48 protein-coding genes, 4 pseudogenes and 1 riboswitch (1 of these 53 running past the window's edge) are annotated in these 57671 nt (G+C 34.7%); of the genes and pseudogenes, 16 read left to right on the plus strand and 36 right to left on the minus strand.

The window, feature by feature from the left end:
- A pseudogene (locus AZF08_RS31725) lies at positions 1-387 on the minus strand (NTTRR-F1 domain); the annotation flags it as partial.
- Positions 388-897: 510 nt separating this feature from the next.
- Between AZF08_RS31725 and AZF08_RS06555 the strand changes: the two are divergent.
- Entirely contained in the window at positions 898-2376 is a 1479-nt protein-coding gene (locus AZF08_RS06555) for an Lsa family ABC-F type ribosomal protection protein (protein WP_033674693.1), read from the plus strand.
- 780 nt (positions 2377-3156) lie between these two features.
- Here the strand turns inward: AZF08_RS06555 and budA are convergent.
- From budA to AZF08_RS06575, 4 genes are all read right to left on the minus strand, one after another.
- The gene (budA, locus tag AZF08_RS06560; RefSeq protein ID WP_033674692.1) at positions 3157-3915 is read right to left on the minus strand and encodes an acetolactate decarboxylase; all 759 of its coding nucleotides are present in this window, start codon (positions 3913-3915) and stop codon (positions 3157-3159) included.
- Between the two features lie 21 nt (positions 3916-3936).
- Positions 3937-5625: an acetolactate synthase AlsS gene (gene alsS, locus AZF08_RS06565; RefSeq protein ID WP_033674691.1), complete on the minus strand. Its 1689-nt coding sequence runs from the start codon at positions 5623-5625 to the stop codon at positions 3937-3939.
- A 964-nt stretch (positions 5626-6589) separates the two neighbouring features.
- Positions 6590-6946 (minus strand): YlbF/YmcA family competence regulator, encoded by a 357-nt coding sequence (locus AZF08_RS06570; RefSeq protein WP_033674690.1) that lies wholly within the window; start codon positions 6944-6946, stop codon positions 6590-6592.
- A gap of 198 nt (positions 6947-7144) precedes the next feature.
- Positions 7145-8290 carry a DUF445 domain-containing protein gene (locus AZF08_RS06575; protein WP_033674688.1) on the minus strand — a complete coding sequence of 382 codons (1146 nt, stop codon included), beginning with the start codon at positions 8288-8290 and terminating at the stop codon, positions 7145-7147.
- 275 nt (positions 8291-8565) lie between these two features.
- Here AZF08_RS06575 and AZF08_RS06580 point away from each other — a divergent pair, with 275 nt between their 5' ends.
- Both AZF08_RS06580 and AZF08_RS06585 read left to right on the plus strand, forming a co-directional pair.
- Positions 8566-9618, plus strand: coding sequence for a YheC/YheD family protein (locus tag AZF08_RS06580; protein WP_033674687.1), 1053 nt, complete (start codon positions 8566-8568; stop codon positions 9616-9618).
- Positions 9619-9638: 20 nt separating this feature from the next.
- On the plus strand, positions 9639-11030 hold the full coding sequence (locus AZF08_RS06585) for a YheC/YheD family endospore coat-associated protein (protein WP_033674686.1): 1392 nt from the start codon (positions 9639-9641) through the stop codon (positions 11028-11030).
- A 16-nt stretch (positions 11031-11046) separates the two neighbouring features.
- Here AZF08_RS06585 and AZF08_RS06590 read toward each other — a convergent pair whose 3' ends face one another.
- Complete coding sequence (locus AZF08_RS06590; protein ID WP_033674685.1) at positions 11047-11292, minus strand: hypothetical protein; 246 nt, start codon at positions 11290-11292, stop codon at positions 11047-11049.
- Between the two features lie 385 nt (positions 11293-11677).
- On the opposite strand from AZF08_RS06590, the gene sasP reads away from it, so the two are divergent.
- Entirely contained in the window at positions 11678-11881 is a 204-nt protein-coding gene (sasP, locus tag AZF08_RS06600) for a small acid-soluble spore protein, SasP family (protein ID WP_033674683.1), read from the plus strand.
- A 48-nt stretch (positions 11882-11929) separates the two neighbouring features.
- On the opposite strand, the gene AZF08_RS06605 is transcribed toward sasP, so the two are convergent.
- The 5 genes from AZF08_RS06605 to AZF08_RS06625 all read right to left on the minus strand — a co-directional run bounded on the left by AZF08_RS06605 (position 11930) and on the right by AZF08_RS06625 (position 18447).
- The gene (locus tag AZF08_RS06605; protein ID WP_033674682.1) at positions 11930-12664 is read right to left on the minus strand and encodes an amino acid ABC transporter ATP-binding protein; all 735 of its coding nucleotides are present in this window, start codon (positions 12662-12664) and stop codon (positions 11930-11932) included.
- Between the two features lie 31 nt (positions 12665-12695).
- Complete coding sequence (locus tag AZF08_RS06610) at positions 12696-13394, minus strand: amino acid ABC transporter permease (protein WP_033674681.1); 699 nt, start codon at positions 13392-13394, stop codon at positions 12696-12698.
- Entirely contained in the window at positions 13381-14178 is a 798-nt protein-coding gene (locus AZF08_RS06615; protein ID WP_033674680.1) for an amino acid ABC transporter substrate-binding protein, read from the minus strand. Before AZF08_RS06615 ends, AZF08_RS06610 begins: the two co-directional genes overlap by 14 nt.
- A 517-nt stretch (positions 14179-14695) precedes the next feature.
- The gene (locus tag AZF08_RS06620; RefSeq protein ID WP_033674679.1) at positions 14696-16696 is read right to left on the minus strand and encodes an ABC transporter ATP-binding protein; all 2001 of its coding nucleotides are present in this window, start codon (positions 16694-16696) and stop codon (positions 14696-14698) included.
- Positions 16693-18447: an ABC transporter ATP-binding protein gene (locus AZF08_RS06625; protein WP_033674677.1), complete on the minus strand. Its 1755-nt coding sequence runs from the start codon at positions 18445-18447 to the stop codon at positions 16693-16695. Before AZF08_RS06625 ends, AZF08_RS06620 begins: the two co-directional genes overlap by 4 nt.
- Before the next feature lie 692 nt (positions 18448-19139).
- Between AZF08_RS06625 and AZF08_RS06630 the strand changes: the two genes are divergently transcribed.
- Positions 19140-20579 (plus strand): NADP-dependent glyceraldehyde-3-phosphate dehydrogenase, encoded by a 1440-nt coding sequence (locus AZF08_RS06630; RefSeq protein WP_033674675.1) that lies wholly within the window; start codon positions 19140-19142, stop codon positions 20577-20579.
- Between the two features lie 111 nt (positions 20580-20690).
- On the opposite strand, the gene AZF08_RS06635 is transcribed toward AZF08_RS06630, so the two are convergent.
- On the minus strand, positions 20691-20906 hold the full coding sequence (locus AZF08_RS06635) for a hypothetical protein (RefSeq protein WP_033674674.1): 216 nt from the start codon (positions 20904-20906) through the stop codon (positions 20691-20693).
- Between the two features lie 103 nt (positions 20907-21009).
- Positions 21010-21192, plus strand: a riboswitch (Lysine riboswitch).
- Positions 21193-21343: 151 nt separating this feature from the next.
- On the opposite strand from AZF08_RS06635, the gene AZF08_RS06640 reads away from it, so the two are divergent.
- The 3 genes from AZF08_RS06640 to AZF08_RS06650 all read left to right on the plus strand — a co-directional run bounded on the left by AZF08_RS06640 (position 21344) and on the right by AZF08_RS06650 (position 24423).
- On the plus strand, positions 21344-22768 hold the full coding sequence (locus AZF08_RS06640) for an amino acid permease (RefSeq protein ID WP_033674673.1): 1425 nt from the start codon (positions 21344-21346) through the stop codon (positions 22766-22768).
- 68 nt (positions 22769-22836) lie between these two features.
- The gene (locus tag AZF08_RS06645; protein ID WP_033674671.1) at positions 22837-24036 is read left to right on the plus strand and encodes an ABC transporter permease; all 1200 of its coding nucleotides are present in this window, start codon (positions 22837-22839) and stop codon (positions 24034-24036) included.
- A 183-nt stretch (positions 24037-24219) separates the two neighbouring features.
- Complete coding sequence (locus AZF08_RS06650; RefSeq protein WP_033674669.1) at positions 24220-24423, plus strand: hypothetical protein; 204 nt, start codon at positions 24220-24222, stop codon at positions 24421-24423.
- Positions 24424-24483: 60 nt separating this feature from the next.
- Here AZF08_RS06650 and AZF08_RS06655 read toward each other — a convergent pair whose 3' ends face one another.
- On the minus strand, positions 24484-25743 hold the full coding sequence (locus AZF08_RS06655; RefSeq protein WP_033674668.1) for an MDR family MFS transporter: 1260 nt from the start codon (positions 25741-25743) through the stop codon (positions 24484-24486).
- Between the two features lie 107 nt (positions 25744-25850).
- Between AZF08_RS06655 and AZF08_RS06660 the strand changes: the two are divergent.
- Positions 25851-27024: pseudogene (locus tag AZF08_RS06660) on the plus strand (SgrR family transcriptional regulator).
- Positions 27025-27486: 462 nt separating this feature from the next.
- On the opposite strand, the gene AZF08_RS06665 reads toward AZF08_RS06660, so the two are convergent.
- The 3 genes from AZF08_RS06665 to AZF08_RS06675 form a co-directional block, all read right to left on the minus strand.
- Entirely contained in the window at positions 27487-27942 is a 456-nt protein-coding gene (locus AZF08_RS06665) for an N-acetyltransferase (protein ID WP_033674667.1), read from the minus strand.
- Positions 27943-28252: 310 nt separating this feature from the next.
- Positions 28253-28588 (minus strand): hypothetical protein, encoded by a 336-nt coding sequence (locus AZF08_RS06670; RefSeq protein WP_033674666.1) that lies wholly within the window; start codon positions 28586-28588, stop codon positions 28253-28255.
- A gap of 257 nt (positions 28589-28845) precedes the next feature.
- Positions 28846-29340: an Lrp/AsnC family transcriptional regulator gene (locus tag AZF08_RS06675; RefSeq protein WP_033674664.1), complete on the minus strand. Its 495-nt coding sequence runs from the start codon at positions 29338-29340 to the stop codon at positions 28846-28848.
- Between the two features lie 289 nt (positions 29341-29629).
- On the opposite strand from AZF08_RS06675, the gene AZF08_RS06680 reads away from it, so the two are divergent.
- Complete coding sequence (locus tag AZF08_RS06680) at positions 29630-30562, plus strand: DMT family transporter (RefSeq protein WP_033674663.1); 933 nt, start codon at positions 29630-29632, stop codon at positions 30560-30562.
- 38 nt (positions 30563-30600) lie between these two features.
- On the opposite strand, the gene AZF08_RS06685 is transcribed toward AZF08_RS06680, so the two are convergent.
- The 10 genes and pseudogenes from AZF08_RS06685 to AZF08_RS06725 all read right to left on the minus strand — a co-directional run bounded on the left by AZF08_RS06685 (position 30601) and on the right by AZF08_RS06725 (position 40169).
- Complete coding sequence (locus AZF08_RS06685; RefSeq protein ID WP_033674662.1) at positions 30601-31092, minus strand: DUF6241 domain-containing protein; 492 nt, start codon at positions 31090-31092, stop codon at positions 30601-30603.
- Between the two features lie 14 nt (positions 31093-31106).
- Positions 31107-32000, minus strand: a complete 894-nt coding sequence (locus AZF08_RS06690; RefSeq protein ID WP_033674661.1) for an alpha/beta fold hydrolase — start codon at positions 31998-32000, stop codon at positions 31107-31109.
- A gap of 10 nt (positions 32001-32010) precedes the next feature.
- A pseudogene (locus AZF08_RS32330) lies at positions 32011-32097 on the minus strand (DsbA family oxidoreductase); the annotation flags it as partial.
- 270 nt (positions 32098-32367) lie between these two features.
- On the minus strand, positions 32368-32772 hold the full coding sequence (locus AZF08_RS06695; RefSeq protein WP_033674660.1) for a DoxX family protein: 405 nt from the start codon (positions 32770-32772) through the stop codon (positions 32368-32370).
- A gap of 246 nt (positions 32773-33018) precedes the next feature.
- Positions 33019-34080, minus strand: coding sequence for a DUF871 domain-containing protein (locus tag AZF08_RS06700; RefSeq protein ID WP_033674659.1), 1062 nt, complete (start codon positions 34078-34080; stop codon positions 33019-33021).
- Positions 34081-34134: 54 nt separating this feature from the next.
- Positions 34135-35499, minus strand: coding sequence for a PTS transporter subunit EIIC (locus tag AZF08_RS06705; RefSeq protein WP_033674658.1), 1365 nt, complete (start codon positions 35497-35499; stop codon positions 34135-34137).
- Positions 35500-35522: 23 nt separating this feature from the next.
- A complete protein-coding gene (gene murQ, locus AZF08_RS06710) occupies positions 35523-36407 on the minus strand; it encodes an N-acetylmuramic acid 6-phosphate etherase (RefSeq protein WP_033674657.1) in 885 nt (294 codons plus the stop codon).
- 1282 nt (positions 36408-37689) lie between these two features.
- Positions 37690-38553, minus strand: a complete 864-nt coding sequence (locus AZF08_RS06715) for a MurR/RpiR family transcriptional regulator (RefSeq protein ID WP_033674710.1) — start codon at positions 38551-38553, stop codon at positions 37690-37692.
- A 29-nt stretch (positions 38554-38582) separates the two neighbouring features.
- Positions 38583-38912 carry a hypothetical protein gene (locus AZF08_RS06720; RefSeq protein WP_033674655.1) on the minus strand — a complete coding sequence of 110 codons (330 nt, stop codon included), beginning with the start codon at positions 38910-38912 and terminating at the stop codon, positions 38583-38585.
- Positions 38913-39041: 129 nt separating this feature from the next.
- Positions 39042-40169, minus strand: coding sequence for a cation:proton antiporter (locus AZF08_RS06725; RefSeq protein WP_033674653.1), 1128 nt, complete (start codon positions 40167-40169; stop codon positions 39042-39044).
- Positions 40170-40410: 241 nt separating this feature from the next.
- On the opposite strand from AZF08_RS06725, the gene AZF08_RS06730 reads away from it, so the two are divergent.
- Positions 40411-41814 carry an amino acid permease gene (locus AZF08_RS06730; protein WP_033674651.1) on the plus strand — a complete coding sequence of 468 codons (1404 nt, stop codon included), beginning with the start codon at positions 40411-40413 and terminating at the stop codon, positions 41812-41814.
- Positions 41815-41831: 17 nt separating this feature from the next.
- Here the strand turns inward: AZF08_RS06730 and AZF08_RS30700 are convergent, their stop codons facing one another.
- The 8 genes from AZF08_RS30700 to AZF08_RS06765 all read right to left on the minus strand — a co-directional run bounded on the left by AZF08_RS30700 (position 41832) and on the right by AZF08_RS06765 (position 50095).
- On the minus strand, positions 41832-42002 hold the full coding sequence (locus AZF08_RS30700; RefSeq protein WP_033674650.1) for a hypothetical protein: 171 nt from the start codon (positions 42000-42002) through the stop codon (positions 41832-41834).
- 15 nt (positions 42003-42017) lie between these two features.
- The gene (locus AZF08_RS06735) at positions 42018-42221 is read right to left on the minus strand and encodes a hypothetical protein (RefSeq protein ID WP_033674648.1); all 204 of its coding nucleotides are present in this window, start codon (positions 42219-42221) and stop codon (positions 42018-42020) included.
- A gap of 258 nt (positions 42222-42479) precedes the next feature.
- Positions 42480-43553 carry a non-hemolytic enterotoxin subunit C gene (nheC, locus tag AZF08_RS06740; protein WP_033674647.1) on the minus strand — a complete coding sequence of 358 codons (1074 nt, stop codon included), beginning with the start codon at positions 43551-43553 and terminating at the stop codon, positions 42480-42482.
- Between the two features lie 256 nt (positions 43554-43809).
- The gene (gene nheB / locus AZF08_RS06745; RefSeq protein WP_033674646.1) at positions 43810-45018 is read right to left on the minus strand and encodes a non-hemolytic enterotoxin subunit B; all 1209 of its coding nucleotides are present in this window, start codon (positions 45016-45018) and stop codon (positions 43810-43812) included.
- 55 nt (positions 45019-45073) lie between these two features.
- Entirely contained in the window at positions 45074-46234 is a 1161-nt protein-coding gene (nheA, locus tag AZF08_RS06750; protein ID WP_033674645.1) for a non-hemolytic enterotoxin subunit A, read from the minus strand.
- 490 nt (positions 46235-46724) lie between these two features.
- Complete coding sequence (locus AZF08_RS06755) at positions 46725-47780, minus strand: sensor histidine kinase (protein ID WP_033674644.1); 1056 nt, start codon at positions 47778-47780, stop codon at positions 46725-46727.
- Positions 47777-48490: a response regulator transcription factor gene (locus AZF08_RS06760; protein ID WP_033674643.1), complete on the minus strand. Its 714-nt coding sequence runs from the start codon at positions 48488-48490 to the stop codon at positions 47777-47779. The genes AZF08_RS06755 and AZF08_RS06760 overlap by 4 nt, the downstream gene beginning before the upstream one ends.
- 249 nt (positions 48491-48739) lie before the next feature.
- Positions 48740-50095, minus strand: coding sequence for a D-serine ammonia-lyase (locus AZF08_RS06765; RefSeq protein ID WP_033674642.1), 1356 nt, complete (start codon positions 50093-50095; stop codon positions 48740-48742).
- 160 nt (positions 50096-50255) lie between these two features.
- On the opposite strand from AZF08_RS06765, the gene AZF08_RS06770 reads away from it, so the two are divergent.
- The 5 genes from AZF08_RS06770 to AZF08_RS06785 all read left to right on the plus strand — a co-directional run bounded on the left by AZF08_RS06770 (position 50256) and on the right by AZF08_RS06785 (position 54090).
- Positions 50256-50801: a cupin domain-containing protein gene (locus tag AZF08_RS06770; protein ID WP_033674641.1), complete on the plus strand. Its 546-nt coding sequence runs from the start codon at positions 50256-50258 to the stop codon at positions 50799-50801.
- A 132-nt stretch (positions 50802-50933) separates the two neighbouring features.
- A complete protein-coding gene (locus tag AZF08_RS32120; protein ID WP_156029075.1) occupies positions 50934-51092 on the plus strand; it encodes a hypothetical protein in 159 nt (52 codons plus the stop codon).
- A 993-nt stretch (positions 51093-52085) separates the two neighbouring features.
- Positions 52086-52568, plus strand: a complete 483-nt coding sequence (locus tag AZF08_RS06775) for a DUF2975 domain-containing protein (RefSeq protein WP_018392447.1) — start codon at positions 52086-52088, stop codon at positions 52566-52568.
- Positions 52569-52579: 11 nt separating this feature from the next.
- On the plus strand, positions 52580-52795 hold the full coding sequence (locus AZF08_RS06780) for a helix-turn-helix domain-containing protein (protein ID WP_033674639.1): 216 nt from the start codon (positions 52580-52582) through the stop codon (positions 52793-52795).
- A gap of 47 nt (positions 52796-52842) precedes the next feature.
- Positions 52843-54090: a DUF4153 domain-containing protein gene (locus AZF08_RS06785; RefSeq protein ID WP_033674638.1), complete on the plus strand. Its 1248-nt coding sequence runs from the start codon at positions 52843-52845 to the stop codon at positions 54088-54090.
- Positions 54091-54618: 528 nt separating this feature from the next.
- Here AZF08_RS06785 and AZF08_RS06790 read toward each other — a convergent pair.
- Positions 54619-57015, minus strand: a pseudogene (locus tag AZF08_RS06790) (LamG-like jellyroll fold domain-containing protein); the annotation flags it as partial.
- Positions 57016-57401: 386 nt separating this feature from the next.
- Positions 57402-57671: the end of a DedA family protein gene (locus AZF08_RS06795; protein ID WP_033674637.1), read on the minus strand. Its footprint extends 336 nt past the window's final position; the window shows 270 of its 606 coding nt (coding positions 337-606); its start codon lies off the right edge, out of view; the stop codon is at positions 57402-57404.

Here is a 57671-nt window from a genome sequence, read left to right on the forward strand (position 1 = left end):
TCCCGTTGGTCCCGTAACTCCGCTAGATCCCGGTTCTCCCGTTGGTCCCGTAACTCCGCTAGATCCCGGTTCTCCCGTTGGTCCCGTAACTCCGGTAGGACCAGATTGCCCCGACACTAACAATGCTATATCATCCACAATCACATTCGGACTTCCGATCTGACCTAACTTAAAAATAGACACAAGGGCTTGGGTGGCCGTAGGCGGTGCTAAAGAAGTAGTTAGGTACACTTCCACCCAATTATCTTCACTGTTATTCGGAAGATGATCTGATGGAATTATAATAGCCAAGCCATATCCTAAAAAATTTGCTGGAATAACTGCTCCTGCATAATAAGCGATTGTAATCGAAATAGGAGGGCTGGCCGCTTCTCCAACTTTCGCAATTGAAGAATTTTAAATGAGTTTGGATAGGATTAGGTAAAGATGATTCAGATATTGCATTCCGTAAAAAAGAATGTTATTTTAAAAATAGAATTATGAGAGGACTGATGGGTGAATAATGATTAACTAATCTATATTTTAATTTGAAATTAATAAATTCAAACTACAAAATATAGGGTTGGTCTATCCATTTTTATAAATCAGTTCATACTTTATTTATCATGATTCCAATGATTAATAAGGACTTATTCAGTATAAGTGAAAGACTAATCCTTCCAATTTATAAATTGGAAGGATTTTTTTATTCTCTTATAGAAGTCGATATTTATTAATCCGTAACTTTAACCTAACAAATAAAGGAGAGAGAAAAATGAGTAATTCAGACACTATTGTTACACATGTAATGCTCTATATAAGTCGTTAGTATCCATCAAACTTATATGGAGGAATTAAAAAACTGATGGATATTCCGACTTTATATGAAAAGTGTCGATATATAAAGGAGGAATTATTATGTCAATGATAAAAGTTCAAGACTTAACTTTTTCATATCCAGGTAGCTTTGATAATATTTTTGAAGGTGTAAACTTTCAAATAGATACGGATTGGAAACTAGGATTTATCGGTAGAAACGGACGAGGTAAAACGACATTCTTTAATTTATTATTAGGGAATTATGAGTATAGTGGGAAAATCACTTCTTCGGTAGAATTTAATTATTTCCCTTACCCAGTTTCAAATAAGAACAAGTTTACTCATGAAATCCTTGAAGAAATTTGTCCCCAAGCAGAAGATTGGGAATTTCTTCGTGAAATATCCTATTTAAATGTTGATGCCGAGGTCATGTACCGACCATTTAAAACATTATCAAATGGAGAACAAACAAAGGTGTTGCTTGCTGCACTGTTTTTGAATGAGGGTCAATTTCTATTAATTGATGAGCCAACAAATCATCTAGATACTGATGCACGAAAGATGGTCTCTGATTATCTAAGGAAGAAAAAAGGATTTATTTTAATTTCACATGACAGAATCTTTTTAGACGGATGCGTTGACCATATCTTATCTATAAATAGAGCAAACATTGAAGTTCAAAGTGGTAACTATTCTTCTTGGAAGTTAAATTTTGATAGACAGCAGGAACACGAAGAAGCTACAAATGAGCGTCTACAAAAAGACATAGGGAGATTAAAACAGTCTTCAAAGCGTTCAGCAGGTTGGTCTCATCAAGTGGAAGCCACTAAAAACGGGACAAGGAATTCTGGTTCTAAGTTGGACAAAGGTTTTGTAGGGCATAAAGCGGCCAAGATGATGAAGAGATCGAAGAATCTTGAATCAAGGAAACAAAAAGCTATTGAAGAAAAGTCAAAATTACTAAAAAATGTAGAGAAAACTGATTCGTTAAAATTAGAATCATTGAAATTCCAGTCAAATGAATTGGTTGTTTTGGCTGATGTGTCTGTTAAGTATGATGACCAAATAGTGAATGAGCCAATTAGCTTTATAGTTGAACAAGGTAACCGAATTGTACTTGATGGAAAGAATGGAAGTGGGAAAAGTAGTATCCTAAAACTAATTCTAGGACATCCGATACAGCATACAGGCTCAGTTAATTTAGGTTCAGGACTCATCATTTCCTATGTCCAACAAGATACTTCTCATTTGAAAGGGTCGTTATCAGACTTTATTGAAGAGCATGAGATTGATGAGACGTTATTTAAATCTATCCTACGTAAGATGGATTTTGACCGAATTCAATTTGAGAAAGATATATCTCATTATTCTGGTGGACAAAAGAAAAAGCTGCTTATCGCTAAAAGTTTATGTGAAAAAGCTCATTTATATATATGGGATGAACCATTAAATTTTATTGATATTTATTCGCGTATGCAGATTGAAGAGCTTATTCAACAATTTAATCCCACAATGGTTATTGTTGAGCATGATCAGGCATTTCAACAAACAGTTGCAACAAAAACTATATCTATGTAGTTCAAAGTGAATGATTGAAAAGATAATCAGTAAATCAAGTCATTAAACTATAAGGTGCTTTAATGGAGTAGTGAAAAAAAGCCTAATTCCTCTACAATAAATTGAGAAATTAGGCTTTTTAATGGGAAAATAGGAAATACGTTAACGGAATGCACTCATAAATGGGAATATGATATAAGACCATTAGGTTTTCCTACTAATAAAGAAGATGTTTAAGTTTGAATAACACAGGGTTAGTTGTGTAATATTACCAATTTTGAATATAAAATAAAGTTACTACTTGATTTATCTAGAGTTTGTTAGAATATTTTAAGAGCATGTTTTGATCAATCTTTTTCAAAACACGCTCTTTCTTTTTATTCTTTTATCAAGGTCATTTGCATTAATTTGAACAAACTTTATTCTAAAACAACATTAAACTTTTTTATAAAAAATTATTCACTAGCAACAAACAACCCAAGCATTTTGACCAAACTTTTTTCAAAATGTTTGGGTTTCTTCTGTTGAAAAATCAATTTTTGTAGCATGCTTTTGATCAAACTTTATTACAAACCAACATTCACCCTTACCTAGAAAGAATTGAAGCTTTTTGACAATCCCACTCTAAGCTCCTTCACCCTATAACAAACGTATATTCTTTGTTCGTTTTATACATAATAGATTATATTTTCAATATCTGATTATACATTCCATAATGTATAAAAGAAGAGGATACTATGTTTCATAATGAACATAGTATCCTCTTCTAATTATAGTCTATTAAACAATTTGGCTTCTTTTTTACTCTGCACCTTCTGCAGTTGCGATATCATTTTCAAGATTTTCTCTTGATAAATCAGCTGCCATGAAATCAGCCGTTTCTGGAAGTGCTAAATGTAGATGGGCTTTTTGACAAAGTTGAATGGTGCAGTTTTCAATGATGAAGTCAAAAACATGTCCGCCTCCGCTTCGCTCATCATCAATATAATGCAAATGGAAACCCGCTACTCCAATACCTTGTGCATAATCTGGTGTCCAAAATCCTGCCATCGTACCTTTTGTATCAGCGAAAGAGAAAATCGGTTGAGATTTCGTCACTTCTACAAGTGGTGTATACGGTTTTTCTTGCTGCGGAACAGTTCTTGTTCTGACTTCACGAAATGTTCCATCCATTCGGATACCATAAAATAGATTTTTACTTGGCATTAATTCATGTAATAATGCTTCCACTTCTTCTCGATTCATTGGATGATCAATTGTATAACTCATTTCTTTTTCAAAAAATGTTACGGTTGAAAATGGTGTCGTTTCTTCTGGCTCTACCATTTCTGCTGAACCATCGGAACGTAAGTGATAGAACTCTCCGTCAAAAGCAATCATTTCACCATCTAATTGATCAAACGTGCCAATGCCGAAATCACCATGTTTTTTCAATTGCTCAAAATTGATAATCCCATCATATATACCATCTAGTAAAGCTAGCATCGTCGATGTTTGATAGACTTCATTATTCATCTTCGTTTGTTTCATATTTCTTTCTAATAACTGTATGGTGCTCATATCTATTCCCCTCCTTTACTGTTAATTTAATTGATTTGGTAGTAATTTTTCACTTAGCTTAATATTGTCACGGTAATCAATGGGAACATCCACAATTACAGGACCTTCTGCTTTCAATGCTTCTTGTAATACACGTTCTAACTCTTCAGGCGCATTCACACGAAGACCCGTAGCTCCGAAACTTTCAGCAAATTTCACAATATCAACATCACCAAATTCGGTAGCTGATGTTCTACCATATTTCATCATTTGTTGGAAGGCAACCATATCATATGTACCATCTCTCCAAACAAGATGAACAATTGGTGAATTCAGGCGTACCGCTGTTTCTAATTCCATTGCTGAGAATAAGAAGCCACCGTCTCCAGAAACAGACACGACCTTTTTCCCGGGTTCAACTAATGTCGCTGCAATCGCCCATGGAAGTGCAACACCTAACGTTTGCATACCGTTACTAAATAATAAGCGACGTGGTTCATAAGAACGGAAACATCTTGCCATCCAAATATAATGTGAACCAATGTCACATGTAACAGTTGTTTCATCATCAATTAATGAACGAAGGGTACGAATAACTTGCAGTGGATGTGTAAGCCCTTGTGAATCACGAGCTGGTACCTCTGCTTGTTCTGATAATTTCGCACGTAATTGATCTAAGATAGCTTCTGATTTCGTTGACAAGGTAAGTCTTGGTAATTGCTCTGCAATGCTGTCTACAGTTAATGCAATATCACCAATTAATTCAGAGCTTGGTTGATAGTCATGATCGATATCTGCTTGATGATCGTCAAGATGAATAATCTCTCTGTCGCCTACTTTATTCCAAAACTTCGGATCGTACTCAATTGGATCATAACCAATAGATACAACAAGATCAGCTTCTTCTAATAAAATATCACCTGGTTGATTTCGGAATAATCCAACGCGTCCAAAGAAATGATCTTCTAATTCACGTGAGATTGCTCCAGCAGCTTGATATGTTTCTACAACTGGCAACTGTGTATCAGCAATAAGTTCGCGAACAGCTCTTGTCACTTCATTTGTGCTCGCTCTCATACCAAGTAAGATAACTGGTAATTTTGCCGATTTTATCTTTTCTACAACAGCCTCAATTTGATATATGGGAGCGATTCCAAGCTGTGGCTTAGATAACGCACCGATAGATGAAACTGCTGTTTCAGCCGTCATAACGTCTTGCGGAAGACTAACGAGTGTTGCTCCTGGATGTGTAGAAGTTGCACTGCGAAATGCATTTGTAAGTGCTTCTGGCACATTATCAGGATGTTCTACTTCTACGCTATACTTTGTGATTGGTTCGAATAGTGCAGCATTATCCATAGATTGATGTGTACGTTTCAATCGATCTGTACGTGGTACTGCACCCGCTAAAGCAACAACGGGATCACTCTCTGCATTAGCAGTAACAAGACCTGTCGCCAAATTTGATGTTCCTGGTCCTGAAGTCACAAGACATACACCTGGTTTTCCTGTCAATCTTCCGACAGCCGCTGCCATAAATGCTGCGTTTTGTTCGTGACGACAAACAATTAACTCCGGTCCTCTTTCTTGTAATACATCAAAGACAGAGTCGATCTTTGCACCTGGAATCCCGAAAACATGTGTAACTCCTTGCTGAATTAAACAATCAACAACAAGATCGGCTCCTTTTGTTTTTGTTTTCACGTTGTTTGCTTTTACTTCTGTACTCAAACTAATCATCCCTTTATGTCAAAATTGTGTACAATAAAGCTGGTTATTATGTAAATCACCTATATATTACACTTAGTTAATTAACGTGGTGTAATATATCTTGTTGATTATTATAGTATAAATGTATTACTTTTCCAACAATATGAATTTGACATTATTTCGACAATACTCATTGAAAACCTTTACATTTTTACTATTTCGAAATACCATTTAAATGTATACCCTTACATATTGCAATAACTATCGTAATAATCATAAAGATTGTCATAATAATCGAAACAATTATAAAAAGGAACCTTCCATAAGAAAGGTTCCCTTCTAAATTAACAACAGATGAAAAAGGTAAATGGAAATTTCTATAATTCCGACGTATAGAAATTTTATAGATTAGAGTAACTCAACTAGAGAAAACATTACTCTCTATCTTTTTTGGTTTATACTTATCAGTAGTAACAACAGATGTTGCTACTAAACTTATGAAAAAATTGTTTCCTTAAGTCAAACTAATTATTTCATACATAAAAATAGAAAAAGTTAAGATATCTAGTTTTTCATTATTTATAAATTGTTTAAGGGGAAAATTAAAAATAGTAAAAAACCTAGATATCTTACAAAAAACCGTACCAATTCTATCAGTATTCGTCACTAATAAAAAATAAAGATGTATCGAAACATTAACTAAATAACTTAATTTAAGGCGGTAAATTAACTATTCAGTTCTCGCGAGTTGTTGATATGTCTTTAATTCCATTATACTCCTAAGCTACACCTACTTCACCGAACACTCTTTTCGTTTAAGCGCAATATTTTTTCGTCAGCATGAATAATGGGTATTCAATTCTCAAAATTCCCCTATTACACACGATTTACAAATTCTGCAACAAAAACCAGAAGAGATTACTAGCTCGTTCCATTCATAATAAAAAAAAGACGTTTCCCTCATATTCGGGAAACGTCTTTCTCATTAAGCTTGTGCGTATGCACTATATAATTCTTCAAGTGGCTTCATAATAATTTTGTTAATATCGCCGATTACAACATTTAAGCGTTGCTCCGCTTCCATTAACTTTGTGATTTTTGAGTCTTGCTGAATAAGTGCTACAACTTCTTGTGCTTTTTGATTATCTTCTTCTGTAATTTCTTGGCCTTGCATCATTTTTTGTTGTAAGCCTAATTGCATCGTACGGAACTGATCAAATAATTGTTTTGAAGCTGCATCCCCTTGTACTTCTGCATAGCTTGCTTTTAACGCTTGAAAATCTGCATTTTCTGCGATTGTTTTTTGTAATTCATATGCAACATCATGAATGTTTTTTGTCATTTTATTTTTCCTCCTTTAACAGGCTAGCATGATAATCCATGCCGAACCTTGTAAGTACCTTTTTCATACGTACCTTCTTACCATATCAAACTATGCGAGAGATGTGAAGATATTTCACTTTATTTATAAAATGAATCGTTAGTCCGTACAAAATCCCCTGTCGGTGCAACTATTATAAAGCGTAACAAGACATACAATTCACATTAAAAAAAGTAATAATATCCCTTGAATAAGCCCGATAGTCCCACCTAATAACGCACCTAAATATGTAATCATCTTCAGTTCACTCTTTGTAATAGACAACACAAGATCTTCTAATCTCTCTGTCGAGAACGTCGATACTTCTTGCTCAACAATTTCTGCTAACCGAAGACGTTTCAGCATATTTTCTACGTTCCCTGCGCACCAATTTAAACTCTTTTGTACTAAATTTGGAATTACGTTTCGAACAACTTCTTCTCTTAGTGGCTCACATACCGTTTGAACAGATTGATCTAGAAATTTACCGACAGTTTCTTTCATATTCATTGTTGTTAACATCGATGTTACAATCGTTTCTTTGGATATAAACGACTCCAGTTCTTTTACGCCTCGTTCTTTTAATTTCTTCCACTCTTTTTGGAGAACATCCTCTAACAGTTGCTTCGTTCCATCTTGATGTAAAAACTTAATAACTTCCGGCTGCAAGCGATCCACCAGACTTACATTTCCTAAAAACATACCAACTAAATTTAACAAGGTACCACGAGAAGCAAAGAAATCATCAATCATTTTCGAAAGACGCTCTTTCCCTTCTTCACTTTCGAAAAAAGCGATTCCTTTTCTTATAATAAATAAAGCGATGTTCGGAATCATCTGCTCCACTTTTTCATGAACCGAATGAGGTAGAGCTTGTTCCCATGTATATGCATAATACTGCTTTAAAAATACATGAATCTTTTCTGCAATGATGCTTTCAATTTTCTGGACAGCCTGTTCTTCTACATTCTCCAGGTTCCATTTCTCTAAAACTTCCCGCAATGATTGTTCATTCATAAGAAGTTGCTCTACTTCCGCTTGTACCCAATTCATCAATTCTTCCTGAAACTCTTTGTTTGTTAGTTTCTTTCCTAATCCTTCTGGTGTTAATAAATGTTCAACAACCATTTTTCCTAATTGAACCGCAAGTTCATCTCGGCGCTTCGGAATCAAACCTGGTGTAAACGGTAATTGAAACTTTCCAATATAAACAGGACGATGAGGACGAAACAACATTTTTATTGCTAAATGGTTCGTATATCCACCAATTAGTGCCCCCAGCCCCGTTGTAGTTAACATATTCAGCCATACATTCATAACAATCAACCTTCCGTTTCTCCAAGTATACACACATCTTACCACCATCTATTACAAGTACACTACGCCACCCTGCTCTTCATTATTTTCCTTCTCATTTCTGCTATCCCTCACACACCTAGTAAAAAATAGCATATCACCATACGGACAACAGTATAATGATGTAGGAACATATTTGCAATATATATAACGAGGATACTCTGTCCACTTATCTTTTACTTTTCATATTCACGGATACAAAAACCTCATCACCTGTACGCATATTCTTAAAAGGAGTGATTTCGTTGGTTCTCGGACTCTTAACATCTCAGTTTCATCATGAACGAACTTATTACACCGAAATCGCCAAGCGAGCTCGTTTGTATTACAACGTTGTTGCCCAATTTACTCCATTTTGTATCGATGCGAAAACAGATCTCGTTACAGGACTTCTTTATGACACAGATACAGGAAGCTGGGTTGAACAAAAATTCCCTATTCCTTCATATATATACGAACGTTGTCACTTCAAACAGGATACGGCGTTTCAAGAAGCTAATTTCATTATTCATTCACTACGCAAACGCTCTTCATCCGTGTTTTTAAATAGCGAAATGATCAATTACGACGAACTGCTTACAATTCTACTCCCTAATAAAAAATTATCTCCTTACATACCTATAATAGAAAAAGGAACTATACAAATGATTCTAAAACTACTGCAAAAGGAAAAAGATATTATTCTAAAACCTGTCGATATGTATGCTGACAACAAAACATATCGAGTTATGTACAAAGATAAATCCTTTCACATAGAAACCATTTATACACAAAACCGCTCATCGCTCATATATAAGGACAAAAAAGAATTTTTATCCTGGTATAAAACATTCATTCACTTATCTCGCTATATCATTCATCCCATGCCATATCCTCCAGAGCAGTTAACATACCCGATTCATATACGCTGTCTCATGCAAAAAAACAAAGAAAAAAATTGGCGCGTAATCGGAAAATTTATTCAAACAAGCACATTCCCTTTTGAATTTTTACTTCCAGTTATAAAACACTCTACACTTCACCCATTCTCAAAAATAAACCATTTCCTATCACCTATTGGCGTTCTCTTATTACGAGATGCATTACATGATATCACAACAGAGGTGCCCAAAACGATTGAACAAATGCATCCTGCTCTTTTTGAATTAGAACTGTCTATCATAATGGACAAAAAAGGAGCAATTTGGCTTATGCACGCTGATACGAGACCATCTTATATGCCTTTTATTCAGTATGACCAAACGCTAGCCGAAGAGATTTTCCACGGGCCGTTACGTTTTAGCAGATTTATACCCTAATTAAGGGAGGAGGAATGAAATTGAAAGATCATATGTACACATTACAAATTTCAATTGATTATCCAAAATCATTAACACTACCCTATATATTTTCTAGCAATCCTCCTCTAGAATTCGTATCTTTTGGCACAAGGTCTATTACATGTAAAGATATTCAAATACATTATACGTATAATCATGAAATTATTATCGGTGAGCACATCGCAAAAAAACTTTTACTTCTTCCTTCAACTAACATACACGCGTTCATTCAAAATCGAACTCTTATATTCGGGCCATTGATTGGCATTTTCACAACCGGATTCATTAAATCTGCATCTGCACCAATTGGGAATCGATCAATTAGTTTCAGCGATTTACTCACCCCTCCATACGATTTACGTCCATTTATATTTTTATTTGGTGCACAACATATAAATTGGGATAAAGAAATAATTGAGGGTTATTTTTTTAAAGAAGGTAACTGGATACAATATAACGTTCCTTTTCCAAATGTTATTTATGACCGATTACCAAGTCGAAAATCCGAACTGCACAAACCTATTGCTAGAGTAAAAAAAAGGTTACAAACAAAGTATGCGATTCCATGGTTTAATCCAGGATTTTTTAACAAATGGGAAATACATCAGCACCTTATTAATGAAGAAACCGTATCTTCCCTACTACCTAAAACAGAAGCATTCCAGCACTTTGAACAAGTTGAGAGGTTCTTATCATCATACAAACACGTATACATAAAACCTATACACGGTAGTTTCGGACGAAACATTTGTCAAATTTTTTATTCTACAACAGAAAACCGTTATTATTGTCGTTATCGTGAAAAAGAAAAAAACAAATTACGAAAGTATCATTCTTTAGAAACGCTACTCAACCATGTTCTACAAGGGCATGATTTAAAACAATTTATTGTCCAGCAAGGCATCTCCTCATTCCGGTTAGATGGGCAACCAGTAGATTTCCGAGTTCATACCAATAAAGATCGCTTTGGAGCTTGGAAAGTGAGTGCTATTGTTGCAAAAATTGCTGGAACGGGCAGTATGACCACTCACATGAATAGCGGTGGGGACGTAAAGCTCCTTCAAGAAATTTTCTCTGACGCAACTGAACGGATTCGAATTACAAATAAATTAAAAAATGCTGCCTTACAACTAAGCCCTATTCTAGATCAACGTATAAACGGAAACATTGGAGAAATTGGCTTTGATATCGGTTTAGATAAAACAGAAAACATATGGTTATTTGAAGCGAATTCTAAACCAGGAAGAAGTGTATTTCAATATAAAAAATTAAAAGAACATAGCGAATTAACAAGACAGTTATTTTATGAATATGCCATTTATTTAACTGAACACTCTTTCCATCATCCAAAAAAAGAATTGTCCAATGAAAAAACTTCCACCACGTCATAAGGTGGAAGTTTTTTCGTTATACAAGTTTCACAATCATTTCAGTTTGTGTATCGCATCTACCACAATAGAAAAAGTGAGCACAATACTGCCGAGAATTATCAAATGTCAAACCATCTACCTGTATTAATAAGTCTTGATCCATGTACGCACTATAATCATCTATGTAATCCACAACTTTTCCATAATCTTGGAGTACACTCATACAAGTTTGACAAGAATATGTTTGAGCTTCCAATCCATTACAAAGTGGACATATCTCCATCTACATTCCTCCAAACATCATTCACTTCTTTTTCGACTGATAAAAGTTTCACTTTCCTCCGTATTAACAGGCTGTAAGACTCCCAGCTCAAAACGAAAAAGGTAAGGTGGATATAAACTCCCAATGATGGAAGCATCACTTTATATTTACCATTAGTGTGACCTTCTTTTTCAAAAATACAACGCTTGCTCATTTTCACTTCTCATACCTTTAATTTTTTACAAATTTTACAAATCATTAACCTGCATATCTTTCTAGGTAACATCCATACTATGAATACACTCACCACAAACGATGGATTAGCGCCAAACGGGGCGATAATCTGGTTCAAATCCAGCTAGTCCAACCAAAAAAATTTTCTATACTCTAAGGAGGATATATTCCTATGGCAAACCAAAATTCTTCAAATCAATTAGTAGTACCTGGTGCAACAGCTGCACTTGATCAAATGAAATTCGAAATCGCACAAGAATTTGGTGTACAATTAGGAGCAGATTCTACAGCTCGTGCAAACGGTTCTGTTGGTGGAGAAATTACAAAACGTTTAGTAGCAATGGCTGAACAAAGCCTTGGCGGATTCCAAAAATAAATATATATGGCAAAAAAGGTCTCAAGCATTCGCTTGAGACCTTTCTTTCTACCTTAGCATTTGCAGAAATCGCTTCGTTCGTTCTTCTTGCGGATTTGTAAATACATCTTCCGGTGTTCCTTGTTCCACAACGACACCGCCATCCATAAAGATAACACGGTTCGCAATTTGATGAGCAAAACGCATTTCATGCGTTACAATTACCATCGTCATTCCCTCTTTTGCAAGTTCCTTCATTACTTTTAGGACCTCTTGCACAAGTTCTGGATCTAACGCTGATGTTGGTTCATCAAATAATAGAACTTGTGGTTCCATCGCAAGCGCACGAGCAATCCCTACGCGTTGCTGTTGACCACCCGACAGCTGAAATGGATATAAATTCATCTTGTCACCAAGTCCAACTTTTTCAAGGAAATACGTTGCTTTTTTCTTCGCATCTTCTTTCCCCATCTTTTTCACTGTAACAAGCCCTTCCATTACATTTTGAATGGCTGTTAAATGCGGGAATAAATTATGATGTTGGAACACCATACCTGTTTGTGTACGAAGCTTTACAATATCACTCTTCGTTATTTTTTTAGAGAAATCCAGCTCTTTATCCCCAATGCGGACAATACCTGCATTCGGCATTTCTAATACATTTAGGCAACGTAACAATGTCGTTTTACCAGATCCAGATGGTCCGATAATTACAACGACCTCACCTTTTTCGACTGATGCATCTATATGTTTTAGTACGGCATTATCTCCGAAACTTTTTTGTAAATGTTGAATTGAAATCATAAAAACAAAAACTCCTTTTATGAAAGGATTATTATTTTAGAGTATAACGTTCTGAACGTTTTTCTAATATTTGTTGCACGATAGATAGTAAGAAACAAATCACCCAATAAATAAGACCTGCTTCAAAATAAACAATTAAAAACTCATAGTTCATTGCTGCAATTTCCTGTGCTTTTCGGAACATCTCTGTTACTAAAATTAACGATGCTAATGAAGTATCCTTCACTAAACTAATAAATGTATTCGAAAGCGGTGGAATTGATACACGTGTTGCTTGCGGTAAAATAATACGTTTTAGTGCTTGTGGATATGTCATTCCAATTGTATACGCTGCTTCCCATTGTCCTTTCGGAATCGATAAAATGGATGCGCGAATAATTTCAGATGCATATGCCCCAACATTTAATGAAAACCCAATAATAGCTGCTGTATATGGGTCAATCTCAATTTTAAGAGTTGGAAGCCCGTAGAAAATAATAAACAATTGTACAAGAAGTGGTGTTCCGCGAATAATAGATACATAGATACGAGCGATCCATTGCAGAAGGCGACTATTTGAAATACGAGCAAGCGCTGTAAGTGTCGCTAATATAAGACCAATTACAAATGTGATAAGCGTTAATGGAATCGTTGTGAACAGAGCACCCTCCAGCATAGGCATGAAAGATGCTTGCATAATATCTATCCATGTAGACAATCGGTCTGCAACGAGTGCACTACTTAGATACATTTTCACCGAACCATTTTTTCGTTATTTTGTCATACGTACCATCTTTTTTCATATCTTCTAACGCTTTATCTACTTCTTGTACAAGCTTATCGCTACCTTTACGGAATAAGAACCCACTTTGTGATGCTTCTTTTTCTGTTGCTGCAATTTTAATGTTTGCATCTTTTTTCGTTTCTAAATAGTTTAACACTGATAATTTGTCATTGATTGTAAAATCAACACGTCCTGTATTCAGTAGCTCTACTGCTTGGCTAAATCCTTCTACACCGATAATTTCTGCTCCGTTTTTCTTCGCAAGATCAGCATAGTTACTTGTTAAAGATTGCGCCGCTTTTAATCCTTTTACATCCGTAAATGAAGCTGGCTTATCTTTATCCTTTGCAACGACAAGTGCTGCTGAAGAAGAAATATATGGTTTAGAGAAATCATATTTCTTTTGACGATCTTCACGAATTCCGACTTCATTTGCAACCATATCAAATCGTTTTGCGTCAAGCCCTGCAAGCAAGCTGTCCCATTGTGTTTCTTTAAATACTGGTTTTACACCTAATCGTTTTGCAACTTCTTCTGTTAACTCAACATCAAATCCAGTTAATTTTCCACTTCCATCATGGAATGTAAACGGTGGGTATGTACCTTCTGTACCAACAACGATTTCACCGCTTTGCTTTATTTTTTGCAATGCGTCTTGACTAGCTGTATCTTTTTTCTCTCCGTTGCCACAGCCCGCTACAATACCAACTGCTAGTGTAGTTACTGCAAGCACTGAAAATAATTTTTTCATGATGTTAATCCTCCAAGTATTCTGATAGGAATTTAAGAACTATATTGATTGTATGCAATCTTGAACAATTTTTCAATGAAAATGTTCGCCATTAGTGTATCCTTTTTTTTCATAATCAAACAAAGTGGCAACATACAAAAAATAAGTAACATTTTTAAATATAGCATTTATAGAAGAAAAGGTAAAACAATACTTCTTTTATCTATATAAATGCAAATTGATAAAACCTTTCTTTTTTAGGTGGAAGAGAACTTCCGATCATGCGTAGATGCAGTCAGACACTTTTTAGCCCCATGCCGAGTGAAAACAAAAAAGAGCTTGCTACTTACGCAAGCTCTTTCACGAATCTAATACACAATACCCGACCATCGTACACAATAATAAAAAGAACGCAATGTTAAATGTCACCGATAATTCTTCCATCACTATTCCCCCTTTCCTCCAACATATCATATAGATAAAGAAAGGGGGCTATTTGTAAACATTACTTTAAATTTTTCTGAACATTTAATGAAATTTAAGCACTTTGACTTCCTTCTATTTGTGTTTTATACATTTCATAATAACGACCTTTTTTCTGCATCAATTCATCATGAGATCCCTTTTCAAGAATCGTGCCCCGGTCGAGTACAATAATTTGATCTGCGCTCTTAATTGTTGAAAGGCGATGCGCAATGATAAATGTTGTTCTTCCTTTTTTAACAACTTCTAATGCCCCTTGAATCATCGCTTCAGTCTCCGTATCAATACTTGAAGTTGCTTCATCTAAAATTAAAATTGCCGGATCAAATGCTAATGCGCGCGCAAATGAGATAAGTTGGCGCTCCCCTGTCGAGAGCGTACCCCCTTTTTCCGTAATTTCTTCTTCTATATTATTAGCAAATCGGTCAGCTCCTACATCATGTAACGCTTTTACAATCCGATCTTTTGAAATCTCAGGTTTTTCTAAACTTACATTCGATGCAACTGTCCCACTAAATAAAAATGGATCCTGAAGCACAATTCCCATATGTTCACGAAGCGCTTGTTTTGGTATCTGTTTTACATCATGCCCATCAATAGTGATCTTTCCTTTTTGAAACTCATAGAACTGGAAAAGCACATTCATAATTGAACTTTTCCCAGATCCAGTATGACCAACAAGGGCAATCGTCTCTCCTTTTTTCGCTTCAAAAGAAATATTTTTTAACACTTCATCTTTCCCGTTATAAGACAAGGAAACATTATCAAATCGAACATTCCCACTAAGACGTGGTATACGTTCTTCCTGTAATACTTCTCCCTTTTCATCTAACAGTTCAAATACACGCTCTGCTGCAACTCGCGCTTGTTCGAGATTCGCAAGTTGATTGACCATATTTGTAATCGGTGAAAAGAGTCTTGTTAAATAATCGACAAATGCATACAGTACCCCTAAAGAAAGGAGTCCTGCCGCACTTAATGAGGCGCCGCCAAAATACCAAATTACTCCTGTAAAAGCAATATTCCGCAAAACTCCTACTAAATTATGCGATGTTGCAGCATTTAAATGTAAAATCTTATTTTGATATTTAAAGTAGTCTCCATTTAACTCTTCAAATTCTTGCTTTGTTTCCCGCTCTTGACGGAACGCCTGAATAATTGGCATCCCCTGAATCGATTCATTTACGGTACCATTAATATCCGATAATCTAGAACGCATTTTATGATTGTATACAGAAGCATATTTTCTATATAAAATAGCCCAAACAATCAAAATCGGTACAATAAGTAAGCATAATAATGCTAGCTTTACATCAAGTAAAAATAGGGCAATAAATATTCCGATAATATAAATAATACTAGAAACAAATGTCGCTAAAACTGTTACATATAACTCCCGGATCGCCTCCGTATCATTCGTAACTCTTGACACAATTTTCCCTGCCGGCAAATGATCGAAATATCGAATGGGTAATGTTTGAATATGAGAAAAGACATCTTCACGCATAATTTGAATAATTTTATTAGACGCTTTCTGTAAGAAAAACTGCTTCCCATACGCAAACAAAGACACAACTACTAATAAAGCAAAATATCCTCCGCCAAGTAAAAGTAATCGTTTTATCTCTGGTTCATAAAACGCATATATTTCTTGCGTCGTTAACAGCTTCGCTTTATACACTTGCGTAGCTTTCCCACTTTGAATGGTAACCATATCCCCTTTTACAGAACGTATTCCCTCAAATGATAATTTATTTGGCACAAAATAATACTTGAAACCAACTTGAATAATTCGAACTTCTTTTCCTTTCTTCTCTCCCTTTTCAAAACGATCGCTTCGCTTATACCATAAGTCGTTATACAATACAGCATCGTCACCTTGCACCGTTTCATACCAAGGTTTCTCTATCCCAACTATATGATCATCAATCATTATTTTTGCCACGAATGGCCCTGCAAGCTCTGCAATCACGAAAATAAATAACATAGCAAGTGCCGCAAGGATAGTTCCCTTAACTTTCATCGCATATTGAAATAATCTTTTTGGGGTGCTCATATTTTCACCTCCCCTTCCACATTTTCTCCTTGTTGCCTTTCGAACTGCTCTCTATACCATCCTTCATTTTGAACAAGCCTTTCGTGTGTCCCTTCTTCAACAACTTCACCGTTATCCATAACAAGAATCCAATCTGCATGCTGCACTGCTGATAAGCGATGCGTTGTTATAATTGTTGTTTTCCCGCTTCTTTCCGTCCGTATATTCTCAATAATTGCCGCTTCTGTTCGAGCATCAACAGCCGATAAAGAATCATCTAAAATTAAAATTTCTGGATTTTGAATGACAGCTCGCGCAATTGAAATCCGTTGTTTTTGTCCACCGGATAGGGAAACACCCTTTTCACCAACAAGCGTTTCTAAGCCTTCCGGAAGAAATTCTAAATCCTTTTTGAACGCAGCAATTTCAATTGCTTTTTGAAGTTCTTCTTCACTTGCTTCTCTGTTTCCAAATAAAATATTTTCTCTTGCCGTTTTTGAAAATAGAATATGCTCTTGCGGTACATATCCAATCCAGCTTAGTACGTTTTCAGTTGGAATCTTATCAAGCGTAACATCAGAAACTGTAATATTCCCTTCTCCAAGTGGATATTGACGAAGAAGTTGGCGAACCAGTGTTGTTTTACCACTTCCTGTTTTCCCAACAATGCCAAGTGTTTCTCCTTGCTTTAATGAAAAAGAAACATCTTTTAAATTCAGCTCTGCTGATGCTGGATACGAAAAAGAAACGTTGTCAAAATCAATATATTCTGGCGCCTGCACAAACTTTGGTTTTTTCACATCTTTCACATCAGGCTCATAGGCTAAAGTTTCATTTACACGATCGAGTGAGGCATTCCCGCGCTGCATTACATTTATGAGTTCACCTATAGCAAACATCGGCCAAATCATCATCCCCAGATACACGTTAAAGGAAACGAGCTCTCCAAGTGTAACTTTTGATTGGAATACTAAAAAAGCCCCATACACTAGCCCAATTAAATAACTCAAACCAACAAGCATTTTAACTGTCGGTTGAAAAAGTGCATCGATTCTTGCTACTTTCATATTTTTCTCATATACATCTGTTCCCAGATGATGAAATCTTTGTTCATCCGCCTTCTCCTGCACATATGCACGGATAACACGAACACCCGCAATCGACTCAAGTACTTTATCATTCATATCTCCAAAAGCATCTTGGGCGATTGTAAACCTTTCATGTAGTTTCTTCCCATACCTATTCATGGCATATGCCATAACCGGCAAAGGTAGAAGTGCAGCAAATGTAAGTTGCCAACTAATTGAAAACCCCATCATGCAAACAATTGTTAGCATATATAAACTCGAATCAACCAATGTTAATATACCAAACCCAGCGGTCATAGAAATCGCTTTTAAATCATTTGTCGCCCTTGCCATTAAATCACCCGTGCGGTTTTTGTGATAAAAGGTCGGTGTCATCTTAAGTAAGTGGTCCATAAACTTCGAACGCATCTTTTTTTCAAGTACAAATGATCCGCCAAACAATTGATGCTGCCATACATAGGTAAGCACATAACCACCTATTGTTACTCCAACTAAAATCCAAATATATTGTATAATTACTTCTCCTGTTAAAGATCCTATTTTAATATGATCAATTGTTAACCCCAATATTTTAGGAGGAACTATTTCAATTACATTTACAATTAAGAGCACACCAATCGCTATACTATACCTCTTCCATTGTTCTTTAAAAAACCATGTTAACTTTTGTAATACTGAAAACAATATAACCGCTCCCTTCTCGTTCTTGTTTCATCCCAGGTTCCGTTACCCACTATCAAAATCCCCCTCTTTTTCATTTTGAAAATTGTACAAATTCACCATTTCTTCTCACCTTTCATATTTTTCTTTATCGAAACCATACAGAGCATGGAAACAATCAAAATAAAGACAAAAAAACGCATACCGCCGCTCGACGATATGCGAAAAACGCATAAAAAGCGTACGTTACGATATACGCAACGTACGCTTTTGATAAGACAGAAAAAATCCTATCTTTCCGTACGGGTTGCGTAATGATATGAATGTTTTCCGCCGTATACTACAGCTAAACCAATCACATTTACGATTCTAATCATTACGCACACCCCCTTCATTTATTTTCCATTTTTAATTTTACAACTTTATCAACTTTTCTGTCAATTGTTTTTTTCATTATTGCATAAAACACACTTTTATCACAAAAAATGAAAGAGATTCAATACAGTTTTAAAAACGCACAAATTTATTTCTTAATATAATATGGATTACCCTATATTTCACTTGTAATTAGGAAAAAACACTGTAAGAAAGGGCATACAAAATAAAATTTACAGGAGAAATCGTTTTCATAAACATTTTATTTGAAAAATATTCTCAAACCCCCTACAATCACCATATACTCACTCTTACAAGTTGCTATTTTAGGAGGACTAATCATGACAACTAGCAATACGTACAAATTTTATTTAAACGGTGAATGGAGAGAAAGCTCTTCTGGGCAAACAATCGATATTCCATCTCCGTATTTACACGAAATAATTGGTAAAGTACAAGCAATTACTCGTGAAGAAGTTGATGAAGCAATCGAATCAGCAAAAGAAGCTCAAAAAGAATGGGCTGAAGCTTCTCTTCAAGATCGCGCAAAATATTTATATAAATGGGCTGATGAGCTCGTAAATATGCAAGATGAAATTGCTGATATTGTAATGAAAGAAGTCGGTAAAGGCTATAAAGATGCGAAAAAAGAAGTTGTTCGTACAGCGGACTTAATTCGTTACACTGTAGACGAAGCACTTCATATGCATGGTGAAAGCATGATGGGCGATAGCTTCCCAGGTGGATCTAAATCTAAACTTGCAATCATCCAACGCGCACCACGCGGCGTAATTTTAGCAATCGCACCATTTAACTATCCTGTAAACTTATCTGCTGCAAAACTTGCACCAGCTCTTATTATGGGTAACGCTGTTATCTTTAAACCAGCAACACAAGGCGCAATTAGCGGAATTAAGATGGTAGAAGCACTCCATAAAGCAGGTCTTCCAAAAGGGCTTGTAAACGTAGCAACAGGACGCGGTTCTGTTATTGGTGACTACTTAGTAGAACATTCTGGCGTAAACATGGTATCGTTCACAGGTGGTACAAATACAGGTACTCACTTAGCGAAAAAAGCTGCTATGATTCCACTTGTATTAGAACTTGGCGGTAAAGACCCTGGTATCGTATGTGAAGATGCTGACTTACAAGAAGCTGCAAAACATATCGTTAGCGGTGCATTCTCATACTCTGGTCAACGTTGTACTGCAATTAAGCGCGTGCTTGTACATGAAAATGTAGCAGACGAGCTTGTGAGCTTACTAAAAGATCAAGTTGCCGAATTATCTGTTGGCTCTCCGGAACAAGACAGCACAATTGTCCCATTAATCGACGATAAATCTGCTGATTTCGTTCAAGGATTAGTTGACGATGCAGTAGAAAAAGGTGCAACAATCGTAATCGGTAACAAACGCGAACGCAACTTAATTTATCCAACATTAATCGACAAGGTAACAGAAGAAATGAAAGTGGCTTGGGAAGAGCCGTTTGGTCCAATCCTTCCAATCATCCGTGTTTCTTCTGATGAACAAGCAATTGAAATTGCTAACAAATCAGATTTCGGTTTACAAGCAAGTGTCTTCACAAAAGACATTAACAAAGCATTTGCAATTGCTAACAAAATTGACACTGGTTCCGTACAAATTAACGGACGTACAGAGCGTGGTCCTGACCACTTCCCATTCATCGGTGTAAAAGGTTCTGGTATGGGCGCACAAGGTATTCGCAAGAGCCTTGAGTCTATGACACGTGAAAAAGTAACTGTATTAAACTTAATATAATATTTTATTTAGAAGCTAATGTAACGGTCCGTTGTTTTGGACTTTTACATCTAGCTTCTTTTTTATTGTTGGCCATGATCATGGACTTCCTATAATTGGTGCCCCCTATTTTTACTTTACATTAGAAAGTTTCGTTTCTATTATTGCTTCAAATAACTTATCGGAGTCTTCATTGCTGACATGAACATATTTGCTATCTCCTTGAACCACCTCTAATGAATCTTTGTTTGAACGAATCCAAACAGAATATAAGACTGCTTTTGCTTCTATTTGTCGAGGTATTTTATATCCACACCATTCAATCATTGTTACTAATTCTAATGACAAACTATTCACTATAGTCTGATTATTACTATATCCATTGACGTATAAAAATACATTTGTTACCCTTGACTATGTTAATTTAATACATAAATCCTCATTCGTATCTCGGTGAGGTAGAGGTTGCAGTCATTAAGAGTATCATTTCAGGAGATGTAGTGGCATCGATGAATGAATGAGAAAGGAATGGTTGCCGAAGTAAGAAGTGTCCACTGTACATTCTTGCTGGGTCTGCTATTTAATAAGTGCAGAACTGTCACAAACATTTTGTTTGTGGAGAGCTATCGAGAGGTATGTCGTAGGTTTCTTATAAGATAGAAAGCACGTAACGACAATTACACGTGCTTTTTTTGTTTTTATATGGGACTTGCCTTTCTTCCTTTTGGAAGACATACATATCTCCTCGCTTGACTTGGTTATACTAACTTTGGAGGTATTCTTTTATGCAACAAAAAAAATGGGGCTTTTGGATGCTGACAGCATTTGTTGTCGGCAATATGGTTGGTGCTGGTATTTTCATGGTGCCAAGTACATTGGCACAAACAGCAAGCCCTCTCGGTGTTACATTAGCTTGGTTAACAACAGGGTTTGGTGTTTTAATGCTAGCTCTTGTTTTCGGTAATTTAGCAATTCGTCGTCCTGACTTAACAACAGGACCACAAAGTCATGCATATGCTTTATTTTCATCGCCAAAAAAGAAAAAAATGGCTGGATTCAGTATGGTTTGGGGCTATTGGGTCGCAAACTGGGCTAGTAACGTTGCCATTATTACATCTTTTGCAGGCTATTTATCGCTCTTCTTCCCAATTATGAAAGATACACATCTCTTATTTTCAATTGGTTCGTTCAATGTGGAAGTCGGAAAGCTTATTACATTCTGCATCTGTTCTTTCTTATTATGGGGAACACATATGATTTTAACAAACGGTGTAAACGGAGCTGGGAAGTTAAATTTCCTAGCAACAACAACGAAAGTAACTGGATTCCTGCTATTTATTGTTGTTACTTTGTTTGCCTTTCAAGCTTCAAAGTTTGGACAATGGTATACACCAATGATTGATAAAGAAGGCGTGTCACACGGACTGCTTTCACAAGTAAATTTAGCTGCTCTTACAACTCTTTGGGCGTTTATTGGGATTGAATCAGCTGTATTATTATCAAACCGAGCTGTCTCTCCAAAAACGGTAAAACGCGCAACTGTAACAGGTTTATTATTAACGGTCGGAATTTATTTAGGAATTACGATTTTAACAATGGGCGTCCTGCACATTGATAAACTTCAAACTTCTGAACGCCCATTAGCTGATGCATTAAATGCTGCAATGGGTCATGGCGGCGGGAAATTAATGGCGCTACTTGCCCTTACTTCCCTATTCGGCTCGATCTTAGGATGGATTTTATTAAGTTCAGAAGTTCCTTATCAAGCAGCAAAAGAAGGCTTCTTCCCTTCCTTCTTTGCAAAAACAAACAAAAAAGGAAGTCCGATTCATTCATTACGATTAACAAACATTATGTCACAAGTATTCTTATTCTCAACATTATCAGGAACGATCGCCGAGGCCTATACATTTGTTATCACTGTATCAACCTTAGCATATTTAATTCCATATCTCGTTTCACCAATCTTCCAATTAAAACTCGTTGCAACTGGTGAAACGTATAAGAATGAACCTGGTTCACGAATTATGGATGGAGTTGTCGCAGTCATTGCACTTTGCTATGCACTGTGGGTTATTAAAACTGGATCATCTGATTTAAAAACATTCCTTCTTGGAATTGGTCTATTTGTGGTTGGTTTTGCCTTCTATCCATTAATGAATCGTGATAAAAAAAGAAATAAAGAAAATAAAAACGAGCAAATTGCTTAAAGCAATTTGCTCGTTTTTATTTTTGTATACGAAAGAAACCTTTATAATGAAAAATAGAGGTGAAAAACATGTCAATTGAAACGCTATGGAGCAATCGTTTTCAAAAATATCTTCAAAACAGCATGATGTATTTTTTTCGCATAATTAGTGGTTTATTATATAGCTTCATCTTTATTTCATGCGTAGGTGCATATTATTACGCCAAGTTTCTAAAAACATCTCCTTCTAAAGGAATCTCATTATTACTCATCATAACTATACTTACAATTGTTATAACGAGATGTAAAATCCGTACTTTTATCCAAAAGCCTGATGCTGTCTATTTACTGGCACTTGAAGAAAAATTAACATCTTATTTCAAACAATCTCTTCTCTATAATTATGTTATTCAGTTATTTTCATTGCTATTTACGTTTCTTATCATCATCCCATTAGCAATGCAATCATTACAAATGACTGTACCTTTTTTATGTACAATCTTTTTTATCTTAATGCTTGTTAAGGGATGGAATCTATACATACATTGGATATGGCGTGATCAATATAACAGCCAAATCTGGCTTATCATTCGCTTCACTTGTAACGCACTTATTCTTTATATGCTTTTTCAGTCTGTATCAATCGTTCTATTAGGTGCGATGCTATTGCTTCTAATCTTGCTACTTGCTTATACAGTAAAACAACCGACAAAACGAACCCGCTGGGAATATGTGATTGAACAAGAAGAAAAAATGGACATGCACTTTTACCAATTTGCAAACTTTTTCACAGATGTTCCTCAGCTGAAAAAACAAGTGAAACCAAGAAAATGGCTGACAAGTTGGTTAGAGCCTATATTACACAACAAACGCTCTACCTTTTTATATGTAAATACTTTATCATTTCTCCGTGCTAATGATTATTTTGGTATATATATGCGATTAACTATTCTCGGTTCTTTTATTTTGTATTTCGTTCCAAATGTATTTGTAAAAAGTGCTCTTACTTGTTGTCTCTTATATATGACCTCTATGCAACTTCGTTCTTTATGGAAATATTTTTTGGGAAATAATATTGTAGCATTATATCCGATTTCATTTGAAGAAAGAGTACGTCAATTTCTCACCCTTGTATTTTCATTAGCAATCGTTCAGTTAGCGGTATTTTCTACTATTTTATTCGCTTCACTACTGGAATTTTCGCCTGTTGTTTCAACTGTTATAGTCAGCATATTTTTTATCAAATTTATTATTATCCCTAAAACGAAAAGGCGAATTTCTGTTTTATAATTACAAAGGACCGCAAATAGCGGTCTTTTATCTGCTTATCCAGCAACCTTCCGCTAATTTCTAATCACTTTTTTAGGCATTTCTCATATAGTAAAAATGACTATATTTTTGCCTGATTTTATTTACCATCCATAAGCTAAGCAATTGTTCATCACATATATAAAAAAAGATGGGAGCCCTACTATGAACAATAACCAAACTTTACCGCCCCCAAATAACTCTGAGGAAAACAAAAGAGAAATTAGCTTGCAAACATTAAGAGTCATTGGACTCATTGTATTAATTAGTGGTTATATCCTTGTCGCGCTCTCTGAAGTAGGTGAACTGAAAAATCTATTAACAAATCCAAATGCAAACAATGAGCTAGCACAAGAAGACGTTTTTTAGAAAACTATAGTATGTAAAAAACGAATCATTGTAAAAATGATTCGCTTTTTATATAGTTTCTTATCCAATATGAGGTATGCTTTCTTCACGATATTCTGTCCTACTAATTGCTTTCCTAAATAATAAAATACTACTGACACCAATACCAAAATAAACAATACTCATTCCCCATGATGCAATAAAAGAGCCTAGCATAATTCCTAATGCTCCGTTCATTTTTGCTACTTGAAAGACCATCCCATTAATCGCCATATAAGAACTTCTCGCCTGATCCGGAACCATATCTGCCATAATGGATTGACGAACAGGTACATACATCATCTCCCCAATCGTTTGGAAAAGACCTGCTATTAATAAAATCCATAAGCTATTACTGAAGCCAAGTACTGCAAATCCAATTGTATAGATAAATACACCAACATATAATATTTTCAAATCATTAAAACGCTTCATCATTTTGATTACAAGAGCTGAAAATAACACCACTAGCAATGTATTCTCTGCGGAAATCCAGCTTAACATCCGGATACCCGTTAAATCAAAAGTACCATGATTTCCAAATGTGAAATGAGCCGTCTCAAATTCCTTTTGCAAACGTACACCTAAATAATTATTCAACTGAAACTCTAGTGATAATGTGCATATACTCGCTAAACAAAAAATTAAAAATGATCGATCCGTCATGACAACTTTGTAGTTTTCTACCATTTCTTTTAGTACATGCTTCTTTTGTGTAGTTTGCTGCGCGACATATACTTCTTCCATATATGCTGTAATTAAGTATAGTGTTAATAAGGCGACTGCTGTTAATAGTATAAATAGTTGCAAACGATAGTGCTCAAACAGTAATCCACCAAATATTGCCCCAATTGCAATAGACAAATTTATTGCCCAATAGTTGATACTATACATCACTTTTCGATTCTCAGGCGTACTCACGTCAATTAACATTGCTTCTGTTGCTGGATTCATAAGCCCTGAACCGAGGCTATTCATTAACATAAACAAGAAAGTTAACCAAGGTGAATCTACATAATCCGAATTCGCAATTCCCATACAAGCAATAGAAACCACTTGTATAACTTGGCCTATAATCATCACTTTTTTTCTTCCTAATCGATCGCCAATATACCCACCATACAGACCAATCATTAGCGCTGCCATTACATTTACTAACAATAAAATACCGGCAAGAACACTACCTAACTTTATGGAAAAATATATAGCCATAAACGGGAAAATCATCGTTGCTACAGTACGTGTTAAAAATGATGTTATAATTCTAATTTTTATATTTCTATGCATACTCCAAAATCCCATTTCTTTCCCCTCCTTATGTGTATTCATTTTACTTTGAAAAAGAGGAATAAAAAGGTTAGAATATTCTAAAGAGTTTCCCCTTTTATTAAATAAGGAAGTGTTTACCTATGAAAATTATGGACTATTATATTCGTTTACGATTACACTACCAAGATCAACAGCACATTCAAAACAGCCTTCAAGAATTTGCTAATGTTTTATATTGCAGTACAAAAAATGTAAAAATCTTACTGAAGAAAATGAGTGAAGAACAACTTGTTACATGGACTCCAGGTAGAGGACGAGGGAATAAAACAGAAGTTCTATTTCTGCATACATTACCAGAAACGATAGAATTATATACTGAACAACTGTTACAGCAAGAAAAATTAAAAGAGGTATTTCTTCTTTTAAAAGAACCACTTCCTCCTGCGCTTCGAAAGAAAATAGAAGAAAAGCTACATCATCATTTTGGATACCAACCTTCAAACGATATGTATGATGTACTGAAAATTCCTTGCTCAAGAAAGATATTACCGCTAGATCCAGCCTTTATAGCTGTCACAACAGAGAGTCATCTCATTAGTCAAATTTTTGATACATTAGTTATTTACAACTACAGTACAGAAGAAATTGAACCCCATCTCGCACATACATGGGAGGTTAGTCATGATCAGCTTACCTGGACTTTTTATTTACGCAAAGGCATCCAGTTTCTTTCCAAATCGAAGCCGGACAACAATAAAACAATCCTATTCTTTACATAAAGCGAAAGAGTACTTGCAAAAGAGTACATACCAAGGTGAAACGATACACATTTATTTCTTCTCTTTTAAAGACAGTGCTAACGACGCCACCTGGCTAGAAGAACGTTGCCAACGCTTAGGCATACATATACAATTACACCCGTTTCCAGTCTCAGACTACTCGGATCGCTCTATTGATCAACGTGCTGATATCATTTTAATGGGGGAAGTTTTTGCTTCTAATCTAGAAATAGCCTTTCTAAACGTCTTTAAAAATAAAAGCTGTTTCATCAATCGCTTTATGCATCCTCATTACCAGAAGCAGATCAATTGTTTACTAGATACATTTCTAGCAGAAAAGAATAAAGAAAAACGTTATAAGCTTATGTATGAAATTGAAGAGTTTCTTCGAACAGAATATATTATTTTATTCAATTATCATGTTTTAAAGAAGAAAACATATCCATCTTCGTTAAAGAATGTCACCATTGATTCTTTTGGATGGACGGATTTTGCAAAATTGTGGATTCATCCAATGGCACCAGTAAACAGCTAAAGAACTATTTAGTCAAAATACCTTCCTACTTGATATTATGAAAAATAGTAAGACCTTAACCTTACTTTCTATGAAGTTTAAGGTTGAGGTCTTACCTGGATGGAGTACTATATTTGTTTTTCTACTGGAACCACTCTTCATATTGAAGACGGACATACCTTGCTATATAAACACAAATTAAAAAACCGACATAAAGTCTAATTTTTGGGTGGGAAAGAGAATCCGACCATGCATAGAAACGGTCAGATCCTCTTCCAGCCCCATGCCAAGTGAAAACAAAAGAAGAAAACGAGTGGAGATCTTATTTTGTTTTCATAGCCGCGACTTATATGTTGAAAAATCAACATGGATATATATAAGCCTATACGTTATCGTACAGTAAGAGACTTATAATAATTAAAAATAAGAGATGGGGATACATTTTCTACGAGGATGAATTTCAGGATATGCTCTCTCTAAACTTTAATTAACATACCGAATCATAGCCACTTCATCACAACAATTAAATTTAGGGCAATGTCTACAATCAATCCATACTTTTTCTGGTAACGATTCTTTATCAACGAGCTCAAATCCACACTTCTTAAAAAATGTAGTTTGATACGTTAAGGAAATGACTCTTTTCACCTTTATTTTAGAGGCTTCATTCAGCACATGATTAACTAGCATACGCCCTAACCCTTTACCTGCATATGTATCCCTTACAACTAATGACCGAATTTCAGCAAGGTCTTCACTCAAAACATGTAAACCGGCAACCCCTAGAATTTTCTCCTCTTCTTTTACAACATACAAACACTGTAAGCACTGATAAAGGGATAAATGAGAACGCGGAAGAACTACTCCCTCTTTCGAATATATTTCAATTAAGTTATATATATCTTTCACATCACTTGTAACCACATTTGAAATTTGCATAAACTATCTCCTTAAGGTAAACATACATATTAATACCATTTAACGAATATTAATTCATAATTTCATATAATAATACACCCACTCCGCAAGCGCGTCAATTATTATTCTGAATTTTTCATATAAAATAAATACCACTTTCTTCTATATACCCATTTCAATTTCCGGCTATTTTCTGACTATACTATTAAAATGGATTAAAGCGAGATTTTGGATGTGAAAAGACATATATAATAATTTCAGCATGTCAAAAATCTAATTATAATACGGTAAAGATGTTGAGAACTGCATAATAAAAGACCTCAACTAGAGGTCATTTTGAAACTATAACTTGATTTTTATTCTTACTTTTGAGTAGAAACAAAATCCACCATACGAATAAAAACAAATAACCTATGGTTGCAAATATAGACCAAATAGACCTTTGTTGTAACCCATTTATCAAATGTTCAAATTCATCCATTCCTTCCGCTCTTCCAATACTATGTATCAAACTAATTATTGGAACTGTTATAGCAAAACAGATGGCTAACGTAGACAAACTTTTCATTTTCTTTCGTATAACACAAAATATTGCAGTCCCTAATGTTGTTAATAAAAATGAATAATATATTGCCCAAAACCAATTAGGAAGCGTCTCCCAATACATTTCTCCATCCTCCATATTTGCAGTATTTAAAAATCCCATTCCTCGGTATATATCATAAATACAACGCTCTTTAGAAAACACCCTAAGTTCCCAAACATATAAACCACTACTCCAGAAACAAAACGAATCCCCACTGCTTCGAAAACAAAAGAGGACCTACTCTCTCCTCCTCCCTTTGTTTTAACGCGGCATGGAGCTAAAAAAGGCCCTGACCGCTTCTACACATGAGCGGATCCTCTCTTCCCACCTTTTATATCTCACTCAATACTTGCTTCCGACTCCCGTATTGGTAATACTGTAGAATATTTAATCTCCCGCAGCGCTAAACTCGTTTGTATCCGTGTAATTCCTAGCTTATTTAACTTTCTAATAAAGTGCTCCAGTTCCTTTCGGTCTCTGTTCGCAACTTTTAATAAATAATCATACTCTCCTGTTAAACAATGACATTCTAATACTTCAGGCATAGATTCTAATTCTCTTTCTAACACTTCAAGTTTTTCAGATTGATGAATATTTGTACTCATAAAAATAAAACATAATAAATCAAATCCAAGCTTTTCTTGATTTAAAATGGCAACTTGCTTATCAATGAACCCTTCACTTTCCAATCTTTTTATTCGCGCATGTGTAGCAGGTGGCGACAAATTAACGCGGCGAGCAAGTTCCGCATTGCTTATTTGCGATTCTTTTTGTAATATATCTAAAATCTGCAAGTCTAAATCATCTAACACTTTAATAACAGACGATTCCATAAAACCCCTCTTTTCCTTACCGACGATTCTTCGAAAAAACACATAGTATCTTCAGTGAATTTGAATAAAATTTTCTTATCATAATCATAAACAGAATATTATTTTGAATTTTATCAATTATACAAAATAATATATTAGATAAACAAGAAAAATGCTAAAATTATTTACAATTCACATGATATAAATCCTTTTTAGGTTTTCACTTAGCATGGGGCTAAAAGAGGCTCTGACCGCTTCTATGCTTGATCGGATCCTCTCTCCCACCTAAAAAGAAAAGGGGTTCTAAGTTATGCCTTATTTTTATGTCTTTTTATTATTGCTAACAAGCTTATTATGGGGAGGAAATTTTGTCGTTGGAAAATCGCTTGTCCATCATGCTTCTCCAATGACTCTTACAAGTTTAAGATGGATGATTGCCATCGTTTGTCTATTACCGATTGTTTGGTTTAAAGAAAAGAAACTTCTTCCACCGCGTGCTGCCATTCTTCCCTTACTACTCATGGGAATTACTGGCGTTGTTCTCTTTAATATTTTTCAATTTTTATCTCTAGAACAAACATCGGCAACAAATGTTGGACTTATTTCCACATTGAATGCTATTTCAATTGCACTATTTTCATCCCTATTCTTAAAAGAAAAAGTAAATACGCTTCAAATTCTCTCTATGGTTCTTTCTTTTTTCGGTGTGATTCTCGTCCTTTCAAAAGGAAATATGGCTCTTTTATTTTCATTACATTTTAATAGTGGCGATTTATGGATGATTGCTGCGGTTTGTATTTGGGGCATTTATTCTGTTTGTAGCAAATGGGCAACCAAAATGATAACACCAATGATGGCAACTTTATATTCAGGTATTTTCGGTGTTGTCATATTACTCCCATTTAACATACCAAACTTTACTGTTTCTCATATCAATGCTTCATTTATCACTTCCTTGCTATACACAGGACTCATTTCAACTGTAGTCTGCATGGTATTTTGGAATGTTGGTGTTCAAAAATTAGGAGCTACTACATCAGGAATCTTTCTAAATTTCAATCCTATCTTCACCGCTATTCTAGCGTTCCTTTTCCTAGGTGAAGAACTAACATGGATTCAAATTTTAGGCACTATCGTCGTTGTTACTGGCTGTTATTTATTTTCTCATTTTAAAACGGTTGTTCATCAACCTAATACAAAGATTGTACGTGGACATTCATACCCTTCAGGTCACCACCGATAGAAAAAATCGCCACTATTTTTAAAATAATGGCGATTTTTTTATATTTTTCTTTTTTGATTCTTCATCTGTTCGAGATACTGCTTTTCCTCTTCTCGTGTTAGACGCTCAAACGCTTTTCCAGTATCTCCACCTTGCATTTTCCAAAAGAAGTTATGCTCCTCAACGGTTTGTGAAAAATCACCTTTTTCCCAGCGTTCTAGAATAGTAAGTAATTTGGGTTTATTATTCAAATGCTTACTACTTTCCACAAGCTTCTTCGTATTTTTAATTTCTTCTAACGTCATTTCAATGAATCCCCACTTTTCAGGGGATTTCACTTTTTGATGTACCATTTTATGCATAATAGATATAATTTCACCTTCAGTATATTGTGGTGATTCATTAGCTCCAATTTGCTTTTGAGTAGTTGTTTCATGTTTCTTCAGGCGTCTATCTTCTTCCTCTACATACACAAGAAATTTTTGCACTCCGAATATAACACTTATTACAATTACACTGGTAATACTTATCCACGTTATCCATTTGCTCATATTGTATATTTTCCTTATTCCTTATCGTTAGGCTGTGGATATTTTTCAAAAAAGGCTTGTACATATCCCATAAACTCTTTTGGCTCTTGACGGAATGGAGCATGATATCCTTGTTCAATTATATGGAAGATACTGTTTTTTAATAATTGATGATATGTTTCACCATTTTTAAATGAAACACTTTTATCCTGCCTTCCCCAAATAATTAAAGTAGGCACCTGAATTTCATTAGGATTGATCGTAAGACGATGTTGTCGCATTTTACTTAATTCTTTGTAATGCTCTGTATCATCTCTTTTGTTTTTCACAGCACTTTCACGGTAATCTGTAATTGCAGAGACTGTATCTAAACTAGTTGATAATCTCGGTTTCGGCTCACCTTTCCCTTGTGCTTGTGTTATAGATTCTATTCCCGTCGCATCAGTCAAAATAAGATGTGTAATGGCATCAGGATATAAGTATGTTAAATTAAGAGAAATTTCTCCTCCCATCGAGTGCCCTAATATCGCAAACTTGTCATACCCTAACTTTTTCATTAATTTATAATACAAATTTGCTTGATTTGGAAACGAATATTCAAAATCAATCGGTTTTGATGAATGACCAAATCCTAAAATATCCACCGCAATAATGGTATGTTCTTTTGCTAATTCTTGATAAATATCACTAAAACCATTAGAAGAACCACCGAAACCATGAAGCATGAGTAAAGGCGGTTTCTTTTCACCAATTTGCTTAAAATATATTGTCTGCCCATCAATTTCTACCATTTTCTCTTTTGTATTCAATTTAGTTACTACTGTATCTTTCACTTCTTTTACTTTCGCTTTAGGCTTTTCTATCACATCGCAGCTCGCTAGTAGTGCTAACACTAGAAAAGCAATTATATAAAACTTAAATCGTTTCAAATTAAAAATTCTCCTTTACAATCTCATCTAAAGGACCTTTTTCCAAAAAATAAAATGGGCATATGAAATCAGAATAAGCTTTTATTTTTATTGTCATTTTATATTCCCTCACTTGTTATTATTCACCACAAGATGTAACTAAACCGATTATGTCTTGTGCAAAAAAATATGTTTTCTTTATAGAAATAAAATACATACTAAATTTTTATCATGTATCACTCTTGTTGTAATCAGTATAGTTACAACGAGAGTGGAAGTCAACAATTTTTCCTAAGAAATGATATAAATCATGTTAAGTCGATTAAAAAACACTGCTTTTTTAGTAAATTTTCTTACCAAAAGAGCAGTGTTTTCCATAAAATCTATTTTAGTTTTTTTTCATTACTTTTTCTTTTATAAAACGATCTACATACCCTTCTGCTTTTGCAACAAATAAATAAGCTCCCATTGCCAATAATGCAAGGTCTAATTCATATCCAGGATTCTTTCCATCTCCTAATAGACCAGCTGCTCCATTTACCTTTACAATTGCTCCAACTAAAATAAGAGCAAACAATAACCCTACATATCTAACACCCAAACCAACGATTAATAATATTCCACCAACTAATTCAAACGTTGCAACACCGTATGCAAGACCACCTGGTAAACCAATGCTTGTAAACCACCCTGCTACGTTATCAATACCTGATTGAAACTTTGCCAAGCCATGCGCAAAGAATGTAACTCCTAACACGATACGAATAATTAAATTACCAATATATTGATTCATTATGAACTCTCCTTTTGTTTTGTTATATAAAACTTTTTTTCACAAGACAAAACGATACAGTGTTTCTTTTTATTCGTCAATTCTTTTTTTAGAGAAATAAAAAAACATTACCCAGTTCATGGGTAATGTTTAATAAAATATGCAATAGAAACTGTATATATATAGTTTTTATACGCGACGTATAGTAAATAAATTTTGATAATATTACCAAAAATAATTAACAAGAAACTCCTCTTCTTAATGTTTCTACTGTTCAGGTATAAGTTGGAATTTCTCCCCAGCTCCTATGTAAGGCAATAACGATATATCCTCTTCTAACACCATTCCAATTACATTCACTTTTTCGTTTTTCGATAAATCATTCATAACAATTTGCATTTCCCCCGCATATCTACCGTACAGTTCATTATCAATTGTAATGGCACCTACTTTTCTTTCGATTATGTTCATAGGTTGTAAAACGACAGAATCCCCTTCTCTCGATTCAACAGAACGGATAACATCCCGAGCTGGATCAAGTCGATTGGTATGCACCCTCTCCACTTTCTCTAGCACTTGCTTCTCATTCACGAGCGGCTTATATCGAATAGGAATAATTCCTTCCCTCGCATTAGATATTTCACTTATACTTTGCACCGTTCCACTTATATCTCCAATCAATACTTTATCAACAAAACACTCTTGAATAAGTTCCAAATATGCCTCAAGCGGGCGCATATTTCGATGTTTTTCTAACGTTGGAAGTCCTTCGTATAGCGGTCCTCTTTTTTCATCATCACCTGAAATAAAGGCCATTGTTTTTATTCCGCAATCATGCAAATACTGATTTTGTTTTTGTAAAAATGATTTAGCAAGTCCTGTTTCAGGGCGTGGATAAAAATTATGCCACGCTTCTACACGATCTACTTTCACCTTTTCCTGAAGAAGTTCCTTCCAAAAGGGTTCAGTAATTGTACTAGCATTTAATGCTACCTTCATTTTGTGTGATATACGTGCAATTTGCTTTGGATTTATCCCATAATCAATGCGTAAACCAGTAATTCCCCACTCTAATAGCTGCTCCACATTTTCATACGCAATTCCTAAATGCTGTAAAGACTTTGGTGAAATGTCCACCATTAGTTCCATCTCATATTTTTCCGCTTGCTTTCCAAGTATTTGTATGAGCTCTTTATACGCCCTAGGATCGTCTTCTGGAATATGAAGAGAAGTAAAAATAGATGAAAAGCCGTTTTCCTTCGCCGTTTTTAACCATTCTTCTTGCTCCTCTATTCGCTCCTTTGAAAGATATATTGAAACTCCTATCATAGTAATCTCTCCTTCTACTGATAAGCTAAAAAAAGAGAAAGGGAATCCCTTTCTCTATATGTTCTCTGCCATTTCATCCTTAAATCCGAAGAAATACGTAAAGATAAAACCAAATACATAAGCAACGACAAGACCAAGAAAATATAATAAATATTTATTATCAGCAATTAACGGAATTAACGATAATCCTGATACACCAATTCCAAGTGAAGCCGTTTTCATAACTGCTTGAAATGCCCCGCCAACAGCAGCTCCTAAACAGGCAGTAATAAACGGTTTACCAAGCGGTAATGTCACCCCATATAATAAAGGCTCACCAATCCCTAAAAACCCGACCGGCAATCCACCTTTAATGACATTGCGAAGGCGTTTATTTTTTGTTTTTACGTAAATAGCAATCGCCGCTCCTACTTGTCCAGCTCCTGCCATCGCTAACACTGGTAACAGAGGCGTTACATGTGTTTGATTAATAAATTCCATATGAATAGGCGTTAAACCATGATGTAGTCCTACCATAACAAGTGGTAAAAATGTTCCTGCGAGCACTGCCCCTGCAACTGCTCCACCAACATTTAAAATCGCGTTAATACCGCTTGTAATACCATCGGATAATAAACCAGCCACTGGTTGAATTGCTAACATCGTTACTAAACTCACAGCTAATACCGTAATAAGTGGTGTCACAATAATATCAACTGCATTTGGCACCGCTTTTCGAACTTGTCTTTCCACGACAACCATAAGCCACGCTGCAAAAATGACAGCAAATAATCCACCGCGCCCCGGTACCATTGCTTCGCCAAATAGTTTTACATTTGCCATAGCTGGGTTAAAAATTAAGATACCGGCAATTGCACCAAGAACTGGGGTTCCACCAAATTCTTTCGCTGTATTCCAACCGACTAAAATGCCTAAAAACGTAAATATACCGCCACCGATTAAAAGCAACATTTGCAGCCATGTTGCATTCGGATCTGCACCCGCATTTTTAGCAAAGTTAGCAACCCCATTTATAATTCCTGATGCAACAAGCCCAGGAATTAATGGAATAAAAATACTCCCTATTTTTCGTAAAAAGTTTTTTACAGGTGTATTATTTTTCTTCTTAATGGCAGATTTCACTTCTTGACCAAAGTCTTCAAGATGATGATCTTGGACCTCTCCAATTCGTAACCCTGTCAAATTCTCCATTTCTGCTGCTACTTTATTCACAGTTCCTGGGCCAACTACGACTTGCAATGTTTCATCTTCAATAACACCCATTACACCCTCTACCTTTTTCAAAAGATCCATCTTCACTTTACTTTCATCATGAAGTGTTAGACGTAACCTCGTCATACAATGAGCAATACCACGAATATTTTTTATTCCCCCAAGTTGCTCTGTAATTTCGCTAGCCATCCGCTGCTCTTTCTTCATTTTCGAATCCCCCTCCCCATTTTTTATAGTGCCTTTTTCACAAATCCTTTCGCATCTGTTAGCTTTTCAAGTGCTTCCCCATATTCGCACTGCAGTAATATCATCACAATCGCAGCTTTCACATTACGATTTGCTTTTTCGTAATATGCCTCTGCTTCCTTGTACTCTACTCCTGTCGCTTCCATAATAATTCGTTTGGAACGTTCAACTAACTTTTCGTTTGTCGATTGGACATCAACCATTAAATTTTTATAAGCTTTCCCTACTCCAATCATAGAAGCAGTTGAAATCATATTCAGTACTAATTTCTGTGCCGTTCCAGCTTTTAAACGTGTAGAGCCTGTTAACACTTCGGCACCTGTCTCTACTTCTACACTAATTTTTGCAAATTTACTTATTTCAGCTCCTTTATTACAAGAAATACTAGCTGTATTTGCTCCTACAGAATCTGCATATTTCAGTCCACCAATCACATATGGTGTTCTACCACTTGCTGCGATTCCAATCACAGTATCTTTGTCATTTAACCCAATATTTTCTAAATCCAGTGCAGCTAGATTTTCTCGATCTTCAGCACCCTCTACCGCTTTAGTAAACGCTTTCAAACCACCTGCTATAAATCCTTGTACCTGTTTCTCATCTGTTCCAAATGTTGGTGGGCATTCAACAGCGTCTAAAATCCCTAAACGTCCGCTTGTACCAGCACCGATATAAATTAATCGGCCACCATTTTGAAAAGACAAGACGACACTTTGCACAATTTTTTCAATTTGCTCGATTTCATTTTCTACTGCTACAGCGACTTTACGATCTTCACGATTCATAGTTTGCAAAATTTCTTTTATGCTCATCTCATCTAAATTCATCGTATTTTCATTTCGGTGTTCTGTTGATAAATTTTCTAGCATATTCTCACCCTCTTTGAAATTTTATTTCACACTTTTATTATAACTTTACGAAACTAAAAATCAATATTCCTATTTAATTTTATGAAATAAAATTTCTTTTTATAACAGATTTGTGTCTGTGCATGTAACATAAAAAAGATGAGTTTTCACGAGACCAATGAAAAAGCCTCAAAAAAATAAAAAGAAGATAACAACCTACTATATAGGTGATTATCCTCTTTTTATTTTCTATATATTAATAAACTTTCTATGACTTACTCAAAGTGAACACTTTTTCAGCAGCCTTGCCTTCACTCATCTTTTTTTATGGCATCGGGTGCTCAAAATAATTGAGAATTGAAAAGATATATAACCCAATTAACACCAAAGCACAAACACCAAATAGCATTACCGCGGGGGTGCTTTTTTCTCGTCTAAACCCAATAATAGTAAGAGCAATAGAAATCCACATTGAACTGTTCACATACAATAAAGTTGTTTAATCTTAATACTCTAAACACACAAAACACCGTTCGAAAATGGAATGGTGTTCAAAAAATAGTGGTTTAATTTTCATTATCCTATACTCATTTTCCCAAAACAAATAACAATAAAGTCGTTTAAATCGAAGTGATCTTCTACAATTGCGCCCGATTGAGGAGCAACAAATAAATTAGATAAAAAACCGCGACATACTTTCCTCTTTTAAAATGGGAGGTTTTGAACAAGTGAAATAGTTATAACTAGTGTTGATAAAGAACCTAAAGATGTTAAAGTTATTATCTTTCTGTTATTTTGCTTTTTTGAAGATTTACTTAGTTCATGGATCACTGCACTCCATAATAGTACAGATGCTAAGGCAATAATACTCATAGACATATTTGGTACACCCTTTCTTATAATTTAATTATTTATAATTTTAACTCCAACATATCTATTCCACAATCTAGCCCTTTAATTAAATAACGCGACTGACATTTCTAAACAACTTTATTATGTTTTAAACGATTTTATTGTAAATTAAATAACTTTATTATCTTTTTTTATGAACTCTTTAACATAGTGAATATATTTAGACTTGAATACCGACTTAACCAAGTTACGAAACTTATGTATCCCAAAAAAGTGAATAAAATAAAAAATATAGATAATTGATTTGTTTTCCATATTTCAAATGCAATTTATCATCTCCTTTTTACACTAAATAATCCATAATATGTATAAAGCTAGTTTTCATTTTATTCTAAAATATCGATAAAATCAATCCGAAAAAGAAGGCACATTAAATGTGCCTTCTTCTCCCTTACTTCAATTTCCGCAATCGCACTGCTTCTTCTCTTGTTTCCATAAATTTATCCAAAACTTGATTCCCAATTCGATTAAATGTAATTACGTATAAAGCATCAATCATATTCAGCTGGGTCATTCTCGAAGCAATGCTTGCTATACGATAATCTTGCTCAACATCTGGCATACAAAGACGGATGTGTGATTCTTTGTACAGTGGAGATGATTGATCTAATTTTGTAATCGCGATAACAGTAGCACCTTGTTTACTAGCATATTGTGCCATTTCTAGTACATCTTTCGTACGACCAGACGTTGAAATAGCAACAAATATATCCCCTTCTCCTAAATTAGTAACAAGCGGCAGCATCATATGAAAGTCAGATAACATCATTGCTGTAAATCCAAGACGAGTAAATTTATATGCGCCATCCATTGCCGGTGCAGCTGAGCCACCTACTCCATAAAATAATATTTTCTTTGCATTCGAAATTACGTCTGCTGCTTTTTCTAATTCTTTTTTATCAATTGCTGTAACACTCGCTTCAATCGCAGCCTTGTTTACATATGTAACTTTATTAAATAAATCAAACGGTCCGTCCTCTGTGTTCATCACCGAAAAATCATTAATATTATAATCAGCAATTGTTAATTCCCTGACAAGTGCTAATTTAAATGCTTTAAAGCTTCCTATACCAATCGTTTTACAAAAACGCACGACACTTGCTTCACTGGATCCCGCATTGCTCGAAACTTCTTTCGTTGTTAAATTCGGAACAATTTCTGCGTTTTCCATTATGTACATGGCAACCTTTTTTTCAGCTGGTGAGAATTGGTCCATATAATTTTCAATTTTAAATAGTAGCGTTGACGCCTTCACCATTCATCCCCCATTCCTTTCGGTTGCTTTTATTTTTCATATCCTAATTCCAGATCTTGCGAGTCATAAAGATAAAAGGCATCTTCACCAGAAGGATGAAAGACATTTACGGTTCGATCCCCTTTTTGATAGACCGTCCTTTCTCCTTCCGACCACTTCTTTTCCCATCCATTTATCCTAATTGCAGCATCAGGCAAAAAGGAAGTGTATCTATATCCTTTCGAATCATCTCCTGCAACATACGAAGAGAAAACAGAAACAGGAAAATCTTTAACTTTTGATTCTTTCCCTAATGTAAATGGTAAGCACATTAAAAGAAGTACAACTACACATATAACTTTCTTCCATGTAATCTTCATTCATTTTTCTCCTTCTAGTACTAGAGTACACATAAATTTTAACACAATTATTACTTCGCCACTCTACACTAATACTACTTTTTATATTCATAAAAAAGAGCTTATCCACATGAGATAAGCTCCTATCCTTTACACAAAATACTTCTTCAATAGTGGCGGTGTAATAATCGTTGTCAGTATAACAACAATGACAATTGCTGTGAAATTTTCTTTTGCCAGCAAATTTGCTGTTAACCCATTCGCTGCAATGATAAGTGCGACTTCTCCTCGCGACACCATACCAGCACCGATGCTAATAGAAGACTGTAAATTAAAACCTGTTAACCTCGCTCCTAAACCAGACCCTACTAATTTCGTCAAAATTGCAATGATAGTCATGATAACAATAAACCAAATTTGATTTCCGATTCCTTGAAACGTGATTTCCATACCAATACTGACAAAAAAGATAGGCACGAAAATCGCATACGCAATCGGTTCAATTTTGTGTTCCACCTCATGCTTGTATGCTGTTTGAGAAATCGCAATACCTGCAGCAAACGCACCGATAATACCCGCAATCCCCATTTGCTCACTATAGTAAGCAAATGAAAAACAAATAATGAGTGCCGCACTAATTAATGCCTCCGATACTCGAAGGGGTACCAGCATCTTCATAATCCACGGAATAATTTTCCAGCTAATGAACACAATACTCACAAAAAAGATAAGTTTTTTTGCGATAACAAGTGTAATATTCACATCTTGTGTACCTAAAAGACTCATGACAAATGCTAATAAGATAACGACAATTACGTCATCAAATACAGCAGCTCCTAAAATCGTCGTGCTTTCTCTTGTATTCATTTTCCCTAGGTCTCGTAATGTTTGTACAGAAATACTCACCGATGTGGCACAAAGCAATAGTCCTAAAAAAATCGCATGTGATTGTAACATTCCAAATGCTAGTCCTGCCAAATATCCACCTAGAAAAGGAAAAATGATACCTCCCGTCGCTACTGCTAATGAAGATTTTAAATTACGATTTAATTCTTCTAAATCTGTTTCTAGCCCCGCCATAAACATAAGTAATAAAACACCAATTTCACTAAGTTCATCAATAAGCTCAGAACTATTAATAATACCCAAAACAGCAGGACCAATAATAATTCCAACAATTAATTTACCTAGTACCGATGGTTGACCGAGTCTAACACTAATATCTCCAGCTAATTTCGTACAGAGCAAAATAACGACCAATTCAAAATAAAACAGCATAGTATCTTCTCCTACTTTATAAAATACATCTATTTCTGATGGTAGTTTTTCCTTACACCTAACATTTTATTTGTTTTATTTTTATTTGACAAAATATTCTGAATTATATTAGAATTACTACAGTAATTCTTAATTTTATACTACATACACAACTGTACCTCTATTCGCTTACATACTCTCTTACAATGGACTCGCATTACATTCGCAGTTGTGAAGATTTGAAAATGAAAGGAGAGTCCAAGTGAAATCATTATTACGAAAGAAACCACTTACTACTGAATCCCCGCGACAATTACAAAGAACATTAACTGCATTAGATTTAACTTTTTTAGGCATCGGTGCTGTAATCGGGACAGGTATTTTCGTCTTAACAGGAATTGTGGCAGCCAAGCATTCTGGTCCTGGTATTATGTTATCTTTTCTTATTGCCGCATTTACTTGTGCTTGTGTTGCCTTCTGTTATGCTGAATTCGCTTCTTCTATCCCTATTTCAGGAAGCGTTTATACCTATGCATATATGACGGTTGGTGAAGTTATCGCTTTCATCGTCGGTTGGTGTTTAATGCTAGAATATTTACTGGCAGTCGCAGCAGTTGCTGTTGGATGGTCTGGGTATTTACAATCATTACTGCAAGGATTTAATATACACCTTCCCGCCATTATTGCCTCCGCCCCCGGAATAGGAAAAGACGGCATAATTGATTTACCAGCTGTATGTATTTTACTTTTTATTACACTACTTCTGAGTTTTGGTGTACGTGAAAGTGCTCGTATTAATAATATTATGGTGCTAGTTAAATTAGCAGTTATCATTGCCTTTATCGTGGCCGGTGCGAAATATGTTAAACCAGAAAACTGGACACCATTTTTACCATTTGGATACGATGGCATTATTACAGGAGCAGCAACGGTGTTTTTTGCCTTTCTTGGTTTTGATGCGATTGCAACCGCAGCTGAAGAAACAAAAAAACCACAGCGAGACTTACCAATTGGAATCATCGGTTCTCTTCTAATCTGCACCATATTATATATGATTGTATCTTTTGTATTAACAGGAATGGTTCCTTATACACAATTAGATGTTTCCGATCCAGTTGCTTTTGCCCTACATTTTGTTGGTGAAGATACGATTGCAGGATTTTTAGCTGTCGGTGCGATGACCGGAATGACCACTGTTATATTAGTCGTTATGTATGGACAAGTTCGCGTTTCCTATGCAATGAGCCGTGACGGTCTACTTCCAAAAGCACTAGCTCGCGTCAACCAACGGGTTAAAATCCCATTATTAAATACATGGATTACCGGAATTGCAGCAGCTTTATTAGCAGGATTACTAGATTTGCATCTGCTTGCAAACTTAGTGAACATCGGTACACTAACAGCTTTTACATTCGTTTGCTTTGCTGTACTCATTCTGCGAAAAACACATCCCGATTTAAAAAGGGGCTTCCGCGCACCATTCGTACCCATACTACCCATTGTTGCCATTTGCTGTTGCCTGTATTTAATGTTTAATCTTTCCGCAACAACATGGATGAGCTTCGCAGTTTGGCTTGTAATTGGACTATGTGTATATTTCTTCTACGCTAGACATAATAGTCACTTACTTACAGAAAAAAATACCGATAAGAGAAAAGAAGTATAAGAAAACAGCTCGCCGTTTTAGCGAGCTGTTTTCTTATACTTTTCTGTTAACGTCTGTAGAATAAAAAATACACCAATGCAAGCCGTAAACCACGCCCAATTTCCTAACGATGAAGAATAATTGACGATACCAATCATAATGACAATCACCATTACAACCAATTGATATACAAGCTTCCACTTTCGCATATCTATCCCCCTCGACTATTTTGTTTCTTTCTTTTTCTTTTTCCATGCAGTTAAACTATCAAAGAAAAAGTTAATAAACAGCGTTCCTAATCCTGCTAATAAAAAAGTCATTAAAAACAGGATCCATATGCTTTTTTCCTTCAAGAAATAATACCCAACAAGGAGCACAACAGCAATCCATACATATTCAAGAATTCTTTTCAACTTTTTCTCTTCCAAATAATTCGCTCCCTTATCCTGTCTTTCTACTTTTAGTATAACAAAAAAGAAGCTTGTCATGAATAAATAGACTACATTTAGAAGAGGATACTATGTTCAATATGAGAGCATATATCTTCTTTTTTATACATAATTGAAGTATTCAAAAAACGTCATCCTTTCTAATCTAGCTTGTTTAGAAAGAATAACGTTTTTTACACTTTAGGGCAGTTGATGGGTATATGGAGCTACCCCAGTCTCTACAAGTATAGATTACAATTATTTTTTCATTTCTTTCGTACCTTCAGATAATTTATCCGCATAATTTTTAATGTCTTGCCAACTACCTTTAGCTGTATTAAGATCTTCCTTTAAAAAAGCAAATTTTTCAGGAGTAATCTCTTCAACATTTTGCAATAATTTGTTATATTTTGATCCTATTGTATGCCACTGATTGGAGATATTTTGAAGAGAAGTAATAGCTATATCAATTGTATCAGTCATATATATAGTTTTATTTTTAGCATCTGTCAAAATAACTAATTCTTCCTGAGCTCCGGAAATTCTTGACTTTAAGTTTTGTATTTCTTGCTCTGCAGATGAAATATTACTTTTGGCAGTAGCAATCATTGCTGCACTAGCCCCGAAAGTGAATATAATCATGACTCCACCAGCAATAAGCATATCATTACTTTGTTTAATTCTATAATTACATTCATCGATTTGCTTCTGTAGAAGTGGAATCCCAGCGTTTGTACTTTCTAAAATAGACGTCAATTGATTTGAGTCATCTTTGAAACTTCTTGTATCTTCTAACATTTTATTTCGAAATGTCTTCAGTTTGTCTAGTAATCCATCCACTTCTTGACTGTTATTCAAAATACTATGATACAATTTTTCCAATTCATTTTTAAAGCTTACTGTGTTCTGTTGATTTATAGCAGCTAGTAAATTGTTATAATACGATTGGAAAGTATCATTATAGTTCACAATATTTTGGTTGGTTTTCATAATATGAGGTTTTATATCATTTAACCAATATGTTGCATTTGTTTGGGCATCTTTTTGATGCTTCATCATGTTTGCTTGTAAATCACCATTTATAGAGGTTATTCTACTAAGATCCGTCTGTTGTTGGTTACGAATTGTTTGAGCATATGAATCCATTACAAGGGTACTAGATGCCATTTTGTTCATTGCATCTTGAAATCCCTCAGAGCCAAGAGAATATTGCTTATTGCTTTCTTGTATAGTTTGTTCTGCTGCAAAAGTATGATGTGGTATTACATTACTTGTTGCTATTCCAGCAATAACCATTGATAAAGCGATTTTCTTATACAATTTCTTATTCATCTTTTTTCACCTATTCTTTCAGATACATCACATATCTTATTGAATTCATAAGGTTCTATCATTTACTGCAAATACAGCACCTTTTGAACCCTATCTATCTACATTTGAATATAGTTTATAAGATTATCCTCTTCTATAATTCCTATCTAGTTTACTAACCATATAGGAAATCTCCTGCTCTAAATTGAACAGGAGACTCGCATCACATACCTCTTACATTGATAATCCGATCATTATAACCACTTTCAGGATAAAGTTACTCTTTATTTTCCGCTACTTTAATTTCGCTATCTTGGAAATTTTCAGCCAATTTTTGAACTTGGTTCCAGCTATCTTTAGCTGTCTTGAGGTCTTCTTTTATAAAACCGAGCTGTTCTGGTTGTATAAATTTAACATTTTGAAGTACTTTATTATATTTTGACCCCATTGTTTGCCAATGAGTTGAAATATTTTGCAGTGCATCAATAGCTATATCAATAGTCTGTGTTAAACTTTCAGTTTGTTGTTTAAGATTCGTTAATCCAACTACCTGTAATTTCATACTGGTGATGTCACCTGTTAGACTTTGGATTTCTCCTTGTGCTCTATCTATTTCTTTCTTTGCTAAAACAACCCCTGAAATACCTCCTGCTGTTGCACCTATACCGACTATAATGAGTGGAACACCGTATCCAGCTCCTGCACCAGTAGCAATTAAGGCTACACCACCTATAATGGCAACTGGACCTAGAGCTGTTGCAACAGATGATGCAATAAGAATTGCATTATTTTTATTAATACTCTCCATATTTGCCGCAATTTGCTTTTCTAGAAGGGGGATCCCAGCATCTTGACTAGCTAAAACGGAAGTGATTTGGTTAGCATCGTCTTTAAAACTTTGTGTATCAGATGTCATTTTATTGCGGAAAGCTTTCAAATCTGCCACTAGCTTGTCCACTTCTGCTTTATTATCTGAAATACTATTAGATAATCTTGTAAGTCCATCCGTTAATGCGGCTTTGTCCTTTTTGTCTACAGCCGCTACTAAAGTATCATAATAATTTTGAAATCTTGTACTGTAATTGATAATATTTTGGTTCGTAGAAATGAGTTGCGGTTTTAGATTATCTAACCATTGGTTTGCATTTCCTCTAGCAACATTTTGATGCTGAATGATTTGCGCTTTTAAAGAATCTTGAATGGCAGTTATACCATTAAAATTCGCATTTGCTTGTTTAAGAATCGTTAAAGCATACAGGTCCATTGTTAATACATTTGACCCTGTTTTCGCTATTGCATCTCTAAGACCATCTGGCCCTAATGAATACTCACCATGCTTGTCTGCTGCATTTGTTACATTAGCATGAATGGGAGCTGGTTTTACTGTATTTTCCGCTGCAGAAGCATATGTTGGCATGATATTACCCGCTGCCATTGCCGCTATTAATGTGGATAAAGCCATTACTTTATAAGGTTTTTTTGTCATGTTTTTCTCTCCTTATATGATTCAAGAATTATGATTCATCATTCTAATATGAAGCTTATTTTACTTCTACTTTTGTAACGAATTCTTCATATTGATTTGTTTGTTTAATCATTTCATCACTAAAATTTTTGAGCTGAGTTAATTGTGTTTGTAACGCTTTAGAATCAACAGTTACACCTGCATCAGAATTGATCTTCATTTGAGTCATTGTTTCATTTAACGATTTCCAATCTTTCACTAGAATTTCAAAAGTCTTAAGTTGTCTCTTAATTAAATTTGTAAAACTACCTACTTGATCTTCAATAAGAGTAATTTGAGCTGCTTGAATTTCATTTTGTGATAATTTTTGTATTAATGGAATTAATTGTTGTCGTTTCTGTTTAATGTTATTACTAGCTTCTCGCACTTGACCATCGGAAGAATTTGCAATTTCGTTACCAAGGTTTTCAATAGAAGCAAAGTCTATCGTTTTAGATTCAGCTCCTGTTTTACTGATATCAATAGCCTGCTTTCCAATACTAATTGAACTTCCAATAATTTCTTTCGATCGATTTAAAATTTTTGTAAGTTCGTTTTGAATCTCTTCTTGAATTTGTTTAATTTGCGCTCTTAGTTGTACAGTTTCTCCATTTGAACCATTCAAAGATTGAATTGCTGTGTTAGCTCTCTTAGAAAGGCTTTCACTATCTTGAACCAACTCATCTTTATACCAGTTTAAGTCTATTAAAGTTTTTTCCATATTATCTTGAATCGTTTGTACTTGGTCTTGAAGTCTGTTGTAAGCACTTACGAATTCTTCTTTCGCTTGTGGATCTTCATTTACTTTTCCAGCTAATTCATATAATTTACTATAATAGTTATTAAACCTTGTACTAAATCCCATCATCTCTTGATTTAAGTTGAATAGTTTAGGATTATATTCATCCATCCATTCTTGAACATGTTTTCTTGCAATCCTTTGATCAGCTGTTAAACTACTCATAGCATTTACTTTAAAGTCTGGTTGTTTTAATAGAACTAATCCATACCCTTGTATTAAAGGAGTCTGTGATCCCAATGTTCTAATCGAATTTGAAAGTGTATTTATGGTGATGAAATTCTGAATATTTGTTTGTTGTAATTGAGGTTGCTTGTTTTCTGCAAAAGCACTTACAGGTGCGAAACAGCTTGTAGATACCGCTGTAACCAATAAACCTGTGATTAAAGTTTTTTTCATGTTAATTCCTCCTACTAATTATAGAATAATGTTTTGATAATACAGTTAGCCTCAATTATAGATTTTGTAATTTTGGCTCAAGGATAATTAAATATTTAACTACGAGAATCACTTTTTTTCATCATTTCTATAAGATTACAAAAGATGAAATTATACTGTACATTGCCTATACTTTTTACTACGGATTAAAATAAAATTACTTTCGATATGTTCATCTTAGTATAAATATATTTCGATTTACTTTCATAAATGTTACAAAAGACTTTCATTGATTTTTATTTAAATTAAAAAAGAGAGTGAATCCCATTTTAAGATGGAATTCACTCTCTTTTAACCAATTCTATTTTTTCAGCAATATTATAATTTTTATCTTCTCGTTTCCCTTAAGCATACCTAATTCATAGGAAGAAATACTACTCAAACATAACGTTTAAACATCTGCTAACAAGAAAAACTAGCATTTCTTTACAAAAATTATTCAATCATCTATTTACTTTTCTAATGTAACGGGAAGAGTAAACCAAAATTCACATCCTCGTCTCCCATCCGAACGATCTCGAACACCAATTTCTCCTTTATGCATTTCGACTAACGATTTTACAATGGCTAATCCGAGTCCAGATCCTCCGGATTGCGAACTTCTTGATGGGTCTGTTCTGAAAAAACGTTCAAATATACGTAATTGATCATTTGGTGCAATCCCTTCCCCTTCATCACGCAAAATGAATTGTACTTGCCGTTTCTGTTTATCTTCCTCTACACTCAACTCGATTGTTCCATATGTAGGAGAATGCCGAATCGCATTATGTAACAAATTATTGATAACCCGCGCTATTTTACATGGCATAATCCAAATTCGTGGCAATGTATCCGAAACGTGCAATTCTAAATGAATCTCTTTGTCCTTCAATAAGATAGAATTTGAATCTAGTACTTTTAACAGAATGCTATCTACATGTGTTAAACTTGGATGAAAAACTTCTTGTCCAAGTTCTAACTTTGAAAAGTCAAACAAATCATTAATTAATCCACTTAATCGTTGTATTTCATTTAGGATTGTGGTTAGATACTGCATTTTCATATCAGGGTTTTCAATTAAACCATCCTGTAATGCTTCTATCATCAATTGCATGTTAGTCATAGGGGTTCGTAAGTCATGGGAAATATTCGCAATCAGCTCTGTACGTGCTTTTTCTCCTTTTTCTAATTTAGTAAAGCCTTCTTCTAATTTTTTAGCCATTTCTTGAAAAGCTGTCGCTAATTCTTTAAATTCTTCTGGTTCTTTCCCTATTATGTACATCGTTCCAAATTGTCTATCACTAAATTGTTTGGTTAGTGAAATTAAATTTTGAATGGATTTCATAATAGGACGTGTCATTAACCAGTAAATAATGGTTGAAAAAATCAATGCTACGATTACAATCCCTATTAATAACCGTGTTTGTTCTGGTCTAAGTAACATTCGCCTTTCACTATACCAGATAGAAATTAAGATGATACTCGTACTTAATAGGTTCATCAATAGCAATTGATTACGTAATTTCATTTTTTATTTCCTCCATCTGGCTCAAAGCGATAACCTATGCCCCAAACTGTATGAATCCAGCGGTTATTTGTTGTATGCTTCTCCAATTTTTCACGTAGACGACTCATTAATACAGTTACAGCATTTGTGCACCCTTCATACTCAAAATCCCAAATTTGTTCAAGAAGTTGAGATCGTGAAAATACTTGTTTTGGATGTTGTGCCATTATATAAAGTACCTCAAATTCTTTCACTGTTAACTCAATTTCATGTCCACAAACAAATACACGTCTTTTCATCGGATAAATCTCCAAATCTGGGAACTTTATCATTTCTGATACAGTTTCTTTCATTTGGATCGTTGCTTGATTCCCTCTTCTTAATATAATTTGCACCCTTAGTACTAATTCACGAGGTGAGAACGGCTTTGTCACATAATCATCCGCGCCGATTGTTAATCCTAAAATCCGATCTCTTTCTTCTCCCCTAGCAGTCAAAATAATAATAGGAATATTAGAGTGTTGGCGAATCTCCTCACATAATTCCCAACCATCTTTTTTCGGCATCATCAAATCTAAAATAACTATATCTGGTTGATATTGCTGAAATAAACTCCAACCTTCTATTCCGTTTACAGCGGTGTATACTTCATATCCTTCTCTTTCTAAGTACCGCCTGCATATTTCTCGAATATTATCTTCATCTTCTATAATTACAATTCTTTTGTTCATACATAAAGTCTCCTCTATTCTTTTATCAATAACAAAAGAAATATTTCTATAATTCACCCTTATATAACAAATGCTCATAACCATTTATACGAATGTAAAGAATATAATTTCTAGTTTAGACTAAGCTTTTTATCCCTATGTTCCATGAATATTTCGAGTAATAAATACTTAATCCAGAGAGTCTGATTTATAATCTCATCGTATTGGAAGATATCCCCTTAATTGCTAACTCCCCTATTTAAATTAATTCTATTTCTCGAGCGCTAATTTCAATCCTTTTTGATAATATTGTGACATCTCTTCTTTAGGAACCATGCTTCCACCTGTTCCCCAAATAATATGTGTACCCTTATTCATTTTTTGGTTTAAATTATACTTTGATAAATAATCCATTCCCTCTTTACATAATTTTACTGGTCCAATCATACCCGCTAGTGCAGAAGGCTCTAAATAAATCCCTATTGTATCGGCTAGTTTCGTTAGCAGTTTGTACAACTGTTCATCGCTAACCGTATAATTACCACTTAAAAATGGTTCTATAGTTTTACCTACAAATCCAGATGGTCTTCCTACAGCAAGTCCATCTGCATCTGTCACATTATCAATACCAACATCTTGGACAGAAACTTTATCATGAAGTCCAGTCATTAAACCGAGCAGCATACATGGAGAGTGAGTAGGTTCTGCGAAGAAAATATGTACATGGTCTTGGTACAATAATTTCAATCCAAATGCGACTCCACCCGGTCCCCCACCTACCCCGCATGGAAGATAAACAAATAACGGATGATTTTCATCTACTGTTACTTGTAGCTCTTCTAATTGTTTTTGTAAACGCGAGGCTGCTACTCCATATCCTAAAAATAAATGTCTTGAATTTTCATCATCGATGAAATAACACATAGGATTCTCAGCAGCTTGCTTTCTTCCTTCTTCTACAGCCTTACTATAATCATCTGTATACTCGATAACCGTAACATTTTTACTTCTAAGTAAATCCTTTTTCCATTGTTTTGCATCCGCAGACATATGAACTGTTACATTAAACCCTAATTTTGCACTTATGATACCAATACTAAGTCCTAAATTTCCTGTTGATCCTACTGCAATAGAGTAATTTGAAAAGAAATTACGAAACTTATCACTATCTAGAATTGAATAATCATCTTGTTTAGTTAATAAATTTTGTTTAAGAGCTAGATCTTCGGCATGTTTAAGGACTTCATAAATCCCTCCTCTTGCTTTAATAGATCCTGATATAGGAAGGTGACTATCACACTTTAGCAATAACTCGCCTGGTATAGGTTGTTGATACTCCTGCTCTAAAGACTGCTTCATGGAATGAATTTCCACTAAAGGAGACTCTATGATACCATTCATTTCTTTTGTTTCAGGGAAAACTTTAGCAATATATGGAGCAAAACGTTTCAATCTTTCTTCTGCATCCCTTACATCTTCTTGAGTAAGTGGAGATTTTTTAATCCCTGTTTGAAATTTTTCAATATTAGGATTTACCCAAAATACTTCTTCCAACATAATCATCTTGTTTAGTAGAGGATATTGCTCTTTCCAATTTTGTATATTTTTACTTTCAATCTCTCTCATTTGTCTGATCCTCCTTATTTTCTTGTAGCGAGTTTAATAATAAATTATAATTAAATATATTTTAATATTTTTAATACAGTTTAACACAAAACCCCCATCTTTTTTAATTTGATTTAATTTATTTAAATAAAATTAAAAAAGTTAGTAAGGAGTTTAACTCATGGAGAATATAGACATTGGCAAGAAAGTTAAAAAATACAGAGAAGCTAAAGGATTGAGTAGTAGTGAGTTAGCAAAATTAGCTGCTATTACACCTTCAATGTTAAGCCAAATTGAACGAGGATTGGCGAATCCTTCTATTCAAACCTTAAAGGTCTTAGCTAAAACCCTTGATGTTCCAACTTTTAGTTTTTTTATTGAAGAAACAAATACCGATGATTTAATTGTAAGATCCGATAAACGTAAGAAAATGATTATTGATAATTTATCTTATGAGTTATTATCACCTGATTTTACTGGTAATTTGGCAACTGCGATTATGAATGTTCCTCCAAACACCTCTTCGTCAGAGAATCCTCTAGAACATAGAGGTGAGGAAATAGCAGTCATTTTAGAAGGGAAAATTACGTTGTATTTAGATGAAGAACAATATCTATTAGAAGCTGGTGATAGTGTAAAAATACCAGCGAATTTAAAACATAAATGGGAAAATAATTTTAGTGAAATTGCAATTGTACTATTTTCAGTTACCCCACCTTCGTTTTAATTTAGATACACGAATCAGCTTTATGAAATGAATAGAAAAAGAAAGAGAGGGGCTTTTGGATGAAAGATCCTCTCTTTTCATCTTTATTCAGCACACCATTTATCAGCAGAGTCTTGTGATACAGTTGCTTTTATGAACCAATCTTTCGTCTTGCCGTTAACAATTAATAGGAAAGCGTTTTTTGCAGCAAATGCAGAAGCAGAAATTGTAGGAAAAACAGTTACTATCAAACTAAACATTAATGCTAAAAATGGAAGTATAGGTGGTTTTCTTTTAATCGACTTGTCTTAATGTCTCCTAATGTCCACTAATGGTCTTACCACTTACCTGCATAATCTTAGCATGAGAAGATAAATATGTAGATAGTTTTTAATTGATATGTAAAGTTGCATATCACTACGTTTTGTTTTTACTTACAAAAATGGACTCCATTATCATTTACCAGTAGGTAAAATTGACCATAATGAAACACTTCTTAACACACAAGAAATTTCATTGTAAGAACCAAAAAATTCTATTAATTATAATAAAAATGACGCAGAATATATATTCCACGTCATTTTATGCGAGTCATTCAAAAAATTATTATTTTAAGTATTTGTTACTTGATTGTATCCATTCGCTCAATATAGAGATAACTGATTTAAATAATTTGAATTCAAACATAGAGCGCACGTGGGTTCTGGTGCAAAAAATTCAAAATACCCGTAAGTAGTCCCCAAAACTTTTCCATACTGATACTAGTACTCTAAAAAGGACGTAATCAGTATGAAAAAGCACAATCTATTCAAGTGGACACATTTTTATTTATTGATTCATCCCTTTTTCAACAAGTTGCACCGCAGATTCCAGCGTACGATTCATTGTTTCCACATATTGATCTTTCACTTTTTTATCTTTCTATAAAGTGACAAAAAAGTTGTTTAATTTACAATAAAGTCGTTTAAAAAATAATAAAGTTGTTTAATAAAATGCGAGTCATTCCATTCAACAATCGGGCCATTTTGTGGAATAACACTTAATAAGAAAATTAGATATTTCTGTTAAAGCATATAGAGAATATTGTGAAGAAACGTACTTAAGCTAACTGGCAGGTTAGCTGTACAAGTTATAAATTTAATGCTTTAAAGTTATAGAGCATTTCTTTGAATGAGGAATGCTTTTTATTTTTGCTTAAAACAAAAACCTACAATAAAAATGTTATCCAAATTAATAAAAATTTATTGCAAAACGATAAAATATATATTAAAATCAAAATCAGAATAAATAAGTGAGGTGCTTTTTATGGAAAAAGTAACAACGTTGTTTTTAAAAATAGCTGTTATTCTTTTAGGAGTCCCAGTTCTTGCTCTGTGTATTTTTTTGGTGCCTGAGATGGCGAATCTTGCAGCAAAATTGCTTCCAGAGTTTGCTTTTATAAAATATCTCGTTTTCATCGCTTTTGATGCATCGGCGATACCTTTTTACTTTGCTTTGTATCAGGCTTTCAAACTCTTACGTTATATTGACAAAAATAAAGCTTTCTCCGATTTATCTGTAAAAGCTTTAAAGAAAATCAAATACTGTGCCATCACAATCAGTATTTTGCATGTGCTAGTTTGGCCTCTCTTCTATATCTTTGCGGAAGTAGACGACGCACCAGGAGTTATCTTTGTCGGATTGGTTGTTCCTTTTGCTTCGATGGTTATCGCAGTCTTTGCGGCTGTTCTCCAAAAACTTTTACAAGAAGCAATTAATATCAAATCAGAAAATGATTTAACGGTCTGAGGTGAATAACAATGGCAATTATAATCAATATTGATGTGATGTTAGCAAAAAGGAAAATGAGCGTAACAGAACTTTCGGAGAAGGTTGGAATAACTATGGCGAACCTTTCTATATTGAAAAATGAAAAGGCAAAAGCGATTCGATTATCCACTTTAGAGGCAATTTGTAAGGCTTTAGAATGTCAGCCTGGAGATATTTTAGAATACAAAAGTGACGAAGACAGTTAAATTAATCAATGAAACTTACTATAACAATTATCAGGGGAGGTATAACTATGGACATTAACAATTTGATTATTGAAAATATTACTAACCCTCATGAGCTGGAGAGAATGTATAGAAAGGACCCGAAAACTTTTAAAAAGTCATTCTCACACGCATGGGAACAAAATCCTGATTCTCAGGTTCTTGACGTTTGGTATGAAAGATTGCATTTCAAGGAGACGGCAAATACAGAAAAATCTTCCTTGCTTCAAAAAGGTTTCTTATTCATGGGCATTTTAGCCATTCTGGCCGGGATAAGCACCAGGATCATTTTCCATTTTGTCGAACAGGAAGCAATTGCTCCAATTAACCTGGCTTTTGGTATAATTCCCTTTATTGCTGCCTATTTTGTTTACAATAATACTTCGAAAAAAAGTGTTATTTATTCCCTTGCAGCGTTGTTCCTAATTTCCGGGTTTTATCTTAATATGCTGCCATTAAATTATAAAGACAGTATTATCCTTGCTTATTTACACCTTCCCATATTCTTATGGGTATTGGTAGGGCTTGCATTTACAGGAAATGAATATTCAAAAGGCAGTACAAGATTAGCCTTTATTAAATTTAATTTGGAATATTGTATTCTCTACGCCAGCATGGCAGTTAGCGGAATGGTACTAGCAGCATTAACCATGCAGTTATTTAGCTTTGTTGGCTTGGATATAGAAGACTTCTATTTTAGTAATGTCGTTTTATTTGGTGCTGCCGCTCTCGCTATTGTGGCTGCATACCTGGTATCAATGAATCTTAAACTTGCTAAGAATATTACACCATATATAGCTAAAATTTTTAGTCCTCTTGTCCTGGTCACATTGTTGGTCTATCTTATAACGGTTATATGGGTCGGAAAAAATCCATTCTTGGACCGCAATTTCCTGATAGTCTTCAACGGAATACTCCTTGGTGTATTGGCCGTTACCATATTTTCCATTACCGAGAGCGACTCAGACGAAAAAAAGAACATTTCAGATTATATAAATTTTGCCTTAATTGTTCTTGCGCTTATCATTGACAGTGTGGCTTTGTCAGCCATCGTGTTCAGACTTTCTTCTTATGGGATTACGCCTAATAGACTTGCTGTTTTAGGAGTAAACATACTTATCTGGGCAAATCTAATTTGGATTATGCTCTCCTATATGCGTTTTCTACAAAACAAATCCGGACCTTCAACTATCCAAGATGCCGTTACTAAGTATTTGCCGGTCTACGGACTTTGGGCAGCTTTCGTTACATTTACTTTTCCTATAATTTTTAATTAGAAAGGCTCTGTTAATGTAACGAAAAGCTAATCTTCTATAACGTATAAAATCCTTAGAGCCGATATTATGCAGCTTTTTATACAGAGTTGCATAGTTTTGGCTTATTTTTATTACTAAAGTTAAAAAGAGGGTATTCAAACTAGAAGACATAATATATTGTTGCAATTGGATTCTTTAAAATATGTCCAGTTTCATGTGCCCAACGAAAAAGGACTTCATGAAACGTATTTGATAAGCTAAACTTGCAGGTTTTAAGTTTGAGTTTGATTTAGATTAAATGTGAAAAGATGTACTTACACTAAAGGGAGCTTTTCTTCAATAAGATTTGAATAATGATCTTTAATAATCGGGCGCGATTGTTGAATAAAACTTAGATTTTCAAACGACTTTATTGTTATATTTTTTAGTGTAGTGAAGTATCTTACATCAAAAATTAAACAACTATATTTTTAACCCCGTCCTAAATTTAGAACGGGGTTATGCTTGTTTGAGCTTTTAAAATTAAATAACTTTATTGTCATTTTACACTTTCACCACTGATTCAGCTACTGTAATTTTTTTCTCTAATGCTTTTACCGGACCCTCTTGATATTGACCTGCCTTATTTCCAACTTGTACTTTGGTTAATAAAGCTTTTGCTGCATCAATCGTTTTCTGTAATTTTTCTTTTGCCGACTCCGGTTTTGGATCTGGAGTTTGTTCTACTACTTTTGATTGTACAAATGTTTGATGTGCTGTTTTCAAATCATGATAGGTTTGAATTGCTTGTTCTCCTGTAACTGTCATGTTTTCAAACACTTTCTTTGCACCATTATAACTTGTTTCTAACTCTGCATATGCCTCTTTTGAATATTGTCCTGGCTTTTCACCAAATTCATAAGAAACTGCCAATGTTTCCTTTGCTTTTCCGATTTCTTCATTTAATACATTTAATTCTTCTAACTTTGTACGATTTGAAAATTCATTGTACGACGCTAATACTTCTGATGAAGTTAATCCTTTACTGTATAATTTTGCAAGCGCAACTTGCCCATGTAATGGAATGCCACCATTTCCATTGCTCGTTGGATCTGCCCCAATCGCAAATGGTACATTTGGATGATACACTTTTCCTGTCGCTGGTTGACTATTAACTTTTTTACCATCTACATAAATCGCTACTTCATTTCCGTTATACGTTCCTGTTAGATGATATGTTTTATTTGCTTCTAATTGAACTCCAACACGTTTATAACTTCCACCAATGTGAGCCCATAATTCCACATATCCATTTCCTGTAGATTCAAATCCAATTCCGCCACTTTCGGTATTTTGTAAAATACCTTGACCGCGGATTTCATTCATCGAAAATACCGTTTCTAATGTAAATGTATTTGCTACTTTTTCTTTTTGTGCTGCAGAAAATGGGATGTAACCAAATGTATTCGCTTCACCATTTAATTTCATTACATGTTTTTTCAATGCTTTATCATATTCAATTGGTACATTTCCTTTCACATCACCTTTTGTTCCAAATGGTGAATAATCTTTAAACGTACCATCTAAGAAATTAACGTCAAATACATCCGCTTTTGGTGCTTTTACATTTGGATCAATGACGTCTTTCTTTGTCGTTACTTCAGCTTGTAATGGTTGCTCACTTTCGTTACCGAACGAGTCTATCGCAACTGCTTCTAGCGTATATGTTTTTCCACCATCTAATCCAGCTAATGTAAACGTAAGCTCTTTCGGCACCGGATCACGATAAAATTCCGAGAATGCTAATAGCTTATTTTTAATTTCTCCCGTTTCCTTATCTCTTGCTTGTAAGCGATATGAGTGAACAAGAAGATTATCTACAGCTTGTGGGAATGTAGCTGTTACTGAGCTTTCAGTTACATTTGATACTGTTAATTTTGCATCTTTCTTAAAAGATGGTTTTTCTTTATCACGGTCTTCCACATGTTTAAATGTTTCTTTTTTTGCTGGCAGCTGCACCTTCCAAGGTTCACCAGTCCATGAATTGGTATGGAAGTCACGGCGATTAATTGTTACTTCTTTATCATCTACTTCTACTAATAAACCTTGACTTAAGTCGCCTGCTCCTGGCGGAATATTCCCTTGGACTTTACCACCTTCTACTTCCATATAACTTACAGATGATGTTCCAACAGATGTAAAGTCCTTTTGATGAATCGATCTTGGATCATCTAACGGATAGTGAGAATGACCTGAAAATGTAATTGCTTGTGGGTAATCTTTTAATACAGCATTAATTTTCGCACTATCTTTCGTTCCCCACTCGTGGCTACCATACACTGTCTCTTTAATATGTTGGTGTAAAAATACAAAAATCGGTTTTTCTGGATCATCATTTTTTGCTTTCGCAACTTCTTCTTTCAGCCAATTAATTTGCTTATCAGAATAATACCCATGTGTTGTCCCATCTTCTGGGGACATAACAAGAAAATGATATCCTTTCACTACTTTATGATAATAAATTGATTCCATTCCCGTTTTTTCTAAAAAGCGTTTTTGTGCACCTTCTACAGATAAACCATTCCAATAATCATGATTTCCAAGTGAATTCATTCTCACTGCATCTTTATTGGCATTTTGATTATAGACTTGCATGAAACGATCGTATTGCTGCGTCGATCCTGAGTCTGTAAAATCACCAACGATAACAAATGCATCTTGTTTCGGAGCAAGTGTATTAAACTGTTCAATCGCTCGCTTCCAACGAAACGTATCATCCGTTCCACTATTTTTAATATGTACATCACTCACAACCGGAAAGACTAATTTTTTCTCCTCTGGCTTTTTCTCTTCTTTCTTCTCTTCTGTTTGAGCAGAAGCATTCCATGGAAATGATACAAGCGCTAAAATAAAAATAGTTAATAAACCTATAAGACCTCTTACTTTTCGCAAAACATTCCTACTCACGTAAATCCTCCTCGTATGCTTAATTTCGTACAAGGATTATTGTAACTAACACATATTAATCTCGTTTAAATGAACAATGAAATATATTTCACTTTTGTAAATATACAGTCATTTTCATGTAAATTCCCACATTAATAGTATAATTACATGAAAACAATCACTTTCTCTAAACAAAAACCACGTCATTCTTTGTATTTTCTTTTTTATCCCGATTAGTGAGGGCTAATAATCAGTGGGAGATGAAGTCCCCCACTGATTAAAGCTGCACCTGAGTACTCACAAGGCATAGTTTTCCCCTCTCTTAGCCCCTATATGTGTATGTCCTTTCAATCTTTTTTCTTGTATCATTCATCTATTTTCAGAAAATACATAGCTAAACAAATAACCTATATAGACTCTGTTTTATTTCTTTTTTTCATAAATTTATAGATTAGAATACCTACCACAGCAAAACAAACGACTCCTAGTATTGGCAACATGTACTGTTCCACGACACCTCCAGCTTTATTCCAATGAGGTCCTAACTTCATTCCTACATATACATATAACGTCGTTAATGGTAGCATTGCCACAAATGTATATATGCTAAACTGCCAAAGATTCATTTTCGCTATACCGCATGGAACTGAAATAAGCGTTCGAATTCCAGGAATAAA

The organism is Bacillus gaemokensis (assembly GCF_001590835.1).
GTDB lineage: Bacteria > Bacillota > Bacilli > Bacillales > Bacillaceae_G > Bacillus_A > Bacillus_A gaemokensis.

Excerpts from the sequence above, each read along its gene's own strand:
- AZF08_RS06555 (WP_033674693.1), top strand. The coding sequence starts at position 898 with ATGTCAATGATAAAAGTTCAAGACTTAACTTTTTCATATCCAGGTAGC.
- budA (WP_033674692.1), bottom strand. The coding sequence starts at position 3,915 with ATGAGCACCATACAGTTATTAGAAAGAAATATGAAACAAACGAAGATG.
- AZF08_RS06570 (WP_033674690.1), bottom strand. The coding sequence starts at position 6,946 with ATGACAAAAAACATTCATGATGTTGCATATGAATTACAAAAAACAATC.
- AZF08_RS06590 (WP_033674685.1), bottom strand. The coding sequence starts at position 11,292 with ATGGAGATATGTCCACTTTGTAATGGATTGGAAGCTCAAACATATTCT.
- sasP (WP_033674683.1), top strand. The coding sequence starts at position 11,678 with ATGGCAAACCAAAATTCTTCAAATCAATTAGTAGTACCTGGTGCAACA.
- AZF08_RS06605 (WP_033674682.1), bottom strand. The coding sequence starts at position 12,664 with ATGATTTCAATTCAACATTTACAAAAAAGTTTCGGAGATAATGCCGTA.
- AZF08_RS06610 (WP_033674681.1), bottom strand. The coding sequence starts at position 13,394 with ATGTATCTAAGTAGTGCACTCGTTGCAGACCGATTGTCTACATGGATA.
- AZF08_RS06615 (WP_033674680.1), bottom strand. The coding sequence starts at position 14,178 with ATGAAAAAATTATTTTCAGTGCTTGCAGTAACTACACTAGCAGTTGGT.
- AZF08_RS06620 (WP_033674679.1), bottom strand. The coding sequence starts at position 16,696 with ATGAGCACCCCAAAAAGATTATTTCAATATGCGATGAAAGTTAAGGGA.
- AZF08_RS06630 (WP_033674675.1), top strand. The coding sequence starts at position 19,140 with ATGACAACTAGCAATACGTACAAATTTTATTTAAACGGTGAATGGAGA.
- AZF08_RS06640 (WP_033674673.1), top strand. The coding sequence starts at position 21,344 with ATGCAACAAAAAAAATGGGGCTTTTGGATGCTGACAGCATTTGTTGTC.
- AZF08_RS06645 (WP_033674671.1), top strand. The coding sequence starts at position 22,837 with ATGTCAATTGAAACGCTATGGAGCAATCGTTTTCAAAAATATCTTCAA.
- AZF08_RS06650 (WP_033674669.1), top strand. The coding sequence starts at position 24,220 with ATGAACAATAACCAAACTTTACCGCCCCCAAATAACTCTGAGGAAAAC.
- AZF08_RS06655 (WP_033674668.1), bottom strand. The coding sequence starts at position 25,743 with ATGGGATTTTGGAGTATGCATAGAAATATAAAAATTAGAATTATAACA.
- AZF08_RS06665 (WP_033674667.1), bottom strand. The coding sequence starts at position 27,942 with ATGCAAATTTCAAATGTGGTTACAAGTGATGTGAAAGATATATATAAC.
- AZF08_RS06670 (WP_033674666.1), bottom strand. The coding sequence starts at position 28,588 with ATGTATTGGGAGACGCTTCCTAATTGGTTTTGGGCAATATATTATTCA.
- AZF08_RS06675 (WP_033674664.1), bottom strand. The coding sequence starts at position 29,340 with ATGGAATCGTCTGTTATTAAAGTGTTAGATGATTTAGACTTGCAGATT.
- AZF08_RS06680 (WP_033674663.1), top strand. The coding sequence starts at position 29,630 with ATGCCTTATTTTTATGTCTTTTTATTATTGCTAACAAGCTTATTATGG.
- AZF08_RS06685 (WP_033674662.1), bottom strand. The coding sequence starts at position 31,092 with ATGAGCAAATGGATAACGTGGATAAGTATTACCAGTGTAATTGTAATA.
- AZF08_RS06695 (WP_033674660.1), bottom strand. The coding sequence starts at position 32,772 with ATGAATCAATATATTGGTAATTTAATTATTCGTATCGTGTTAGGAGTT.
- AZF08_RS06700 (WP_033674659.1), bottom strand. The coding sequence starts at position 34,080 with ATGATAGGAGTTTCAATATATCTTTCAAAGGAGCGAATAGAGGAGCAA.
- AZF08_RS06705 (WP_033674658.1), bottom strand. The coding sequence starts at position 35,499 with ATGAAGAAAGAGCAGCGGATGGCTAGCGAAATTACAGAGCAACTTGGG.
- murQ (WP_033674657.1), bottom strand. The coding sequence starts at position 36,407 with ATGCTAGAAAATTTATCAACAGAACACCGAAATGAAAATACGATGAAT.
- AZF08_RS06720 (WP_033674655.1), bottom strand. The coding sequence starts at position 38,912 with ATGAAGATTACATGGAAGAAAGTTATATGTGTAGTTGTACTTCTTTTA.
- AZF08_RS06725 (WP_033674653.1), bottom strand. The coding sequence starts at position 40,169 with ATGCTGTTTTATTTTGAATTGGTCGTTATTTTGCTCTGTACGAAATTA.
- AZF08_RS30700 (WP_033674650.1), bottom strand. The coding sequence starts at position 42,002 with ATGCGAAAGTGGAAGCTTGTATATCAATTGGTTGTAATGGTGATTGTC.
- nheC (WP_033674647.1), bottom strand. The coding sequence starts at position 43,553 with ATGAATAAGAAATTGTATAAGAAAATCGCTTTATCAATGGTTATTGCT.
- nheB (WP_033674646.1), bottom strand. The coding sequence starts at position 45,018 with ATGACAAAAAAACCTTATAAAGTAATGGCTTTATCCACATTAATAGCG.
- nheA (WP_033674645.1), bottom strand. The coding sequence starts at position 46,234 with ATGAAAAAAACTTTAATCACAGGTTTATTGGTTACAGCGGTATCTACA.
- AZF08_RS06755 (WP_033674644.1), bottom strand. The coding sequence starts at position 47,780 with ATGAAATTACGTAATCAATTGCTATTGATGAACCTATTAAGTACGAGT.
- AZF08_RS06760 (WP_033674643.1), bottom strand. The coding sequence starts at position 48,490 with ATGAACAAAAGAATTGTAATTATAGAAGATGAAGATAATATTCGAGAA.
- AZF08_RS06765 (WP_033674642.1), bottom strand. The coding sequence starts at position 50,095 with ATGAGAGAGATTGAAAGTAAAAATATACAAAATTGGAAAGAGCAATAT.
- AZF08_RS06770 (WP_033674641.1), top strand. The coding sequence starts at position 50,256 with ATGGAGAATATAGACATTGGCAAGAAAGTTAAAAAATACAGAGAAGCT.
- AZF08_RS32120 (WP_156029075.1), top strand. The coding sequence starts at position 50,934 with ATGAACCAATCTTTCGTCTTGCCGTTAACAATTAATAGGAAAGCGTTT.
- AZF08_RS06775 (WP_018392447.1), top strand. The coding sequence starts at position 52,086 with ATGGAAAAAGTAACAACGTTGTTTTTAAAAATAGCTGTTATTCTTTTA.
- AZF08_RS06780 (WP_033674639.1), top strand. The coding sequence starts at position 52,580 with ATGGCAATTATAATCAATATTGATGTGATGTTAGCAAAAAGGAAAATG.
- AZF08_RS06785 (WP_033674638.1), top strand. The coding sequence starts at position 52,843 with ATGGACATTAACAATTTGATTATTGAAAATATTACTAACCCTCATGAG.